Source organism: Ornithinimicrobium cerasi (genome assembly GCF_003702705.1).
In the GTDB taxonomy this organism is placed as follows: Bacteria; Actinomycetota; Actinomycetes; order Actinomycetales; family Dermatophilaceae; genus Ornithinicoccus; species Ornithinicoccus cerasi.
On record NZ_QZMN01000002.1, the window covers coordinates 225,055 to 282,561 of the forward strand.

General features: G+C 72.5%; 51 protein-coding genes and 1 pseudogene (2 of these 52 cut by a window edge). 12 read left to right on the plus strand and 40 right to left on the minus strand.

Features of this window, described 5'->3' with window-relative positions; translation table 11 throughout:
- Nucleotides 1–51 carry the start of an RNA polymerase sigma factor gene (locus tag D4B81_RS02955; protein WP_122261013.1) on the minus strand. It extends 1,188 nt beyond the left edge of the window, so 51 of the gene's 1,239 nt are visible here — the first part of the coding sequence; its start codon is at nucleotides 49–51; its stop codon lies off the left edge, out of view.
- A 5-nt stretch (nucleotides 52–56) separates the two neighbouring features.
- Nucleotides 57–410, minus strand: coding sequence for a YciI family protein (locus D4B81_RS02960; protein WP_122261014.1), 354 nt, complete (start codon nucleotides 408–410; stop codon nucleotides 57–59).
- A 253-nt stretch (nucleotides 411–663) separates the two neighbouring features.
- Between D4B81_RS02960 and D4B81_RS02965 the strand changes: the two genes are divergently transcribed.
- Genes D4B81_RS02965 through D4B81_RS02970 form a run of 3 tightly spaced genes read left to right on the plus strand, consistent with a single transcriptional unit; the run spans nucleotide 664 to nucleotide 1,744 of the window.
- Nucleotides 664–1,134, plus strand: a complete 471-nt coding sequence (locus D4B81_RS02965; RefSeq protein ID WP_161964970.1) for a hypothetical protein — start codon at nucleotides 664–666, stop codon at nucleotides 1,132–1,134.
- Nucleotides 1,135–1,171: 37 nt separating this feature from the next.
- A complete protein-coding gene (locus D4B81_RS19100) occupies nucleotides 1,172–1,306 on the plus strand; it encodes a hypothetical protein (RefSeq protein ID WP_272914051.1) in 135 nt (44 codons plus the stop codon).
- A 9-nt stretch (nucleotides 1,307–1,315) separates the two neighbouring features.
- Nucleotides 1,316–1,744 carry a DUF1761 domain-containing protein gene (locus tag D4B81_RS02970; protein WP_237565773.1) on the plus strand — a complete coding sequence of 143 codons (429 nt, stop codon included), beginning with the start codon at nucleotides 1,316–1,318 and terminating at the stop codon, nucleotides 1,742–1,744.
- Nucleotides 1,745–1,955: 211 nt separating this feature from the next.
- Here the strand turns inward: D4B81_RS02970 and D4B81_RS02975 are convergent, their stop codons facing one another.
- From D4B81_RS02975 to D4B81_RS03020, 13 genes and pseudogenes are all read right to left on the minus strand, one after another.
- Nucleotides 1,956–3,641, minus strand: a complete 1,686-nt coding sequence (locus tag D4B81_RS02975) for a ribonuclease J (RefSeq protein ID WP_097187095.1) — start codon at nucleotides 3,639–3,641, stop codon at nucleotides 1,956–1,958.
- A gap of 138 nt (nucleotides 3,642–3,779) precedes the next feature.
- Nucleotides 3,780–4,745: an FAD-binding oxidoreductase gene (locus D4B81_RS02980; protein ID WP_122261016.1), complete on the minus strand. Its 966-nt coding sequence runs from the start codon at nucleotides 4,743–4,745 to the stop codon at nucleotides 3,780–3,782.
- A gap of 100 nt (nucleotides 4,746–4,845) precedes the next feature.
- Nucleotides 4,846–5,238: pseudogene (locus D4B81_RS19290) on the minus strand (FAD-binding oxidoreductase); the annotation flags it as partial.
- A gap of 12 nt (nucleotides 5,239–5,250) precedes the next feature.
- A complete protein-coding gene (locus D4B81_RS17965; RefSeq protein ID WP_161964971.1) occupies nucleotides 5,251–5,418 on the minus strand; it encodes a hypothetical protein in 168 nt (55 codons plus the stop codon).
- A 99-nt stretch (nucleotides 5,419–5,517) separates the two neighbouring features.
- Complete coding sequence (locus tag D4B81_RS02990; protein WP_122261017.1) at nucleotides 5,518–6,966, minus strand: phage tail sheath family protein; 1,449 nt, start codon at nucleotides 6,964–6,966, stop codon at nucleotides 5,518–5,520.
- Between the two features lie 54 nt (nucleotides 6,967–7,020).
- Nucleotides 7,021–8,154 (minus strand): N(5)-(carboxyethyl)ornithine synthase, encoded by a 1,134-nt coding sequence (locus D4B81_RS02995; RefSeq protein WP_122261122.1) that lies wholly within the window; start codon nucleotides 8,152–8,154, stop codon nucleotides 7,021–7,023.
- A 25-nt stretch (nucleotides 8,155–8,179) separates the two neighbouring features.
- The gene (locus tag D4B81_RS19105; RefSeq protein WP_272914052.1) at nucleotides 8,180–8,314 is read right to left on the minus strand and encodes a hypothetical protein; all 135 of its coding nucleotides are present in this window, start codon (nucleotides 8,312–8,314) and stop codon (nucleotides 8,180–8,182) included.
- Between the two features lie 86 nt (nucleotides 8,315–8,400).
- Nucleotides 8,401–8,523 carry a hypothetical protein gene (locus D4B81_RS19110; protein WP_272914053.1) on the minus strand — a complete coding sequence of 41 codons (123 nt, stop codon included), beginning with the start codon at nucleotides 8,521–8,523 and terminating at the stop codon, nucleotides 8,401–8,403.
- Nucleotides 8,524–8,624: 101 nt separating this feature from the next.
- Nucleotides 8,625–9,959: an HNH endonuclease signature motif containing protein gene (locus D4B81_RS03000; protein WP_122261018.1), complete on the minus strand. Its 1,335-nt coding sequence runs from the start codon at nucleotides 9,957–9,959 to the stop codon at nucleotides 8,625–8,627.
- A 70-nt stretch (nucleotides 9,960–10,029) separates the two neighbouring features.
- A complete protein-coding gene (locus D4B81_RS03005) occupies nucleotides 10,030–10,629 on the minus strand; it encodes a DinB family protein (RefSeq protein ID WP_122261123.1) in 600 nt (199 codons plus the stop codon).
- A 42-nt stretch (nucleotides 10,630–10,671) separates the two neighbouring features.
- Nucleotides 10,672–12,546, minus strand: a complete 1,875-nt coding sequence (nhaA, locus tag D4B81_RS03010) for a Na+/H+ antiporter NhaA (RefSeq protein WP_122261019.1) — start codon at nucleotides 12,544–12,546, stop codon at nucleotides 10,672–10,674.
- Nucleotides 12,543–14,408 (minus strand): ABC transporter ATP-binding protein, encoded by a 1,866-nt coding sequence (locus tag D4B81_RS03015; RefSeq protein WP_122261020.1) that lies wholly within the window; start codon nucleotides 14,406–14,408, stop codon nucleotides 12,543–12,545. The genes nhaA and D4B81_RS03015 overlap by 4 nt, the downstream gene beginning before the upstream one ends.
- Before the next feature lie 26 nt (nucleotides 14,409–14,434).
- On the minus strand, nucleotides 14,435–16,033 hold the full coding sequence (locus D4B81_RS03020; RefSeq protein ID WP_122261021.1) for an ABC-F family ATP-binding cassette domain-containing protein: 1,599 nt from the start codon (nucleotides 16,031–16,033) through the stop codon (nucleotides 14,435–14,437).
- A 162-nt stretch (nucleotides 16,034–16,195) separates the two neighbouring features.
- Between D4B81_RS03020 and ypfJ the strand changes: the two genes are divergently transcribed.
- A complete protein-coding gene (gene ypfJ, locus D4B81_RS03025; RefSeq protein ID WP_122261022.1) occupies nucleotides 16,196–17,059 on the plus strand; it encodes a KPN_02809 family neutral zinc metallopeptidase in 864 nt (287 codons plus the stop codon).
- Between the two features lie 128 nt (nucleotides 17,060–17,187).
- On the plus strand, nucleotides 17,188–18,546 hold the full coding sequence (locus D4B81_RS03030; protein ID WP_122261023.1) for a dicarboxylate/amino acid:cation symporter: 1,359 nt from the start codon (nucleotides 17,188–17,190) through the stop codon (nucleotides 18,544–18,546).
- 71 nt (nucleotides 18,547–18,617) lie between these two features.
- On the opposite strand, the gene D4B81_RS03035 is transcribed toward D4B81_RS03030, so the two are convergent.
- The 15 genes from D4B81_RS03035 to D4B81_RS03105 form a co-directional block, all read right to left on the minus strand.
- Nucleotides 18,618–19,592, minus strand: coding sequence for a permease prefix domain 1-containing protein (locus tag D4B81_RS03035; RefSeq protein WP_122261024.1), 975 nt, complete (start codon nucleotides 19,590–19,592; stop codon nucleotides 18,618–18,620).
- Nucleotides 19,589–19,927, minus strand: a complete 339-nt coding sequence (locus D4B81_RS03040; protein ID WP_122261025.1) for a PadR family transcriptional regulator — start codon at nucleotides 19,925–19,927, stop codon at nucleotides 19,589–19,591. Before D4B81_RS03040 ends, D4B81_RS03035 begins: the two co-directional genes overlap by 4 nt.
- A 59-nt stretch (nucleotides 19,928–19,986) precedes the next feature.
- Nucleotides 19,987–20,667, minus strand: coding sequence for an acVLRF1 family peptidyl-tRNA hydrolase (locus tag D4B81_RS03045; protein ID WP_122261026.1), 681 nt, complete (start codon nucleotides 20,665–20,667; stop codon nucleotides 19,987–19,989).
- A gap of 7 nt (nucleotides 20,668–20,674) precedes the next feature.
- Nucleotides 20,675–20,998, minus strand: coding sequence for a metal-sulfur cluster assembly factor (locus D4B81_RS03050; RefSeq protein ID WP_097187530.1), 324 nt, complete (start codon nucleotides 20,996–20,998; stop codon nucleotides 20,675–20,677).
- Nucleotides 20,995–21,489, minus strand: a complete 495-nt coding sequence (sufU, locus tag D4B81_RS03055; RefSeq protein ID WP_122261027.1) for a Fe-S cluster assembly sulfur transfer protein SufU — start codon at nucleotides 21,487–21,489, stop codon at nucleotides 20,995–20,997. The genes D4B81_RS03050 and sufU overlap by 4 nt, the downstream gene beginning before the upstream one ends.
- A 16-nt stretch (nucleotides 21,490–21,505) precedes the next feature.
- The gene (locus D4B81_RS03060) at nucleotides 21,506–22,849 is read right to left on the minus strand and encodes an aminotransferase class V-fold PLP-dependent enzyme (RefSeq protein WP_122261028.1); all 1,344 of its coding nucleotides are present in this window, start codon (nucleotides 22,847–22,849) and stop codon (nucleotides 21,506–21,508) included.
- 23 nt (nucleotides 22,850–22,872) lie between these two features.
- Nucleotides 22,873–23,631, minus strand: coding sequence for a Fe-S cluster assembly ATPase SufC (sufC, locus tag D4B81_RS03065; protein ID WP_097187533.1), 759 nt, complete (start codon nucleotides 23,629–23,631; stop codon nucleotides 22,873–22,875).
- A 48-nt stretch (nucleotides 23,632–23,679) separates the two neighbouring features.
- Nucleotides 23,680–24,021 carry a Rieske 2Fe-2S domain-containing protein gene (locus D4B81_RS03070; protein ID WP_122261029.1) on the minus strand — a complete coding sequence of 114 codons (342 nt, stop codon included), beginning with the start codon at nucleotides 24,019–24,021 and terminating at the stop codon, nucleotides 23,680–23,682.
- Nucleotides 24,018–25,244, minus strand: a complete 1,227-nt coding sequence (gene sufD / locus D4B81_RS03075) for a Fe-S cluster assembly protein SufD (RefSeq protein WP_122261030.1) — start codon at nucleotides 25,242–25,244, stop codon at nucleotides 24,018–24,020. Before sufD ends, D4B81_RS03070 begins: the two co-directional genes overlap by 4 nt.
- Entirely contained in the window at nucleotides 25,244–26,665 is a 1,422-nt protein-coding gene (gene sufB / locus D4B81_RS03080; protein WP_097187536.1) for a Fe-S cluster assembly protein SufB, read from the minus strand. Before sufB ends, sufD begins: the two co-directional genes overlap by 1 nt.
- A complete protein-coding gene (locus D4B81_RS03085; protein WP_237565775.1) occupies nucleotides 26,662–27,399 on the minus strand; it encodes a helix-turn-helix transcriptional regulator in 738 nt (245 codons plus the stop codon). The genes sufB and D4B81_RS03085 overlap by 4 nt, the downstream gene beginning before the upstream one ends.
- Before the next feature lie 169 nt (nucleotides 27,400–27,568).
- Nucleotides 27,569–28,348: an ABC transporter permease gene (locus D4B81_RS03090; protein ID WP_122261032.1), complete on the minus strand. Its 780-nt coding sequence runs from the start codon at nucleotides 28,346–28,348 to the stop codon at nucleotides 27,569–27,571.
- A complete protein-coding gene (locus D4B81_RS03095; protein WP_122261124.1) occupies nucleotides 28,345–29,037 on the minus strand; it encodes an ABC transporter ATP-binding protein in 693 nt (230 codons plus the stop codon). The genes D4B81_RS03090 and D4B81_RS03095 overlap by 4 nt, the downstream gene beginning before the upstream one ends.
- A 26-nt stretch (nucleotides 29,038–29,063) precedes the next feature.
- Complete coding sequence (locus D4B81_RS03100; RefSeq protein WP_122261033.1) at nucleotides 29,064–30,059, minus strand: COX15/CtaA family protein; 996 nt, start codon at nucleotides 30,057–30,059, stop codon at nucleotides 29,064–29,066.
- Between the two features lie 25 nt (nucleotides 30,060–30,084).
- Entirely contained in the window at nucleotides 30,085–31,050 is a 966-nt protein-coding gene (locus D4B81_RS03105; protein ID WP_419866230.1) for a heme o synthase, read from the minus strand.
- A gap of 233 nt (nucleotides 31,051–31,283) precedes the next feature.
- Between D4B81_RS03105 and D4B81_RS03110 the strand changes: the two genes are divergently transcribed.
- From D4B81_RS03110 to pgl, 5 genes are read left to right on the plus strand one after another with little or no spacing between them, the layout of a single operon-like run.
- Entirely contained in the window at nucleotides 31,284–33,590 is a 2,307-nt protein-coding gene (locus D4B81_RS03110; RefSeq protein WP_122261034.1) for a transketolase family protein, read from the plus strand.
- Between the two features lie 9 nt (nucleotides 33,591–33,599).
- On the plus strand, nucleotides 33,600–34,766 hold the full coding sequence (gene tal / locus D4B81_RS03115; RefSeq protein WP_122261035.1) for a transaldolase: 1,167 nt from the start codon (nucleotides 33,600–33,602) through the stop codon (nucleotides 34,764–34,766).
- Nucleotides 34,763–36,415, plus strand: coding sequence for a glucose-6-phosphate isomerase (locus tag D4B81_RS03120; RefSeq protein WP_122261036.1), 1,653 nt, complete (start codon nucleotides 34,763–34,765; stop codon nucleotides 36,413–36,415). The genes tal and D4B81_RS03120 overlap by 4 nt, the downstream gene beginning before the upstream one ends.
- Complete coding sequence (gene zwf / locus D4B81_RS03125; RefSeq protein ID WP_122261037.1) at nucleotides 36,412–37,965, plus strand: glucose-6-phosphate dehydrogenase; 1,554 nt, start codon at nucleotides 36,412–36,414, stop codon at nucleotides 37,963–37,965. The genes D4B81_RS03120 and zwf overlap by 4 nt, the downstream gene beginning before the upstream one ends.
- A complete protein-coding gene (gene pgl / locus D4B81_RS17970; protein ID WP_161964972.1) occupies nucleotides 37,962–39,854 on the plus strand; it encodes a 6-phosphogluconolactonase in 1,893 nt (630 codons plus the stop codon). The genes zwf and pgl overlap by 4 nt, the downstream gene beginning before the upstream one ends.
- Nucleotides 39,855–39,919: 65 nt before the next feature.
- Here the strand turns inward: pgl and D4B81_RS03135 are convergent, their stop codons facing one another.
- The 10 genes from D4B81_RS03135 to uvrA form a co-directional block, all read right to left on the minus strand.
- Nucleotides 39,920–40,282, minus strand: a complete 363-nt coding sequence (locus tag D4B81_RS03135; RefSeq protein WP_122261038.1) for an RNA polymerase-binding protein RbpA — start codon at nucleotides 40,280–40,282, stop codon at nucleotides 39,920–39,922.
- A gap of 146 nt (nucleotides 40,283–40,428) precedes the next feature.
- Nucleotides 40,429–40,671 carry a preprotein translocase subunit SecG gene (secG, locus tag D4B81_RS03140; protein ID WP_097187545.1) on the minus strand — a complete coding sequence of 81 codons (243 nt, stop codon included), beginning with the start codon at nucleotides 40,669–40,671 and terminating at the stop codon, nucleotides 40,429–40,431.
- An 87-nt stretch (nucleotides 40,672–40,758) separates the two neighbouring features.
- Nucleotides 40,759–41,571, minus strand: coding sequence for a triose-phosphate isomerase (gene tpiA, locus D4B81_RS03145; RefSeq protein ID WP_097187546.1), 813 nt, complete (start codon nucleotides 41,569–41,571; stop codon nucleotides 40,759–40,761).
- A gap of 1 nt (nucleotide 41,572) precedes the next feature.
- Nucleotides 41,573–42,784: a phosphoglycerate kinase gene (locus D4B81_RS03150; protein ID WP_122261039.1), complete on the minus strand. Its 1,212-nt coding sequence runs from the start codon at nucleotides 42,782–42,784 to the stop codon at nucleotides 41,573–41,575.
- A 5-nt stretch (nucleotides 42,785–42,789) separates the two neighbouring features.
- Entirely contained in the window at nucleotides 42,790–43,794 is a 1,005-nt protein-coding gene (gene gap / locus D4B81_RS03155; protein WP_122261040.1) for a type I glyceraldehyde-3-phosphate dehydrogenase, read from the minus strand.
- A 116-nt stretch (nucleotides 43,795–43,910) separates the two neighbouring features.
- Nucleotides 43,911–44,891 carry a DNA-binding protein WhiA gene (gene whiA, locus D4B81_RS03160; protein ID WP_122261041.1) on the minus strand — a complete coding sequence of 327 codons (981 nt, stop codon included), beginning with the start codon at nucleotides 44,889–44,891 and terminating at the stop codon, nucleotides 43,911–43,913.
- Between the two features lie 155 nt (nucleotides 44,892–45,046).
- Entirely contained in the window at nucleotides 45,047–46,009 is a 963-nt protein-coding gene (locus D4B81_RS03165) for a gluconeogenesis factor YvcK family protein (RefSeq protein ID WP_237565776.1), read from the minus strand.
- Nucleotides 46,006–46,941, minus strand: coding sequence for an RNase adapter RapZ (gene rapZ / locus D4B81_RS03170; protein ID WP_419866227.1), 936 nt, complete (start codon nucleotides 46,939–46,941; stop codon nucleotides 46,006–46,008). Before rapZ ends, D4B81_RS03165 begins: the two co-directional genes overlap by 4 nt.
- Nucleotides 46,942–47,020: 79 nt before the next feature.
- Complete coding sequence (uvrC, locus tag D4B81_RS03175; protein WP_122261042.1) at nucleotides 47,021–48,928, minus strand: excinuclease ABC subunit UvrC; 1,908 nt, start codon at nucleotides 48,926–48,928, stop codon at nucleotides 47,021–47,023.
- 9 nt (nucleotides 48,929–48,937) lie between these two features.
- A complete protein-coding gene (uvrA, locus tag D4B81_RS03180; protein WP_237565777.1) occupies nucleotides 48,938–51,892 on the minus strand; it encodes an excinuclease ABC subunit UvrA in 2,955 nt (984 codons plus the stop codon).
- A gap of 167 nt (nucleotides 51,893–52,059) precedes the next feature.
- On the opposite strand from uvrA, the gene gltB reads away from it, so the two are divergent.
- Both gltB and D4B81_RS03190 read left to right on the plus strand, forming a co-directional pair.
- On the plus strand, nucleotides 52,060–56,628 hold the full coding sequence (gltB, locus tag D4B81_RS03185; protein ID WP_122261043.1) for a glutamate synthase large subunit: 4,569 nt from the start codon (nucleotides 52,060–52,062) through the stop codon (nucleotides 56,626–56,628).
- Nucleotides 56,621–57,507, plus strand: partial view of a glutamate synthase subunit beta gene (locus D4B81_RS03190; protein WP_122261044.1) — the 5' portion only. The gene runs 571 nt beyond the window's last position; 887 of the gene's 1,458 nt are visible here — the first part of the coding sequence; it begins with the start codon at nucleotides 56,621–56,623; its stop codon lies off the right edge, out of view. Before gltB ends, D4B81_RS03190 begins: the two co-directional genes overlap by 8 nt.

Below are 57,507 nucleotides of genomic sequence, written 5' to 3' on the forward strand. Positions count from 1 at the left end.
GCGCCCCCACTCCTCGCGCACCACCCGGGCGAGCTCCTGCGACGCCTCCACGGCCCTCAGTAGGGGTCGACGACGGGGCTGACCTGGATGTCGTACGGCGGCAGCAGCTGCAGCAGGTCGATCACGACGTCGAGGTCGGGTGCGTCGAGGAGGTAGAAGCCGCCGAGCTGCTCCACGGCCTCCGCGAACGGGCCGTCGGTGAGCGTGCGCACCCCGCCGCGGGTGCGGACGACGGTCGCGGTGTCACCGGGCCCCAACGCCTCGCCGGCGAGGATCTGCACCCCCTCCCGCGCGGCGCAGGCGGCGCCGAACTCCTCGAACTGCCGGATGACGTCCGCCTGCTGCTCCTCGGTGTGGTCGGCCCAGGCGGGCAGCTCGCCGTCGGCCATGAGCAGGACGAGGTACTTCATGCCCGCCTCCCGGTCGTGAGGTCCGTCATCGGTCTCTCCTCCTGCCTGGCCGCGCCGGTTGCGACCTCATGAGCATGTCGGACGGGAGCACCCCGGATCGACAGGGCACGCGTGGGAGTTTCCGGGCGAAGCCGCTGGGCGCGGAGGTCGGCCCCGGGGGTGGGCGCGGGGTGGGCGTGTATCCAGCCCTCCCCGCCGACCTCTATCCCACCAGACTCCGGCAGGGGGCCGGAGCAGGGAGAAGGGGCATGACATGTGGACTCCAGAGTCCTTCCCCGGCGCTGACAAGGTGCCGTGGCAGCTGCTGATCAGGGCGCGCTACGTGCGCGAGGTGGACGCGTTCGTCGCGAGCACGATCGTGGGCCAGGTGGCGCACGTCGCCTCGCTCGACGACGCCGCCCGCGTGGCCACGGCCGCGGCGGAGGCGATGCGGGCGATGCCCGCCGAGCGGCTCAGCCGCACCGCGCGCGGCGACGCGCTCCTCGCCGTGGCCGACTTCATCGACATCTGCCCGCCGTGGCCGTGGCCCTGGCCGTGGCCGTGGCCGGGCCCCTGGCCGGGTCCGTGGCCGTGGTTCGAGGGCCGGGAGAACCCGTTCGAGAAGATCGGGTCCCCCTACCAGGGCATCGTGCTCGAGGGGGCGCTCGACCTCCTCGGCCGTGCGGGCAGCCCGCAGCTGCAGGAGCAGCTGGGCGGAGTGCTCAAGGAGCTCGGCCAGCTCTGAACGACGCTCCGGTATGCGGTGCGGGCACCCTCGGGGGGTGCCCGCACCGTCCGCGTCGGCGGGGGCGGGCGTCGAGCTGCGGGGGCGGGGGCCGAGCTGCGGGGCGGGCGGCGAGCTGCGGGCGGCGGGCGCCGCCGACGAAGGTCTCCCGACGGCGGGCTGCTGGTCGTAGGCTGCGCGCGTGACCGTTCCCGAGATCAACTACCTCGCCGTCGTCGGCGCCGTCGTCGCCTCCATGGTCGTGGGCTTCGTCTACTACCACCCAAAGGTGATGGGCAGCCGCTGGATGCGCGCCATCGGTCACGACGAGGAGTCGATGAGCGGCGGGGCCGGCAGCTGGGTCTACGGCGTGGTGCTCGTCTCCAGCTTCGTCACCGCCTGGGTGCTCGCCGGCGCCGCGTGGCTGGCGCAGCAGTTCTACGGCGGGTCGTTCCTCGTCAACTCGCTCGTCACCGGGCTCATCCTGTGGCTGGGGTTCACCGCTGCCCGGGTCGTGGTGCACGACGGCTTCGACCCGCGCGGCTTCCGGGTGACGCCCTACACGCTGCTCAACGGGTTCGTCACCGTGCTGGCGATGGCGCTCGTCATCGGGCTGCTGCCCCCCGGCTGACCCCGCGCCGGCGTCCGTGCGTGGCTGTCGTGTCCGCTCGCGGCTGCGGCGATGCCTGTGCGTGGCTGTCGTGTCCGCTCGCGGCTGCGGCGAAGCCTGTGCGCGGCTGTCGTGTCACGCTCGTCGCCCTGGCGTTGCTCGTGACACGACAGCCCCGCACAGCGATGTGTTCGCGGCGCTGCGCCGGACCACGGGGGTCAGGCGCGGGCGGTCAGGCCTCGATGACCACCGGGACCACCAGCGGGTTGCGGCGGTGCTTGCGGAAGGCCCACTGCGAGATGGCCCGGGCGATGCGTTGCTCGAGCTCGTGCGGGTCGCCGATGCCCTGCGACGCCGCCTCGGCCAGCGCCTTCTCGATCGCCGGGACCGCGGCCTCGAACATCTTCTCGTCCGTGCCCAGACCGCGGGCCAGGAAGTCCGGCGGCTCGGTCAGCTTGCCGGTGTCCGCGTCGACCAGGGCGACCACGGTGACGGTGCCCTGCTGGCTGAGGGTCAGCCGGTCGCGCAGCTCGTCCTCGGTCACGTCACCGACCGCGCCGGCCGAGACATAGACGTAGCCCGCACGGACCTTCCCGGTGACCTTGACCCGGCCGTCGACCAGGTCCACGACCACGCCGTCGTCCACGACGACCACCCGGTCGGGGTCCATGCCGGTGCGGATCGCCAGGTCGGCGTTGGCGCGCAGGTGGCGCCACTCGCCGTGGACCGGCATGACGTTGCGCGGCTTGATGATGTTGTAGCAGTAGACGAGCTCGCCGGCGCTGGCGTGGCCCGAGACGTGCACCTTGGCGTTGCCCTGGTGCACGACCTTGGCGCCCCAGCGGGTAAGGCCGTTGATGATGCGCGAGACGGCGTTCTCGTTGCCGGGGATGAGCGAGCTGGCCAGCAGCACCGTGTCCCCCTCGCCGATGCGGATCTGGTGGTCGCGGTTGGCCATCCGCGACAGCGCCGCCATCGGCTCGCCCTGGGACCCCGTGCACACCAGCGTCACCTCGGTCGGCGGCAGGTCGTCGAGCTGCTTGGCGTCGACGATGAGCCCGCGGGGCGCGGTGAGGTAGCCCAGGTCCTGGGCGATCTTCATGTTGCGGACCATCGAGCGCCCGACGAACGCCACCTTGCGCCCGTGCGCCGAGGCGGCGTCGATGACCTGCTGGATGCGGTGCACGTGGCTGGCAAAGCTGGACACCACGATCCGCCCCGGCGCCGTCCGGAAGACGGTGTCGATGGCGGGCGCGAGGTCCTTCTCCGCGGTGGTGAACCCGGGCACCTCGGCGTTGGTGGAGTCGACCATGAACAGGTCCACGCCCTCCTCGCCGAACCGGGCGAAGGCACGCAGGTCGGTGATCCTGTCGTCCAGGGGGAACTGGTCCATCTTGAAGTCGCCGGTGTGCAGCACCGAGCCCGCCGGGGTGCGCACCATCACCGCGAGCCCGTCGGGGATGGAGTGGTTGACCGCGACGAACTCGCAGTCGAAGGGCCCCAGCGTGAGCCGCTCGCCCTCGGCGACCTGGGTGGTCCGGGGCTTGATCCGGTGCTCCTTGAGCTTGGCGTTGATGAACGCCAGCGTCAGGCGGGAACCGACGACGGGGATGTCGCCACGCTCCTTGAGCAGGTACGGCACCCCGCCGATGTGGTCCTCGTGCCCGTGGGTCAGGACCACGCCCACCACGTCCTGCCACCGCCCGCGCAGGAAGGAGAAGTCCGGCAGGATGACGTCGACGCCGGGCTGGTGCTCCTCGGGGAAGAGCACGCCGCAGTCGATGATCAGCAGCTTGCCGCGGTGCTCGAACACCGCCATGTTGCGGCCGACCTCTCCCAGACCGCCCAGCGCCACCACCCTCAGTCCGTTGCGGGGCAGGGCGGGCGGGGCGCCCAGGTCGGGGTGCGGGTGGCTCATGAAACCTCGTCGATCAGGGGGTTGGGGTCGGCCGGCACGCGCCAGCAGTCGGGGTCGAGCCTACTCGCTCGCCGGGGGGTCGACGGCGGGCAAGGGGGTGACGACGAATATCGCGGATCGTCGATCACCCGGCCGCGCTCAGGCATACCTCGCCCAGAAGCTGTTCCGGAACCGCTCCTCCGGGTCGAACCGCCGCTTGGTCGCGACGAACTCCGCCAGCCGCGGGTAGGCCCGCGCCACCTGATCCCGGGTGTAGTGCTGCTGGTAGGGCAGGTAGAACGTGCCGCCGAGGTTCAGCGAGGACGCGACCAGCGAGCGTGTCAGGGAGGCCATGTCCGTGCTCCCGGCGTCGCTGACCTCCTGGCTCAGGTAGAGCACCACGGAGAACCGCTCCCCCTGCGCGTAGTCGAGCACGACGTCCTCCCGGTGCACCGACCGGATCGAGGCGCTGAGCAGCCGCGCGTCGTGCTCCCCCAGCTGCGCGCGCAGCTCGTCCAGGAACGGCACGACCCGCTCGTGCGGCAGGAAGTACTCGTGCAGCACGTCGGTGTACTGCGGCAGCCGGTTCTGCAGGAAGCCCAGGCTCTCGTACATCGCCTGGTTGCGCGCCACCATGCACGCCTCCATCTCGCGCAGCGCCTCGTTGCGCGACTGCACGCACCCGCGCACGCGTGGCAGCACGTGCTTCTGGGCCCCCCACTTCAGGCGCTGGCCCACGTCGCCGGTCCGGGCCAGGTTGAAGACCAGCCGGCTCGTCCGGTCCGAGGCCCGCTCCCTCAGCGGTGGCACCGGCTCGTCCGTACCGGTCCGCTCGTAGGTGTAGACGATCGCCTCCTGCAGCAGGCTGCCCGGCGCCGTGGACAGGTGCGTGTAGGTCAGCCGCACGGCGTCGTCCCCAGCCACCTGCGCGGCGAAGACCTCCGGGAAGTCGCGGTGCTCGACCACCTGGCTGCGCAGGCGGTACATCTCGCTGTCCACCAGCTCCAGCTCGACGTCCAGCACCACCCCGAGGAGCCCGTAGCCGCCCACCACGGCCTCGAACAGCTCCGGCTCCCGGTCCGGACCCACCCGGTGCACCTCGCCGTCGGCCGTCATCACCCGCACCGACCGGATCGTCGACGACAGGCTCCCCCGCGCGGAAGTCCAGCCCGTGCGCGTTGACCGACACCGTGCCGCCGACGCTGAGCACGTCGACGCTGGGCATGGTGGCGACCGACAACCCCGCCGGGTGCACCGCCTCGAGCACCTGGTGCCACGTCGCCCCGGCCTGCACCACCGCCGTCCGGGCCTCCACGTCCACCGTGATCGCGTCCAGGCCGCGCATGTCGACGACGAGCCCGCCCGGGTGCGACGCCTGCCCGCCCAGCGCGTGCTGCGTGCCACCCACCGACACGGCGAGGTCGTGCTCGGCGGCGTAGGCGAGCGCCGTCCGGACCCCGGACTCGTCGACCGGCCGCACGACCCCGAACACGGGGGTGCGGGTCAGGCAGCTCGCGTCCGTCACCGTGCCGCCCTGCTGGGACAACCCACCCGGGTATGCCGCCGCGTCCGCCGGCGCGGGCGCGCGGCTCTGCTCGACGACGGGCAGGGGCGGCACCGGGCTGACGACTTAGTCCTTGGCCGCCACCGGCTCCCCCGACCACAACGCGTACTGCGGCCCGCCCACCACCAGGACCACCAGCAGCGCGACGACCACCACGGTCCACCGCACCACCCTCCGGCGTCGCGGCCGGTGCGCTCCGGCAGGACGCCGCGCCGAGGGGCGGGGCGAGGACATGGTCGGCCGGTCAGCTCGCCGTCACGGTGGTCATGGCCCATTGAACACCCCACAAGCCCGCGGCACGGCGGTAGGCAACGGCGGTGCGCCGCAGACCCGTCAGGGCTCGTCCGGGTCAGGCGGGGGCCGCCGCCGGAGGCCCTTCCCCTGCCATCGCACCTCGACCCCGCGCTCGCGGGCCAGCTGCTCGAGGAGGTGGGCCGTCTCCAGGTTCGCGTACCGGTCGTGTGAGCTGCTCACCTCGGTCCGCCGCCCGAGGAGTGCGTCGCCCTCGTCCAGCAGCAGCGCCTCCCCCGACCGCTCGGCCTCGTCGAGGATCCGGTTGAGGTTCTTCTCCGTCTCGCCGATGTAGCTCGACACCACCTGGCTCAGGTCGACCCGGTGCACCGCGGTCCGCGCCGCCCCGGCCGGCGTGGACGGCTTCACCCGCCGCACCCTGCGGACCGGGCCGGGTGAGGGCGACGGCATACCTGCCTGCAGACGGAGCGTGTGGGCGTCGAACTCGGCAGGCTTGACCGGCGCCAGCCACATCGTGAGCACGAGGTGACCCGCGAGCACGTCGACCTCGGTCATCGTCTCCCCCAGACCGCACCGCACCCCGAAGGCGTGCTCGGCCTTCGTGCCCTGCAGCGCGCCCTGCAGCCACAGCCGGTGCAGGAAGTCCTCCGTGAGCTGCCGCACCCGGGCCCACAGCGCCGCGTCGTCGGCCTCGCTCGCGACGAAGCTCAGCCCGGCGGTCAGGGAGCTGAGGACATGGTCGGTGAGCCGCCGTACGTTGAGGTAGCGCGAGGCGGGTTCGACGGACTCCGCCCCGGCCAGCGTGCGCGCCCCCCAGACCAGCCTCCCCCGGCCGGGGAACTCGCGCAGCGCGTTGACCCCGGCCTGTACGTGGCGGTCGTTCTCCCGGTCGTCGAGGGCCTCCGCGAGACCGTCCACCCCGCTCAGCGCGACGCCGGCGGACGCCTTCCACACCCCCCGCTCGGCGTCGGTGCGCGCGATCACCCCGGCGACCGGCCCCGACGGCGGCACCGTCACGCCGCCGGCGACGACCCAGGGGTGGTATGCCGCAGCGCGCTCCCGGTGCTCGGTCACCTCCCGCAGCAGGGCCTCGGTCCCGGGTCCCCAGGGGTCCGGCGGCAGGTCCAGGAGATGGACCGCGCGGTATGCCGCGCACCGCCCGAGCGCGACCCGCACCTGGTCGGGGGAGGCCGCGGTGAGGCCGGGCAAGGCCAGCACGGTCACGCCGGAGCCGTCGAGAGCGTGGACGCCCCCCGGCCCCTCGGGCGGGGCCAGCTGCCCGGGCGCGGGACCACCCGCTCGGACGACCACGGCGCTCCGGCCGCCGTTGGCGAAGAACAGGTCGACCGCGTGGCCGAGCGGACGGTCCGCGTCGAGGCTGGGCCCGAAGGTGGCGTGGTAGTCCGCCGCGCTGGTGACGGTGACCGGGGTGTCGACGGGTCCGGCGTCCGCGGCGCCGACGAAGCCGGTGACGGAGGTGGGCAGGGGCTCGACGGGGGCGCCGGCGGTGCTGGGTGCGGTGGGCGGCATACGCCATTGAACCGCCCCCCGGGGGTCCCGCGCAGGGACCTGACCTGCCTGGACCTACTCGCTCGCGGTGTCGGCCAGGCGCGGGTGCGGGTACTCCTCGGCGCGGCCCTGGAAGGCCAGGATGGCCGGGTTGCGGACCTGCCCGTCCTGGATCTCGACGGCGCGGCCGATCGTCGGCTCGGCCTGCCACGCGTCCGGACCCGACAGGACGGTGCGCAGGTGCGGCAGCAGCGCCGCGCTGATCTCCCACGTCGCCGAGTTCCACAGGTAGGACGGGGTGTGGTCGACGGCGTAGTAGGTGATGTTGTCGCCCACGACGAAGGTCGGGTCCTCGAACGTCGTCGGCCGGGCCCAGCTGAAGCCCATGCCCTCGTCGCACGAGACGTCGACGACGAGGCTCCCCGGTCGGAACAGCGCCAGGTCCTCCTCGGTGAGGAAGGTCCAGGGCGCGGCGGTGTCCTGCAGCACGCAGTTGACGACGACGTCGTTCCCGGCGAGGTAGGGGGCGAGGGGGACGTGGCCGTCGTTGGTCACGACGGTCGTCAGCGACGGGTCCTCGTCCTGGTCGAGGTGGACGATGTCGACGGAGTGGATCGGCGAGGCGACGGCGGCGACCTTGCGATGGGTGAGCACCCGGACGTCGGTGATGCCGAGGGCGCTCAGTGCGGTCACGGCACCCCGGGCCGTGGCACCGAACCCGATGACGACGGCGCTCCGCTTCGGGCCGTAGCTGCCGGTGGAGCCGATCAGGGTGAGCGCGTGCAGCACGGAGCAGTAGCCGGCCAGCTCGTTGTTGAGGTGGAAGACGTGGAGCAGGAAGTTGCCGCTGCGGGACCAGTGGTTCATCGCCTCGAACGCGATGAGGGTCTGGCGGCGGTCGATGGCCTGCTGAGTGAGCCCGGCGTCCTGGACGCAGTGCGGCCACCCCCAGACGATCTGCCCGTCCCGCAGGTCGGCGAGGTCCTCGGCCTGGACCTTGGGCAGGAGGATGACGTCGCACTCCGCGATGAGCTCGGCGCGGGAGCGGACGCCGCCGACCAGGCCGGCGAGCGTCTCGTCGGGCATCCCGAACGGCAGGCCGTACCCGTGCTCGAGGAAGATCCGCGACCGCAGGTCGTCGTCGATCCGGGACAGGTGCTCCGGGTGGATCGGCAGCCGGTGCTCGTTCTCCTTGCGGGAGTGGGCCATCACGCCCACGGAGAGGAGCACCGAGTCAGCGCTTCTTGGGGTGCAGGGTCGACTCGACCGCGGAGGACTTGTCGTCCTTGGCCCGCTTGTCGGCCCGCTTCTCCTTGATGGACTTGCCGGAATTCTTGGAGAGGGAGTGGCGCGGGGACTTGTCGGACATGGCGTCACCTTTGAGAGGAAGACCTGATCGGTCTCGCTGCTCCCGAGCCTACGCCCTGGCCTCCGACCGGTGCCCGGGGCGAGCGGTCAGTGGTCCCCGTGCCGGCGCCGGGCCTGGTCGACGGCCCGGCGGGTGGCCAGCCAGCGGAGCAGGAGGAACACCGGGATCGCCGCGGCGACCATCAGCACGATCGTCCAGATGTTGTCCACGCTCACCGCTCCTCGGGTCGGGGCACCAGCCTACGGACCGGTTTCCGGACGCACAGAAGACATGCCGTTGACCCGGCCGCCCGGCCGGGTCCGGGGCGGGGTCATCGCCGGAAGATCCAGACCACCCCGAGGGTCGTGACCCGGGCCGTCAGGCCCACCTCGTGGACCCAGGTGTGGTGGCGTGGACAGAGCAAGGCGTAGTTAGACAGGTCGGAGCGTCCACCCTGCGCCCAGGGCACGACATGGTGGGCGTCGCACCAGGTCGCAGGCACCGTGCAGCCCGGGATGGTGCATCCCTTGTCCCTGGCCGCCAGCCTGATGCGCTGGCCGGGGGTGACCAGTCGCCGGCGGCGTCCCTGGTCCACGACCTCGCTCGGTCCACCGAGGACCACCGGGATGATGTCGGCCTCGCACGCCAGCTGCCGGATCGTCGACGCGCTGACCGACGCACCGGTCAGGGTCGACCCGCACCCGGGTCGCTCCCCCGCCTCCACCAGGCCGCGGCGCAGCGTCTCCAGGTCCATCGTCACCACCAGCGTCGCCTTCGGCGTGGTGGGCTGGCCCTTGGTGCCCGCCACCCCCCGCCGCAGCACCGTCATCAGGGCGTCGTAGCGGCGCTGACCCGGGGTCCGCCTCTCCTCCACCCCGGTGACCTCCTGCTCCTCCTTCGAGGCCGGTGCGGCCAACGGCGAGGTGAAGATCGCCCGCACGGCCTCGTAGTCCGCGTCGTCGCCGAAGGTCATGACGATCCGGCGCACCGACCCGTCCGCGAGGTTGGACTCGTGCACGTCCCGCAGACCCTGCTGTGCCTTCCTCCGCTCCTCGTGCTTCTTCTCGGGCAGGCACGCGCGCAGCAGCGCGTCGATGATCCGGCCGATGTCGGCGTCGTCGAACAGCGGGTCGCACCCCGCCCCGACCAGCAGGGCCACCGCCCGCTCGTAGTCCTCCGGCGAGACCGCCGACCGGATCCGCCCCAGCGCCCGGTGCATCGCCGCCGCCCGGGCCAGCGCCATCGCACCGCTCTGCACCGCGTCGACCAGCTCCCGGTGGACGGGCTCGCGGCTCGCGCCCGCGAGCCTGGCGAGGTCGCGCACCACCGCGGGCGCCAGCTCCGGACTGCGTTGCTGCAACCAGTCCGCCAGCGTGAACCCGCTGCCGAGGTGCAGCCCGCGCTCGGCCACGTCGCAGGCCAGGCGCAGGCGGGTGCGCACCAGCACCGTGGAGAGCCGCCCGATCTCCTCCAGGTGAGTCGCGAGCTCGCAGTCCTGGAGCAGGACCGACTGCCGGGAGGCGAGCTCGGCCAGGGCCAGCTCCCGGTGAGCCTCCCGCAGACTCGCCGTCACGACCTCCCCAGGGGTCCGGGCCGCAGGCAGACCGTCCCGCACCAGCTCCTGAAAGCTGATACGGATCACGTCACCGCCCCATCCCACCGACATGCGACAAGTGTACGAACCCCCGCCGACAGACCTCAGTTACGCAGCCACCCCGGCCACCGCGAGCGCCCGATCACGACCCCCGCGCGCGGTGCGCCCACAGGTCGCGCAGCAGCGCGACCTCGGCGAGGTGGTGGATCGTCTCCCGGTTGATGTGCAGCACGAGGTCGATCATCGGCGCCTCGGCCCACGGACCCTCCGCCGGACCGACCGGCCTGGCGAGCAGCGCGGGCGTGAGGGACCGCACGCCGGCCGACCACGCGGCATACGCCTCGTCCAGCTGGAGCAGCGCCTCCGGCGCGGTGCCCGCGTAGGTCCATCCGTCGTAGCTCGCCGGGCGGCCGCCGAAGTGCGATGCCGCCCGCGCCCCCAGCACGCCGACCACGACGTGGGCGAGCCGCCACGCGATCGAGGTGACCGGGGCGGGCTCAGGCTCGGGGATGCCGATGTCGATCAGCCACCCGCCCGCGCCGGCGCGGCGGGTCACGGTGCCGGGCGCCGGATCCTCCCTCCTACGCACGTTCCAGGTGCCGGGCGCCGGTTCCCACAGGTACTCCTCGTCGGTGAGGCCGTCCAGCCGCGGCCGCGCCTGGGCCTGCCAGTGCCAGTCGAGCTGGTCGTGCAACCGGGTGACGACATCGAGGTCGAGGGTGGGGTCGGGTCGGTCGCTCATGACCTCACCCCACCACACCCCACGGACAGGAACGGTCCGCGGTCAGTCCGGGAGGGTCGGTCCGCGATCCCTGGCTGCCTCCAGCGCCCGGGCCAGGGTCTGGCTGTCCCAGGGCCCGGTATGCCGGTGCTCGCCGACGTAGAACGTGGGGGTCCCCCGGGCCCCGCTGGCCTCGGCGCTGGCCACGTCGTCCCGCACCCGCTGCGCGACCTCCGGGTCGTCGAGGTCGAGCATGAACCGGTCGACGTCCATCCCGAGGTCCTGGGCGTGGCCGACGAGCTCCACGCGCTCCAGCGCGTCCTGGCGGCCGAACAGCACGTCGTGCATCTGCCAGAAGAACCCCTGGCGCGCGGCCGCCTCAGCCGCCCGCGCCGCCAGCTCGGCGCGGGGGTGGACGTCGGGCAGGGGCAGGTGACGGAAGACGTAGCGCAGCTCCTCCCCGAACCGCGCGCGGAGCTCGGCGCCGACCCCCGTCGCCTCCGCGCAGAACGGGCACTCGAAGTCGGCGTACTCGACGAGGGTCAGCGGCGCGTCGTGGGGACCGAGCACGTGGTCGCCCCGCCCCGGGTCGACCGGTCGGTCGAGGACGCGCGGGAGGTCGGCGTCACCTTCCCCCCGCAGCACCGCGGCCGCGCGGAAGAGGGCCCACCCCAGCAGCGTCGCGAGCACCGCGGCGAGGAGGACGCCGACGGTGGCCTGCGCCCGCAGCTGCTCGTCGTCGAAGGCCAGCCCGACGACGAGCAGCGACACGGTGAAGCCGATGCCGGAGAGCGCCGACCCGCCGAGGACGTGACCGGGGCCCACGCCCGAGGGGAGCCCGCCCAGGCGCAGCCGCAGCGCCAGGAAGCAGGTCAGCCCGATGCCCAGCGTCTTGCCGACCACCAGCCCGACGACGACCGCCCAGGTGAGGCGCGAGGTGAGGGCGTCCGCCAGCACCCCGTCGCGCAGGTCGATCCCGGCGTTGGTGAGCGCGAACACGGGCACCACGACGTAGCTGGACCACGGGTGCAGCGACGCCTGCAGCCGATCGTTCACCGAGACAGCCCGGGCCAGACCCTCGCTGGCGCGGCGGCCGACGTCGACGTGCGGGGACTGCCGGAACGCCCGGAACCGCTCGACGGCACCGTCGACGACCTCGCGCCGGGGCTCGGCGGCCCCGACGAGCAGGCCGGCCAGCATCCCGGCGATGGAGGCGTGCAGCCCGGCCTCCAGCGTGACGAGCCAGAGCACCAGGCCCAGCACCGCGTAGGGAGCCACCCGCCACACGCCCGCGCGCGACATCGCCGCGATCAGCGCACCCAGGACGAGCATGCCCAGCAGCGGCAGCACCCGGACGTCGTCGGAGTAGACGAGGCCGATGACGCTCACGGCGACGATGTCGTCGACGACGGTCAGCGTGAGGAGGAAGATCCGCAGCTGCGTGGAGAAGACCGGACCGACGACCGCGAGCGCGCCCAGCAGGAACGCCGTGTCCGTGCCGATGACGGCGGCCCACCCGCGGGCGGCCTCGCCACCGGGCGCGATGAGCAGGTAGAGCGCCGTGGGCAGGACCATCCCGCCGAGGCCGGCGAGGAGGGGGATCGTGGCCCGGCGGGGGTCGCGCAGCTCGCCGACGGACACTTCGCGCCGCACCTCGAGCCCCAGGACGAAGAAGAAGAGAGCCATCAGCCCGTCGTCGACCCAGTGCTCGAGGTCCATGACGAGCTCGAGACCCCCCACCACCACCCCGGCCTCGGTGTGCCGCAGCGCCTCGTAGGAGGCGGACCAGGGCGAGTTGGCCCAGCCGAGCGCGACCACCGCGGCGAGCAGCAGGAGCGTGGCTCCGCCGGCCTCGGTCGACAGGAACGAGCGCACCGGCTCGGAGAGCTGCCCGACCAGGGCGCGCCGCCGTGCGCGGGAGGCCCCCCGCGGGGTCATCGGCTGAACTGGGTGTCGTGGAGGGACCGGTAGAGGCCACCCGCGGCGAGCAGCTCCTCGTGCGTGCCGCGCTGCACGACCCGGCCCCGGTCGAGGACGAGGATGAGGTCCGCGTCCCGGACGGTGGACAGCCGGTGGGCGATGACGAGCGAGGTGCGACCGCTCAGCGCCCGGTCCAACGCGCGCTGGACGGCGACCTCCGACTCGCTGTCAAGGTGCGCGGTGGCCTCGTCGAGCACGACGACCGAGGGTGACTTCAGCAGCAGCCGGGCGATCGCCAGCCGTTGCTTCTCCCCGCCGGAGAGGCGGTGCCCGCGGTCACCCACCACGGTGTCGAGCTGGTCGGGCAGCCGGCGCACCAGCTCCTCGATCTGGGCACCGCGCAGCGCCTCCCAGATCTCCTCGTCCGTGGCGTCCGGGCGGGCGTACCGCAGGTTGGCGCCGACCGTGTCGTTGAACATGTGCGCCTCCTGGGTCACCACCCCGACGGTGGAGCGCAGCGACTCCAGCGACGCCTCGCGCAGGTCGACGCCCCCGATGCGCACGCTCCCGGACGTCGGGTCGTAGAGGCGCGCGACCAGCGAGGTGAGGGTGGTCTTCCCGGCCCCGGAGGGCCCGACCAGGGCCGCCATCGTCCCCGCGGGTATGTCGACGCTCACCTCGGAGAGCACCCGGTGCCCGTCGAGGGTCTCCGCCTCCGGCCGTTGCTCGAGCGAGGCGATGGAGACCTCGTCGGCGGCCGGGTAGGCGAAGGAGACGCCCTCGAGCCTCACGCCCACCGGCCCGTCAGGGATCGCCTGCGGGTCCTCGGCCTCGCGCACGAGCGGCTGCAGGTCGAGCACCTCGAAGATCCGCTCGAAGCTGACGAGCGCGGTCATGATGTCCACCCTGACGTTGGACAGGGCGGTGAGCGGTGCGTACAGCCGGGACAGCAGGGCCGCCATCGCCACGAGGGTGCCCACCGTGAGCTCGCCCGCGACCGCCATCAGACCGCCCATCCCGTAGACGAGGGCGGTCGCCAGCGAGGCGACCAGGCCGAGGCCGGCCATGAAGACGACCCGGTTGACAGCGATCGACACGCCGGCGTCGCGCACCCCCCGGGCGCGCACGGCATACCCGGAGTCCTCCTCGACGGGCCGGCCGAAGAGTCGCACCAGCAGGGCTCCCCCGACGTTGAACCGCTCCGTCATCCGGGTGTGCATGTCGGCGTTGAGGTCCATCTGTCGGCGTGTCAGCGTCGAGAGGCGCGCACCCATCAGCCGGGCCGGCACGAGGAAGATCGGCAGGAGGAGGAGGGCGAGGACGGTGATCTGCCAGCTCATCGTGAGCAGCGCCCCGAGGACCAGGACCAGCAGGACCAAGTTGCTCACCAGACCGGACAGGACCGAGGTGAAGGCCGCCTGAGCGCCGATGACGTCGCTGTTGAGGCGGCTGACGAGGGCACCGGTCTGCGAGCGGGTGAAGAACGCCACCGGCTGGCGCAGCACGTGCGAGAAGACCTCCCGGCGCAGGTCGTAGATGAGTCCCTCACCGATCCGCGAGCCGAGCCAGCGGTTGACCACGGTGACGACCGTCTCGACGACCGCGAGCACCGCGACGAGGACGCCCAGTCCGATGACGAGGTCACGGTCCCCCAGCTCCACACCGTCGTCGAGGAGACGCCGGATGAGGAGCGGCACGGCGGTCACCAGCGCCCCGGCCGCGATGGCCAGGAGGAGGTAGACGACGATCTCGCCCAGGAAGGGGCGCCCGTAGGAGGCCACCCGCCGGGCCGTGTCGCGGCCCACCCGGTGGCCCCGCACGCTCGGGTCCTTGGCGAAGCTGCGGAACGACCCGGGTCGGGCCATCGTCTGCATCGACATCCGGTCAGCTCCTTCGGCAACCCCGGTCAGGCCAGGGAGATGAGGTCCTCGTAGTCGCGGCCCCAGAGGTCCTCGACCCCGTCGGGGAGCAGGAGCACCCGCTCCGGCTCGAGGGCCCGGACCGCCCCCTCGTCGTGGCTGACGAGGACGACCGCTCCCTCGTACGAGCGCAGGGCGGCCAGGATCTCTTCCCGCGACGCCGGGTCGAGGTTGTTCGTCGGCTCGTCCAGCAGCAGCACGTTGGCCGCCGACACGACCAGGGTGGCGAGCGCGAGGCGCGTCTTCTCGCCTCCTGAGAGCACCGCGGCGGGCTTGTCCACGTCGTCGCCGGAGAAGAGGAAGGAGCCCAGGACCTTGCGGGTCTGCGTCTCGTCGAGCTCCGGGGCGGCGGTCTTCATGTTCTCCAGGACCGTCCGCCCCACGTCAAGCGTCTCGTGCTCCTGCGCGTAGTAACCGAGCTTGAGGCCGTGCCCCGCGATGACCTCGCCGGTGTCCGGCCGGTCGATCCCGGACAGCAGCCGCAGCAGCGTCGTCTTGCCGGCCCCGTTGAGGCCGAGCACGACGACCCTGGAGCCGCGGTCGATCGAGAGGTCCACGTCGGTGAAGATCTCCAGGCTGCCGTAGGAGCGGGACAGGCCCTCCGCCTGCAGGGGGGTCTTGCCGCAGGCGGCGGGGGTGGGGAACCTCAGCCGGGCCACCTTGTCGCTCTGCCGCTCCCCCTCCAGGCCGGCCAGCATCCGCTCGGCGCGCCGGGCCATGTTCTGGGCGGCGACCGCCTTGGTCGCCTTCGCCCGCATCTTGTCCGCCTGGGCCATCAGGGCGGCGGCCTTCTTCTCGGTGTTCGCCCGCTCGCGGTGCCGGCGCCGCTCGTCAGCCTCGCGCTGGGCGAGGTAGGCCTTCCAGCCCATGTTGTAGACGTCCATCGTCTGGCGGTTGGCGTCCAGGTAGAACACCTTGTTGACGACCGTCTCGATGAGGTCGACGTCGTGGGAGATGATGAGGAGACCGCCGGAGTATGCCCGCAGGTGGTCGCGCAGCCAGACGACCGAGTCGGCGTCCAGGTGGTTTGTCGGCTCGTCGAGCAGCAGGGTCTCAGCGCCGGAGAAGAGGATGCGCGCCAGCTCGATGCGACGGCGCTGCCCGCCGGAGAGCGTGCGCAGCTCCTGCTCCAGCACCCGGTCGGGCAGGCCCAGCGAGCTCGCGATCGAGGCAGCCTCCGCCTCCGCGGCGTAGCCGCCCTTCGCGGTGAACTCCGCCTCGAGGCGGGAGTAGCGGCGCATCGCCCGGTCGCGCTCCTCCACGTCGCCGCTCGCCATCGTGACCTCCGCTGCCCGCATGCCGCGGATCACCGCGTCCAGCCCGCGCGCGGAGAGGATCCGGTCGCGGCCGAGCACGTCCAGGTCGCCCGTCCGGGGGTCCTGCGGCAGGTAACCGACCTCCCCGGTGCGCGTGATAGCGCCGCCCGACGGGTCGCCATACCCGGCGAGGATCGTGGTCAGGGTCGTCTTGCCGGCGCCGTTGCGCCCGACCAGGCCGACCCGGTCGCCCGGGCCGACCCGGAAGGTGACGTCGTCCATGAGGAGGCGGGGGCCCACGCGGATCTCGACGCCGGAGGCGGTGATCATGCGAGGGCTCCTTGCTGGGGCAGCACGACGTGGGTGGCTGCGGGACGGGGGGTATGACGTGGGGGTCGCCGCTGGTGCGCTCACCAGGGCCGGATGGTTAGTCTACCGGCTAGGTGCGCGTCGGCGGACCTGCACAGATCGAGGCGAAGGCAAGGTGTCCGGATGACCTTTCGGGAGAACGCGAACATCGGGGCGGGCCGGGCCAGCCGGCGTGGTGGCGGCGGCGGCGGGATGGCCGTCGGCGGCGGCCTCGGTGCGCTCCTCCTCGCCCTGGTCGTGATGCTCTTCGGCGGGGACCCGGGGGCGATCCTCGGCGGCGGTCAGCAGACGCCCTCGAGCGCGGAGAACGTCGACCTGGCCGAGTGCACCTCGGGCGCGGACGCCAACGAGAACCGCGACTGCCGGGTCAAGGGCGCGATGCTCTCCCTGGAGCAGTACTGGACCCAGACCTACGAGCGCGCGCAGCCGACCCAGGCGATCATCTTCAGCGGCGCGGTGGACACCCAGTGCGGTCAGGCCTCGAGCCAGGTGGGCCCGTTCTACTGCCCCGTCGACGAGACGATCTATCTCGACACCGGCTTCTTCGACCAGCTGGAGGGCCAGCTCGGCGCCGACGGCGGCACGCTCGGGGAGATGTACGTCATCGCTCACGAGTACGGCCACCACATCCAGAACTACACCGGGGCGCTGCGCGCCTCGCAGCAGGGCGAGCAGGGTCCCGAGTCCGGTGCCGTGCGGGTCGAGCTGCAGGCCGACTGCTTCGCCGGCGCGTGGGTGGCGAACGCCAGCACGACGGGGGACCAGCTCCTCGTGGCGCCCACCCAGGACGAGATCCGCTCCGCCCTGTCCGCCGCCGCGGCCGTCGGGGACGACTCGATCCAGGAACGGATGCAGGGCCAGGTCACCCCGCACACGTGGACGCACGGCTCCTCGGAGCAGCGGATGGGATGGTTCATGCGCGGCTACGAGTCCGGCGAGGCCAACCAGTGCGACGTCCTCAACGCGGCGAGCGTGGACGACTACTGAGCCGACCCGACGCCTCACCCCGTGTGACCTACCTCATGCCGGTCCCGGGAAGCGGGAGGGATAACGCGGCGTTGCCGACCTGGTGACCCCGCGTCATACCTCCTGATCCCGTCCGGAAAGGCACCTCCGTGCTCTCTCGTCTACCCCGGGTGTCCTTCGGCACCCAGGTCCTCCTCGGCCTCGTCCTGGGCGTCGTGCTCGGTCTGGTGGCCCGCTCGACCGGGGCCTCCGCCGACAACCCCACCTGGCTCTCCGAGACCCTGGCCATCATCGGGTCCTCCTTCGTCACCCTGCTGCGCGCCATCGTGCCGCCGCTGGTGTTCCTCGCCATCGTCTCCTCGATCGCCAACCTGCGTGAGGTCACCGGGGCGGCCCGGCTGGCCTGGAACACCCTGCTGTGGTTCGCGATCACCGCCCTGGCGTCCGTCTCCATCGGGATGGTCGTCGGCTGGGTGGTCGACCCGGCGCGCGGCGCCGGCGTGACCGCGGCCGACGCGGCCGAGCCGAGCCGGACCGGCTCCTGGCTCGACTTCCTCACCGGCATCATCCCCGCCAACGTGCTGGGCCTGGCGGCCCGCGGCGGTGAGGATGGCGAGGTCTCGCTGTCCTTCAACGTCCTGCAGATCCTGGTCCTGGCGATCGCCGTCGGCGTCGCCGTCCTCAAGGTCGGCAAGGAGGCCGAGCCCTTCCTCGCCTTCACCCGGTCCGCCCTGACGGTGGTGCAGAAGGTGCTGTGGTGGGTCATCCTGCTCGCGCCGCTGGCCACGGTCGGGCTCCTCGGCAACGCCGTCGTCTCCTACGGCTGGGAGACCATCGGCTCCCTGGGCCGGTTCACCCTCGCCGTCTACGTCGGCCTGGTGCTGGTGCTCGCCGTGCTCTACCCGGTCCTGCTGCGGGTCCACGGCCTCTCGGTCCGCCAGTTCTTCACCGGCGCCTGGCCGGCCATCCAGCTCGCCTTCGTGTCCCGGTCCTCCATCGGCACCCTGCCGGTGACCCAGGCCGTCACCGAGCGCAACCTGGGCGTGCCGCGGGCCTACACCGCCTTCGCGGTGCCGCTGGGCGCCACCACCAAGATGGACGGCTGCGCCGCCATCTACCCCGCCATCGCGGCCATCTTCGTCGCCCAGTTCTTCGGCGTGAGCCTCGGCGTCACCGACTACCTGCTCATCGCCTTCGTCTCCGTCATCGGCTCGGCGGCGACGGCGGGCGTGACCGGGGCGACGGTCATGCTGACGCTGACCCTGTCGACGCTGGGCCTGCCGCTGGAGGGCGTCGGTCTGCTGCTGGCCGTCGACCCGATCCTCGACATGGGCCGGACGGCGACCAACGTCGCGGGCCAGGCGCTGATCCCCGCGATCGTCGCCAAGCGGCAGGGCATCCTCGACGAGGACGCCTACAACGCCCCGCGCCGCGGCGAGCCGTGGCGCGAGGAGCGCGAGGAGCGCACGCAGGACGTCGCCCGCGACGCCGTGCCGACCCCCGCCTGAGCGCCGGCGCCCACCTCCGGTGGGCGCCAGGAGGGGCCGTCGACCTGCTGGTCGACGGCCCCTCGTGCCGTTCAGGACGGACCTGCCCACCTGCTCCGTCGCGCCTTGAGCACCGAGTCCACGGCGTCCCAGGCCGCGATCAGCACCACGACGGCGGCCGTCACCGCGGTGGACACCCCCCAGTCGACGGTGGCGCCGAAGCGCTCGGAGAGCACCTGCGGCAGGTCCGCGAGGAGCTGCTCGCTCGTCAGCAGCCAGACGATCAGCGCCGCCGCCGCGACGTTGCTCGCGACGTTGACGGCCGCAGCCGAGGGCGTCCACCGGCCCGCCCGCCACACCCCGAGAGCCAGGACGGCGTCCAGGGCGAGCAGCGCGACCAGGGTGACCTTCCAGACGACGTCGACCTGGGGGTTCAGCACCTGGATCGCGGGCGCCTCCACGCCGGCGAACTGCCAGGCGACCAGTGCGGCGAGGGCGAGGGAGAACGCGACCGACCACACTGTCTCGCCCAGCCCCACACTGCGGGCGGGGGTCTCCTCCGGGAGCTGGTCGGGGTCCCAGGTCGTCAGCGACCGCCCCCGTTCCTCCTCCGGCCTCGAACGCTCGATGACGACGAAGGTCACGGTCACCCAGAAGGTCAGCTGGACCCCGACGTTGAAGAGGAGGGAGGCGGTGCCGCCGAGGATCGCCAGCCACCCGTCGTCGGTGGCCAGGACGCGCGCCACCAGGTGGGCGACGAGCACGATCGGCAGGACGACGGCCAGCAGCAGCCGCAGCAGCCGGACGTAGTCCGTGTAGAGGCCGGGGCCCACCAGGTGGCCGGGTCGACCGCCGTACCGGCGGGCCAGCACGGCAGGGTCCCCCAGGTCGGTGAGCGCCTTCCGCTCCGCCCGGGCGGGGTCCTCCCCGCCGGCCACCAGGTCGTCGACGGTGTCGAGGATCGTGGCCCGCAGCTCGCGGGCGACGTCGGTCGCCGTCTCCGCCGGCAGGTGTTGGGTGACGGTCCACACGTAGCGGTCGGTCAGGGTGGTGGTCTGCCTGGTCATCGGTCGTTCCCCTTGTCGAGCGAGGTGATGGCTGCGTCGAGCGATCGCCACTCGGCGCGGAGCTGGTCCAGCAGGAGGTGCCCGTCGTCGCTGGTCCGGTAGAACTTGCGGGGCCGGGACTCGTCGGTGTTCCACTCGCTGGTGAGCAGGCCCTGCTTCTCCAGCCGTCTCAGCAGCGGGTAGAGGGTGTTGCCGTCGACCGGGAAGCCCGAGCCCGACAGCGTCTCCATCAGCGCGTAGCCGTAGTGCGGGCGCTCCAGGGTCTCCAGGCAGGCCAGCACCACGGTGCCCCGGCGCAGCTCCTGGAGATGACCACCGATCAGAGACTCATCCATACTCCACACGATACTGTGCGTCACACACTATCGTCAACGGCACACCGTTGTGCGGTCCGTCACGCGTTCGAGACCGTGACGCGCACCGCCCGCCCCCGGCGGACCGCCTCGTCCAGCACGGCACGGCGCGGGTCCGGCAGGTCGGGCAGCTCCCTGCGGGGTATGGCGTGCAGCCGGGACCGAGGACCGCTCGCCACCGCGTCGAGCACCTCGGCGGACAGTGCCCGGTCACCGCCGAGGACCAGTCCGCCCACCTCCCCGAGGACGGCCCGCCCCTCCTCCAGCACCCGCGAGGCGTGGCCGACGACAGCCTCCACGAGGGCGTCCGCCTGGTTGGCCCGGCGGCGGGCGAAACGCTGCTGCGACCAGCCGCCGGCCGCCGTCCGCGACTGCACATGACGGGTGCCGACCTTGTGGGCGACGAGCTCACCCGCGGGCGAGGCGACGCCCACGGCATACCCGCCGCGCCGCACGAGCACGAGGAGGAGGGCGGGCGGCGCCGCCCACTCCCCCAGCGCCTCGCCCTGCCCGCCCTGGCCGCCCGGTCCGGCCGGCACGTCCTCGGGGTCGCGCCAGGTCGACAGCCGGGCCCAGGAGCCGTCGGCCGCGGCGGCCAGCCACGACGACGGGGACGTCTCCCGGTCCACGGACCAGGAGACGTCCCCGTGCGCGGACGCGAACCTCCCCAGCCACCCGGCGAGCCGCTCGGGGGCGACCTCGACCCGGGAGGGGGTGCTCACCGAACGGTCAGACGTTGAAGCCGAGGGCGCGCAGCTGCTCGCGGCCGTCCTCGGTGATCTTGTCCGGGCCCCACGGCGGCATCCAGACCCAGTTGATCCGGTGGCTGGGGACCATGCCCTCCAGGCTCTGCGCGACCTGGTCCTCGATGACGTCGGTGAGGGGGCAGGCCGCGCTGGTGAGGGTCATGTCGATGACGGTGTGCGAGGCGGCGTCGACGGTCACGCCGTAGACCAGACCCAGGTCGACGACGTTGATGCCGAGCTCGGGGTCGACGACGTCGCGCAGGGCCTCCTCGACGTCCGCGACGTTGGGCGGGGTGGGCTGGGTCACGATTCCTCCAGGGTGGTGCGTGCGGTGGTGGTCGGTGCGGCGCCGCTGCTGGCGGCGGCGATGTCGACGCCGGCGCGGGCGAGGGCGTCGAGGTAGGCGGTCCAGGGCAGCAGGGCGCACTTGACGCGGGCGGGGTAGCGGGAGACGCCGGCGAAGGCCACGCCGTCGCCGAGCTGCTCCGGGTCACCGGGGTCCTGCCCCCGGCTGGTGAGCATGGCGCGCAGGTGCTGGTAGGTCTCGAGGGTGTCGGGGACCGGCCGTCCCAGGGACTCCTCGGCGAGCACCGAGGCCGAGGCCACCGAGATCGAGCACCCGAGGGCGTCGTAGGAGAGGTCCGACAGCACCCCGCCCTCCCCGAGGTGCACGCGCAGGCTGATCTCGTCGCCGCAGGTGGGGTTGACGTGGTGCACCTCGGCCTCGAACGGGGCCCGCAGCCCGGCGTGGCGGGGCCGTCTCGCGTGCTCGAGGATGAGCTCGGCGTACAGGTCCACTAGCGGTCCACCTCCCTCACGCGGGCACCCCGAAGATCTGGGGCACCCTGTCGAGGGCTGCGGCGAACGCGTCGATCTCCTCGGGGGTCGTGTAGACCCCGAAGCTGGCGCGGGTCGAGGCCGGCACGCCGAGCCTGCGGTGCAGCGGCCAGGCGCAGTGGTGCCCGGTCCGCACGGCGACGCCCGCGTCGTCGAGCACCTGGCCGACGTCGTGCGGGTGCACCCCGTCGACGACGAACGCGACCGCCCCGACCCGGTCCGTGGGCTCGGCAGGGCCGAGGACGCGCACCCACGGTCGCTCCGCCAGCACGCCGAGGGTATGCCGCACGAGCGCCTGGTCGTGGGCGTGCACCCGGTCCAGGCCGAGCTCGGTGAGGTAGTCCAGCGCGGCGGCGAGCCCCACGGCCTGCGCGGCCATCGGGACGCCCGCCTCGAACTTCTGCGGCGGCGGGGCCCACGTCGACCCCTCCATGCGCACCAGCTCGATCATCGACCCGCCGGTGAGGAAGGGGGGCATCGCCTCGAGCAGCCCGCGGCGCGCCCACAGCACCCCGACGCCCGAGGGGCCGAGCGTCTTGTGCCCGGTGAGGACGAGGGCGTCGACGCCGGACCCGGGGGCGGTCAGCGCGGTGATGTCGAGGTGGGGTGCGCTCTGGCAGGCGTCGACGACGACGAGCGCCCCGACGCGCCGGGCCGCGGCGACCACCGAGGACCGGGGACCCAGGTCGTTGAGCGTGCCGAGCACGTTGGAGACGTGCGTCACGGCGACCACCCTCGTCCGGTCGCCCACGACGGTCGAGGGGTCCTGCAGGTAGCCGTCGTCGGTGACCCCGACCCAGCGCAGGGTGGCCCCGGTGCGACGGCACAGCTCCTGCCACGGCACGAGGTTCGCGTGGTGCTCCATCTCGGTGACGACGATCTCGTCGCCGGGCCCGAGGCGCAGCCGGTCGGCCCACGCGGGATCGGTCCCGGCCATCGCACCCGGCGCCGCGGCGTTGGAGAAGGCGTACGCGAGGAGGTTGAGCCCCTCGGTCCCGTTCCGGGTGAGGACGACCTCACCCGGGTCCGCCCCGAGGAATGCTGCGATCGTCTCCCGGGCGCCCTCGTAGGCCTCCGTCGCCTCCTCGGCGAGCTGGTGCGCGCCACGGTGCACGGCGGCGTTGTGCCGCTCGTAGAACTCGCGCTCGGCGTCGAGGACCACCCGCGGCTTCTGCGAGGTGGCGCCGCTGTCGAGGTAGACGAGCGGCCGGCCACCGCGGACCGTGCGCGTCAGGATCGGGAAGTCCGCGCGCAGGCGCGCCAGCTCCGCGCCGCCGAACCCCTCGGCGGCGCGCGGCTCGAGCAGCCCGCCGGTCGTCATACCCGTGGTCCCTCCGTCCGTGCTCAGACCCCGGCGGTGAGGAAGCGGTCGTAGCCCTCCTCCTCGAGCCGGTCCGCGAGGTCGCGGCCGCCGGACTCGGCCACCCGGCCGCCGACGAAGACGTGCACGTAGTCGGGCTGGATGTAGCGCAGGATGCGGGTGTAGTGGGTGATGAGCATGACGCCCAGGCCGGTGTTCTCCTTGACGCGGTTCACGCCCTCGGAGACGACCTTGAGGGCGTCCACGTCCAGGCCGGAGTCAGTCTCGTCGAGGATGGCGATCCGGGGCTGGAGCAGCTCGAGCTGGAGGATCTCGTGGCGCTTCTTCTCGCCGCCGGAGAAGCCCTCGTTGACGTTGCGCTCGGCGAACGAGGCGTCCATGCGCAGCGCCTCCATCGCGCCGCGGACGTCCTTGACCCAGGTGCGCAGCTTGGGCGCCTCGCCGTCGACCGCGGTCTTGGCGGTGCGCAGGAAGTTGGACACGGTGACGCCGGGGACCTCGACGGGGTACTGCATCGCCAGGAAGAGGCCGGCGCGGGCGCGCTCGTCGACGCCCATCGCCAGCACGTCCTCGCCGTCGAGGAGGACCTCGCCGCCGGTCACGGTGTACTTGGGGTGGCCGGCGATCGCGTACGCGAGGGTCGACTTGCCGGAGCCGTTGGGGCCCATGATGGCGTGGGTCTCACCGGAGTTGATGGTCAGGTCGACGCCGCGCAGGATCTCCTTGGCGGTGTCGTCGGTCTCGACGCTGACCTGCAGGTTGCGGATCTCGAGGGTGGTCATGCTGCTCCTTCGGAAGCTGAGCGGGTATGTCGTGAAGGTGGGGGGAGGTCAGTCGGAGAGGGTGACGTAGACGTCATCCCCGTCGACGGTGACCGTGTGGACCGCGATGGGCGAGGTGGCGGGGAGCTGCTTGGGCTCGCCGGTGCGCATGTCGAACTGCGAGCCGTGCAGCCAGCACTCGATGAGCTCGCCCTCCAGCTCGCCCTCGGCGAGGCTGACGTTGGCGTGCGAGCAGGTGTCGTCGAAGGCGTGCACGTGGCCCGCCGAGTCGCGCGCGATGGTCACCCGCCGCCCGCCGAGGTCGGCGAGGACCGCGCCGACCTCGGGCAGCTCGGCGATGCTGCAGACCCGGACCGGGTCGGTCGTGGTGGCACCTGCCGGAGAGCTCATCCCTCGGTCTCCGTGGGCTGGCTGACCATGGTCAGCTGCAGCTCGGCGTCGATCGCCTCCATGAGCCGGTCGACGACCTCGGGCACCCCGATCTTGGCGATGATGTCCGCGAAGAAGCCGCGGACCACGAGGCGGCGGGCGTTCGCCTCGTCGATGCCCCGGGACATCAGGTAGAACAGCTGCTCGTCGTCGAACCGGCCGGTCGAGCTGGCGTGACCGGCGCCGGCGATGTCGCCGGTCTCGATCTCCAGGTTGGGCACGGAGTCGGCGCGGGCGCCGTCGGTGAGGACGAGGTTGCGGTTCAGCTCGTAGGTCTCGATGCCCTGCGCCTCCTGGCGGATCAGGACGTCACCGACCCAGACGGTGCGGGCGGTCTGGCCCTGGAGCGCACCCTTGTAGGTCACCAGCGAGGTGCAGCGCGGCGCGTTGTGGTCCACGAACGACCGGTGCTCCAGGTGCTGTCCCGCGTCAGCGAAGTAGACGCCGAGCAGGGTCGCGTCGCCGCCGGGGCCGGCGTAGCGGACGTTGGAGTTCATCCGCACGATCGAGCCGCCCAGGCTGACGGCGATGTGCTTGTAGGTCGCGTCGCGGCCGACGAGGGCCTCGTGCTGCGCGAGGTGCACCGCACCGTCGTCCCAGCGCTGGAGCGAGACGACGGTCAGCTCGGCACCGTCACCGACGATCACCTCGAGGTTGCCGGTGTGGTCGGCGGCGCCGGTGTGGTCGAGGACGACGAGCGCGCGGCTGTGCCGACCCGCCTCGAGCACGTAGTGGGCGTTGCTGCGCCGGCCAGCGCCGCGGCCCTCGACCTGCACGCGCACCGGTTCGGCGAGCTCGAGGTCGGCCGGGACGCTCAGGTGCAGCGCCTCGGTCGTGTTCCGGCTGGCCACGGCGGCGCCGCGGTCCTCCGGCACCAGGACGGTGCCGCGCGGCGCCTCGCCGGGGGCGAGGGTGCCCACGGTCACGCCGGCCGGCGCCCGCACCTCGTAGTCCGCGGCGGGGTCGCCCTCCCGGTCCTGGGTCGGTTCGTCGGTGAGGACGCCGCCGAGCCGGTCGACCGGCGTGAAGCGCCACTCCTCCTCGCGCCCGGTGGGCACGGCGAAGGTCTCGACGTCGAAGGACCGGTGGCGCGCGGCGCGGGACTGGTCCGGGATCCGGTGGTCGCCGCCCAGCTGGGCCTGGGGGTCCTGGTGCGTCGTGGTGTCGTCGATCAGAAGCGACATCAGCCGACGGCTCCTTCCATCTGCAGCTCGATGAGGCGGTTCAGCTCGAGGGCGTACTCCATGGGCAGCTCCCGCGCGATGGGCTCGACGAACCCGCGCACGATCATCGCCATGGCCTCGGTCTCGGTCATGCCTCGGGACATGAGGTAGAACATCTGGTCCTCGGACACCTTGGAGACGGTCGCCTCGTGGCCCATCTGCACGTCGTCCTCGCGGACGTCGACGTAGGGGTAGGTGTCGGAGCGGGAGATCTGGTCGACCAGCAGGGCGTCGCAGACCACCGAGGAGCGGCTGTGGTGGGCCCCCTCGTTGATCTGGACCAGACCCCGGTAGGAGGACCGGCCGCCGCCGCGGGCCACCGACTTGCTGACGATGGTCGAGGAGGTGTGCGGTGCGGCGTGCACCATCTTCGAGCCCGCGTCCTGGTGCTGGCCCTCGCCGGCGAAGGCGATCGAGAGCGTCTCACCCCGCGAGTGCTCGCCGAGGAGGTAGACGGCCGGGTACTTCATCGTGACCTTGGACCCGATGTTGCCGTCGATCCACTCCATGGTCGCGCCCTCGTCGCAGGTCGCCCGCTTGGTGACGAGGTTGTAGACGTTGTTCGACCAGTTCTGGATGGTCGTGTAGCGGACCCTGGCGTTCTTCTTGACGATGATCTCGACGACGGCGCTGTGCAGGCTGTCGGTCTTGTAGATCGGCGCGGTGCAGCCCTCCACGTAGTGCACGTAGGAGTCCTCGTCGGCGATGATCAGCGTCCGCTCGAACTGGCCCATGTTCTCGGTGTTGATCCGGAAGTAGGCCTGCAGCGGGATGTCGACGTGCACGCCCTTGGGGATGTAGATGAACGAGCCGCCGGACCAGACCGCGGTGTTGAGCGCGGAGAACTTGTTGTCGCCCGACGGGATGACCGAGCCGAAGTACTCGCGGAAGAGCTCCTCGTGCTCGCGCAGGCCGCTGTCGGTGTCGACGAAGATGACGCCCTTCTCCTCCAGGTCCTCCCGGATCTGGTGGTAGACGACCTCGGACTCGTACTGCGCCGCCACGCCGGAGACCAGCCGCTGCTTCTCGGCCTCCGGGATGCCGAGGCGGTCGTAGGTGTTCTTGATGTCCTCGGGCAGGTCCTCCCAGCTGGTGGCCTGCTTCTCGGTGGACCGGACGAAGTACTTGATGTTGTCGAAGTCGATGTCCGACAGGTCGGCGCCCCAGTGCGGCATCGGCTTCTTGCCGAAGAGGCGCAGCGCCTTGAGCCGCTGCTCGAGCATCCAGCTCGGCTCGTCCTTCAGGCCGGAGATGCCGCGGACGACGTCCTCGGACAGACCGCGCTGTGCGGTCGCTCCGGCCAGGTCGCTGTCGGCCCAGCCGTACTCGTAGCGGCCCAGGTCCTTCAGGCCGGGGTTGAGCTCCTCGATGTTGGTGCTCATGGCACGTCCTCTCGCTTCTCGGCGGGATGGTCTTGCAGGATGTGGTGGTCAGCAGGTCGGGGTATGACGTACGGGCGCGCCCTGGCGCGTTCCTCGTCGCTGGGCGGGCCGGTGCCGACGGCGCCGATGGGCACGAAGGTCGTGCACACGTGCTCACCGCCGGCCAGGGTGGCCAGGCGCTGGACGTGCACGCCGAGCAGCCGCGCGATCGCATCGGTCTCGGCGTCGCAGAAGTGGCGGAACTCGCTGGCCACGGCGAGCGCCGGGCAGTGGCCCTGGCACAGCTGGATCCCGGCGAGGCCGGTCCCCTGGCCGACGGGCCGGGCGCTCGCGGCGAAACCCTCGGCCGACAGCGCCACCGCGAGGGCGGAGGCGCGGGCGTCGAGGTCGTCGGGGTCCGCGCCCGTCTCGGCGAGCCGGCGATCCAGGTGGACCCGCAGCCGGTCCTCGAGCTCGAGGATCTGGCGCTCGGCGAAGTCGTCCACCGCCGCCCCGCCGGCCGTGTCGGCGAGGTAGTTGAGGGCGGCCCTGGCCAGACCGTCGTAGGTGGTGCGGAACTGCTCCTGACCCAGGGCGGTGAGGACGTAGGCCCGCGCGGGTCGACCCCGGCCCCGCCGGCCCCCGCTCCCGGCCTCGTGGGCGGCGATCAGGCCCGCGTCGCCGAGGGCGTCCAGGTGCCGGCGGACGGCCGCTGGGGTGAGCCCCAGCTCCCCGGCCAGCGTGCTGGCGGTCACCGGGCCCTGCTCCCCCACGGCCAGACGGACACGGTCCCGCGTACGGGACTCGGTGTGCACGTCAGCCAAATTCACCATCCCATTGTGACCTATTTCGGGGACAGAGTCCAAGGCAGGCTGGCCTAAGCCAGCCGTGCGGCGCGCCTCCACCACCCGGGGTGGGGGACCGTCAGTCGGACCAGCGCAGGAGACGCCGGGCGACGAGCCCGGCCAGGGCCGCCCACAGGACCAGGAGGCAGAGTGCCGGCCAGTCCCAGGCGCCGTCCAGCAGAGCCGAGCGCAGCCCGTCGCCGAGGGCGGCCGAGGGCAGCAGCGACACCACGGCCCCGAGGCCACCGGGCAGCATCCCCGCGGGCAGCAGCACGCCACCCGCACCGGCGAGGAGCACCCACACCAGGTTGGCCAGGGCCAGCACCGCCTCCGCACGCAACGCCCCGCCGAGGCACGCGGCGAGCAGCGCGAACGCCGCCACCCCCAGGACGACCACGACCGCCGCCGGTGCCAGCCCGGCGGGCGTGGGACGCCAGCCGAGCGCCACGCCGACCGCTCCGAGGACGGTCATCTGGACAGCGACGACGACCAGTACCGACAGGGCCTTCGCCAGCAGCAGCCCACCACGACCCAGCGGTGTGGTGCCCAGCAGCCTCAGCACGCCCCAGCGACGCTCGAAGCCCAGCAGGATGGCCTGACCGGTGAACGCCGTCGACATCACCGCCAGCGCCAGGACGCCGGGCACGACCACGTCGACCCTCTCCACCCCCGCCCAGGGCCCCACGGACAGGTCCGGGTAGGGCACGTGCACGAGCGCGAGGAGCGCCAGCAGCGGGAGAACCAGCGAGACCAGCAGCTGCTCACCGTGACGCAGGAGGCCGGCCGTCTCGAACCGCGCCTGCGCCAGGACGCGGGCCAGGGGCCGGGCGGCCCGGGTCGGGGCCGCGGTCGAGGTCATCGCACGGCCCCGTCGGTGAGCGAGAAGTAGGTGTGCTCCAGGCCCCCGCCACCGGCGACCTCGGCCAGGGTGCCGTCCGCGGCGCAACGACCGCCCACGACCACCACGACGCGGTCGGCGAGACGCTCGGCCTCCTCGAAGCTGTGGGTGGTGACGACCGTGGCGGTGCCCCCGTCCGCGACCTCCCGGACGATGCTGTGGACCTCGCGCCGCGCGTGCGGGTCCAGGCCGGCGGTCGGCTCGTCGAGGAAGAGGATGTCAGGACGACCGAGCAGGGCGGTGGCGAGCGACACCCGCTGGCGCTGCCCGCCGGACAGGCGCCGGACCGGGGTGCCGGCGAAGGCGTCGATGCCGAGGCGCGCGGCCAGGTCGTCGACGTCGAGCGGGTCGGTCCAGAACTGGGCGACGTGCCGCAGCAGCGCGACCGGTCGCACCGACTGGGGCAGCCCGCCGTCCTGCAGCATGACGCCGACCCGGGCCCGGTGCTCGGCGTCGGCGCCCCACGGGTCGGAGCCCAGGACCTCCACCCGGCCGGAGTCGGGGCGCTGCAGGCCGGTCGCGATCTCGACGGCCGTCGTCTTCCCCGCCCCGTTCGGCCCCAGGACGCACGTGACCTCGCCGGACCTGGCCGACCAGGAGAGCCCGTCGAGGGCGACCGTGCTCCCGAAGCGCCGCGTCACGTCGTGCATGACGAGGGCGGGGGTCGTGCTCACGCTCACCGGACCGCCGGGCCGGCCACGGGCTCCGGCACCGTCACCTCGGCACGGCTCACCGCCAGGGCGGTGTCGACGACCGCTGCCGCGAGGGCGGCGAGCACCGCCGCCCCCACCAGGTGGAGCGCGACCGCCGCCACCGGCAGCCCGGAGAAGAACTGGTAGTAGCCGACGAGCGCCTGCAGCACCAGGACGACGAGGAGGGCGAGGACGAGGCGTCGCAGGGGGGCGGGCCAGCTGTCCCTGACCCCCAGGACCACGGCCCCGACGGTGCCGGCGAGCAGCAGGTAGGCCGGTGCGGTGTGGAACCGGGTGATCCAGTAGGGGTCGAAGGCGTGCCGGGCCACCTCGCCGGAGTCCCCCGCGTGCGGACCGGTCCCCGTCACCAGGGTGCCGACATAGATGACGACGAAGGTCAGCACGCCCAGCACCACGGCCAGGCCGCGCAGGGTGCGTGCTGCCGGACCGGTGACCTGGCCGCCCCGCTCGGTGCGGGCGACAGCGGGCAGGGAGAGGCGCCGGGCACGGCATACCAGCACCGCGGCGGCCGCGATCATCAGTGCCGAGAGCACGAAGTGCACGCCGACGACCCACGGGTTGAGACCGGTGCGGACCGTCACCCCGCCCACGACGGCCTGCACGACGACGCCGAGCCCGATGCCCAGGGCGAGCACGAAGAGGTCCGGGTGCCGCCGACGCTGACGGACCACCGCGAGGAAGGCGAGCAGGGCGGCCAGGGCGACGAGGAAGGTGAGCAGGCGGTTGCCGAACTCGATGGCGCCGTGCATCCCCATCTCGGCGGTCGAGGTCCACGAGTCGTCCGTGCAGCGGGGCCAGGTGGGGCAGCCGAGGCCGGAGCCGGTGAGTCGCACCAGGCCGCCGGTGAGCACGAGCAGGGCGTTGGCGGTCAGCGAGAACCAGGCCGTCGCCCGGACCCAGCCGTCCGGCTCGGTCGGCAGCAGGCGGGAGGTCGGCCGCGGGGGCGCCTGGGTGGTCATCGGTCGGGCTCCGGTGTCGGGGTCGTCAGAGGGGCAGGTGCAGCAGCGGGTCCACGGCCACGCCGAGGAAGAGCAGCGTCAGGTAGCTGATCGAGTAGTGGAAGAGGCGCATCGCCCCCAGCTGCGGTCCGCTGACGCCGGCGCGGGCCCGCCCGTGCAACCGGTGCGACTCGAGGACGAACAGCGCCCCGGAGACGACCGCGGTCACCGTGTAGATCCACCCCATGGGGGCCACCGGGACGAGCAGCAGGGAGGCCAGCACGGTGACCCACGCGTAGACGACGATCCGGCGACCCACCGCGACGTCCTCGGCGACCACGGGGAGCATCGGCACACCGGCCGCGGCGTAGTCGTCCCGGAAGCGCATGGACAGGGGCCAGTAGTGCGGCGGCGTCCAGAAGAAGACCACGAGGAAGAGGATCAGGGCCGCCCAGGACAGCGAGTCGGTCACCGCCGACCAGCCGATGAGCACCGGCATGCAGCCGGCCACCCCTCCCCAGACGATGTTCTGGCTGGTCCGCCGTTTGAGGAGGACCGTGTAGAAGACGACGTAGAGGAGGATCGCGCCGAGGGCCAGCCAGGCCGAGAGCCAGTTGACCAGCAGCCCCAGCCAGAGCACCGAGGCCACCCCCAGGACGGCGCCGAAGACGAGCGCGTCGCGAGGCCGCACCCGCCCGGTGACCAGCGGGCGGTTGGACGTGCGGTGCATCCGCGCGTCGATGTCGCGGTCCAGGTAGCAGTTCAGGACGTTGGCCGAGGCGGCCGCGAGGGTCCCCCCGACGAGGGTGGTGACGATGAGCCAGACCGGGGGGACCCCGCGCTGGGCGAGGAACATCACCGGGAAGGTGGTGACGAGGAGCAGCTCGATGATCCGCGGCTTGGTGAGGGCGACGTAGTCCCGCACGACCTGGCGCCAGCCCTCCTGGCCCTGCCCCGACGGAGGCGCCTCCGCGGAGCCGTCGGGCAGCGGGTGCGGGTCGAGCGTGGTCACGGTGTCCTTCGGGAGGGCGGTGTCGTCGTGGGTCGGCGTCGGCACGACGCTCTCCGCTCGATGGTACTCGGTCGGGTACCCCGCCCCGACGCGCGGCGGGGGGCCAGGGGCGGCCCGGGCAAGAGACGGCAACGAGGGCGCTCGTGAGGGCGAAGCACTAAGGTCGCAGGTATGCCGCCGGGCTCCTCTCGTCGGTCCCGGCACCTGCCGTCCCGCACCAGGAGGAACAGCTCGTGAGCGACACCGCCCTCTCCCCCACCGCCGGCCGCGACGAGAGCCTGTCCCGGCCTGTCGCCGACGAGGTGGGGTGGACAGACCTGGACGTCCGCGCCGTCGACACCGTCCGGGTGCTCGCGGCGGACGCCGTCGAGAACGTCGGGAACGGGCACCCCGGCACCGCGATGAGCCTGGCGCCGCTGGCCTACCTCCTCTACCAGAACGTCATGCGGCACGACCCGTCCGACCCCCACTGGCTGGGTCGGGACCGGTTCGTCCTCTCCGCCGGGCACTCGAGCCTGACGCAGTACCTCCAGCTCTACCTGTCCGGCTACGGCCTGGAGATGTCGGACCTGAAGGCACTGCGCACCTGGGGCAGCAAGACCCCCGGCCACCCGGAGGTGCACCACACCACCGGTGTCGAGATCACCACCGGCCCGCTGGGTTCCGGGCTGGCCAGCGCCGTGGGCATGGCGATGGCCCAGCGCCGTCAGCGCGGGATGCTCGACCCGGACGCCGCCCCCGGGGAGTCGCCGTTCGACCACCACGTGTGGGTCGTCGCCTCCGACGGCGACCTGATGGAGGGGGTCAGCTCCGAGGCCAGCTCCCTGGCCGGGCACCAGGAGCTGGCCAACCTCACGGTGGTCTACGACCAGAACTTCATCTCGATCGAGGACGACACCGACATCTCCTTCAGCGAGGACGTCGGCAAGCGCTACGAGGCCTACGGCTGGCACGTCGAGACCATCGACTGGCGCGGCAGCGCGGGCGACAGCGGTGGGGCGACGGAGGACCGCGAGGGTGTGCAGACACGCGAGGGCGGCTACGTGGAGGACGTCGACACCCTCCATGCCGCGCTGCAGGCCTCCCGCACCCGCACCGACCGGCCCACCCTCATCGTGCTGCGCACGGTCATCGCCTGGCCCGCCCCGACGGCGCAGGACACCGGCGCCTCGCACGGCTCGGCCCTGGGGTCGGACGAGATCGCCGCGACCAAGACGCTGCTCGGCTTCGACCCGGGGCAGACCTTCCCGGAGGAGCCGGAGGTGCTCGCGCACGCCCGGCGCGTCGTGGAGCGCGGGCAGCAGGCGCACGCCACCTGGCAGGAGTCCTTCGACGCCTGGCGCGCCGCGAACCCGGAGTCCGCGTCGCTGCTCGACCGGTTGCTGGCCAAGGAGCTCCCCGAGGGCCTCGACGCCGCGCTGCCCGTCTTCGACGCCGACGAGAAGGGGATGGCCACCCGCAAAGCCTCCGGCGAGGTGCTCACGGCCCTCGCGCCCGTGATGCCCGAGCTGTGGGGCGGGTCCGCCGACCTCGCGGGGTCCAACAACACGACGATGAAGGGTGAGCCCAGCTTCGTCCCCGAGTCCAGGGCCACGAGCATGTTCCCCGGCCACCGCTACGGTCGCACCCTGCACTTCGGCATCCGCGAGCACGGGATGGGGATGATCCTCAACGGCATCGTCCTGGAGGGACTCACCCGCCCCTACGGCGGCACCTTCCTGGTCTTCTCCGACTACATGCGCCCGGCCGTGCGGCTGGCCGCGGTGCAGCAGCTCCCGGTGATCTACGTCTGGACGCACGACAGCATCGGGCTGGGCGAGGACGGGCCGACCCACCAGCCGGTGGAGCACCTCGCCGCCCTGCGGGCGATCCCGGGTCTCGACGTGGTGCGGCCGGCCGACGCCAACGAGACCGCGGTCGCGTGGCGCACGATCCTGGCCACGGTCGACCACCCCGCCGCCCTGGCGCTGACCCGCCAGAACGTCCCCACCTTCGACCGGACCGTCATGGGAGCAGCCGAGGGCACCGCGCGCGGCGGGTACGTCCTCGCGGAGGCGGACGGGGGCGAGCCCCAGGTCGTCCTCATCGGCACCGGTTCCGAGGTGCAGCTCGCCGTCGGGGCCAGGGCGGAGCTGCAGGCCGCCGGCATCCCCACGCGGGTCGTCTCGATGCCCTGCCGCGAGTGGTTCGACGCGCAGGACCAGGCCTACCGCGACACGGTGCTGCCCCCGGCCGTCCGGGCCCGGGTCTCGGTCGAGGCCGGGATCGCCCAGGGCTGGCGCGAGCTCGTCGGTGACGCCGGACGGATCGTCAGCCTGGAGCACTTCGGGGCCTCGGCCGACGAGAAGACCCTCTACCGCGAGTTCGGCATCACCCTCGAGACGGTCGCAGCCGCAGCCCGCGAGTCGCTGCGGGCCGCCTCCGGCGAGGCGTCCTCGGCCCCCGGGCACTCCACCCCGCACGAGCCCACCGACGACGAGAGCACGCTGGGGGACGCCGGAGACGGCGGCACCCGGTCCACCGACGAGACGCAGAACTGAGGAGCGACGATGAACGACGCCAAGCCCACCGCTGACCCCCACGACGACGACACCGCCGGCAGCGAGGCCACCCGCACCACCCTGCACGAGCTCGCGGACGCCGGCGTGTCCGTCTGGCTCGATGACCTCAACCGACCGATGATCGCCGACGGTGACCTGCAGGAGTACGTCGAGCGCGGCGTCCTCGGCGTCACCACCAACCCGACGATCTTCGCGACGGCCCTGTCCGAGGGCGACGCCTACAGCGCCCAGGTGGCGACCCTGGCCGGCAGCACCGTCGACGAGGCCGTCTTCGCCCTGACGACCGAGGACGTCCGCAACGCCTGCGACGTGCTCGCGCCCGTCCACGCCGCCACGGACGGCCTCGACGGCCGGGTCTCGATCGAGGTCGACCCCCGGCTGGCCAAGGACACCCGGGGCACCGTCGAGATGGCGAAGCGGCTGTGGGCCGAGATCGACCGGCCCAACCTGCTGGTGAAGATCCCGGCCACCGTCGAGGGGCTGCCCGCCATCGCCCAGACCCTCGCCGAGGGCATCAGCGTCAACGTCACGCTGATCTTCGGGCTCGACCGCTACCGCGGGGTGATGAACGCCTACCTCACCGGCCTCGAGCAGGCCCGTGAGCACGGCAAGGACCTGTCCACGATCCACTCCGTCGCCAGCTTCTTCGTGTCCCGCGTGGACGCCGAGATCGACGGGCGGCTGGAGGAGATCGGCTCCGAGGAGGCGCTGGCGCTGCGGGGCAGGGCCGGCCTGGCCAACGCCCGCCTGGCCTACCAGGCCTTCGAGGAGGTCTTCTCCACGCCGCGCTGGCAGAACCTCGCCGACGACGGGGCGCACGTGCAGCGTCCCCTCTGGGCCAGCACCGGGGTCAAGAACCCCGACTACCCCGACACCCTCTACGTCACCGAGCTCGTCGCGGCCAGCACCGTCAACACGATGCCGAGCAAGACGCTGGAGGCCACGGTGGACCACGGCGAGCTGACCGGCGACACCATCACCGGCCGCTACGCCGAGGCGCAGCAGGTCCTCGACGACCTCGAGCGCGTGGGTGTGTCCTACGCGGAGGTGGTGGAGCTGCTGGAGACCGAGGGCGTGGACAAGTTCGAGAAGTCCTGGGCCGAGCTGCTGGAGAGCGTGCAGACCGAGCTCGACAAGGCGGTGGCGGACGCGTGAGCACCCTCACCGTCCAGGCCGTCGGGGCCGCCGCCGACGCCGTGGAGCGCCACCTGGGCCCGCTCGTGGAGGAGCGGTTCGCCTCCCGGCTCTTCGCAAAGGACGCCACGCTCTGGGGTCCGGACGCGGAGGCGGAGGCCGAGGTCCGCCTCTCCTGGGTCGGGCTGGCCCGCACCTCCCGTCCGCTGGTGGGCGAGATCGAGGCCCTGCGCGAGCAGCTGCGCGTCCGCGGTGTCACCCGCGTCGTGCTGTGCGGCATGGGGGGTTCCTCCCTGGCGCCCGAGGTCATCTGCGCCACCGCCGGGGTGCCCCTCGTGGTGCTCGACAGCTCGGACCCCGACATGGTGCGGGCCGTCCTGGAGGAGGACCTGGACGGCACCGCCGTGGTCGTCTCCTCCAAGTCAGGCTCCACCCTGGAGACCGACAGCCAGCGGCGGGCCTTCGTCGACGCGTTCTCCCGCGCCGGACTCGACCCCACGGAGCGGGTGGTCGTGGTCACCGACCCCGGCAGCCCGCTCGACCAGCAGTCCCGGGCCGACGGCTACCGGGTGGTCAACGCCGACCCCGACGTCGGCGGGCGCTACTCCGCCCTGACCGCCTTCGGTCTCGTGCCGTCGGGGCTGGCAGGCGTCGACGTCGGCGCCCTGCTCGACGAGGCGGAGGAGGTCGCCGACCTCCTCGCGGACGACGACCCGGGCAACCCCGGGCTCCGACTGGGCGCCGCCCTCGCGGGCACCGAGCCCCTGCGTGACAAGCTGCTGCTCGCCGATGCCGGGTCCAACGTCGTCGGGCTCGGGGACTGGGCCGAGCAGCTCATCGCCGAGTCCACGGGCAAGTCCGGCCGGGGCGTGCTCCCCGTGGTCACCCCCCCGGGGCAGGCGCCGACCGAGGGCATCGCCGACCCCTCGGACTGCACGGTGGTCGTCCTCGCGCCCGAGGACATTGACGACGGCCACGCTGACGGCGAGGAGATCGCCATACCCGAGGCGACCGCGGCCGGTTCGCTCGTCAGCGTCGCCGGCTCGCTCGGCGCCCAGCTCCTCCTCTGGGAGGTGGCGACCGTGGTCGCCGGCCGCCTGCTGGGGATCAACCCGTTCGACCAGCCGGACGTGGAGAGCGCCAAGAATGCCGCCCGCGAGATCATGGCCGCCGGCTCGGGCGCCGAGGCCGCACCCACCCTCGTCGACGGTGCGGTGCAGGTGCGGGGCGGCAGCTGGCTGCCGGCCGGCGCGACCACCGTCGGGCAGGCACTGGAGGCTCTTCTCGGCGAGCTCGACCCCGCGGACGGCTACCTGGCCGTGATGGTCTACCTGGACCGGCTCGAGCGCGCTGGGCTCGCCTCCGTCCAGGCCGACCTCGTGCGTCGCACTGGACGACCGGTGACCTTCGGCTGGGGTCCGCGCTTCCTGCACTCGACCGGCCAGTACCACAAGGGCGGGCCGGCGCAGGGGGTGTTCCTGCAGGTGACCGGTGAGCCGGCCGAGGACCTGGCGGTGCCCGGCAAGGACTTCACCTTCGGGGAGTTCATCGCCGCGCAGGCAGCGGGCGACGCCGCCGTGCTGGCCGAGCACGGGCGGCCCGTGCTCCGGCTGCACCTGATCGACCAGGGGCAGGGCCTGGCCCAGCTGCGGCAGGCGATCTCCGGGTGAGCACCCGCGTCCCGGCCCCTGTCACCGCTGACTCCAACCCGTTGCGCGACCCGGACGACAAGCGCCTCCCGCGCATCGCCGGGCCGTGCAGCATGGTGATGTTCGGGGTGACGGGAGACCTGGCCCGCAAGAAGCTGATGCCGGCGATCTACGACCTGGCCAACCGGGGCCTGCTGCCGCCCGGCTTCTCCCTCGTCGGGTTCGCGCGGCGGGAGTGGGCCGACCAGGACTTCGCCCGGATCGTGCACGACTCGGTCCGGGCGCACGCCAGGACGCCCTTCCGCGAGGAGGTCTGGCGCTCTCTGGCCGAGGGTTTCCGGTTCGTGCCGGGCGCCTTCGACGACGCCGAGGCCTTCGAGCTGCTGGCCCGCACCGTCCACGCGCTCGACCGGGAGCGGGGCACCGGCGGGAACCACGCCTTCTACCTCTCGATCCCGCCCGACTGGTTCGCCCCGGTCTGCTCGCAGTTGCAGCGCTCCGGGCTCTCGGACCCGCGGCCCGGCACCTGGCGCCGCGTGGTCATCGAGAAGCCGTTCGGCCACGACCTCGGGAGCGCGCAGCAGCTCAACGCCATCGTGGAGGGCGTCTTCCCCGCGGACTCGATCTTCCGGATCGACCACTACCTCGGCAAGGAGACGGTGCAGAACCTCCTGGCGCTGCGTTTCGCCAACCAGATGTTCGAGCCGGTCTGGAACAGCCACTACGTCGACCACGTGCAGATCACGATGGCCGAGGACATCGGGATCGGCGGGCGCGCCGGCTACTACGACACGGTCGGCGCGGCGCGTGACGTCATCCAGAACCACCTGCTCCAGCTCCTGGCGCTGACGGCGATGGAGGCCCCGATCGCCTTCACCGCCGACGCGGTGCGCTCGGAGAAGGAGAAGGTCCTCGCCTCCGTCCGGCTGCTGGACGACCTGGACCGCTCGTCCGCCCGCGGCCGCTACTCCGCAGGGTGGCAGGGGGACGAGAGGGTCCGCGGTTACCTCGAGGAGGACGGGGTCGACGCGGGCTCGACCACCGAGACGTATGCCGCGATGAAGGTCGAGGTGCACACGCGCCGGTGGGCCGGTGTCCCGTTCTACCTGCGCACCGGAAAACGTCTGGGCAAGCGGGTGACGGAGATCGCCGTCGTCCTGAAGCGGGCGCCGCACCTGCCGTTCACCGACACGGCCACCGAGGAGCTGGGCCAGAACGCCGTGGTGGTCAGGGTCCAGCCCGACGAGGGCGTGACCATGCGCTTCGGCTCCAAGGTGCCGGGCAGCCAGATGGAGGTGCGGGACGTGACGATGGACTTCGGCTACGGCGCCTCCTTCACCGAGTCCAGCCCGGAGGCCTACGAACGGCTCATCCTGGACGTGCTGCTCGGGGAGCCGCCGCTCTTCCCCCGGCACGAGGAGGTCGAGTCCTCCTGGCGCATCCTCGACCCGATCATCGAGCACTGGCGAGCGAGCGGCACGCCGCCCGAGGACTACGTCGCCGGCACGTGGGGCCCTGTGTCCGCCGACGAGCTGATGCGGCGCGACGGCCGCGAGTGGAGGCTGCCGTGATCCGGGACCTGCCCAGCACCTCCACCTCGACGGTGGTCAAGGAGCTCCTGCGGCTGCGCAACGACGTCGGAGCGATGGCGATGGGGCGGGTCCTGACGCTCATCGTCTCGGTGGACGAGGACGACGCCGACGCCGCGCTGCAGGCGGCCAACGACGCGACGCGCCTGCACCCGGCCCGGATCGTCGTGGTCGTCTCCGCCAACAGCCGCGGGAAGGGGCGCCTGGACGCCCAGATCAGGGTGGGCGGGGACGCGGGCGCCAGCGAGATCGTCGTGCTCCGCCTCTACGGCGACCTCACCCGGCAGCAGGCGGCGGTCGTCACGCCGCTGCTGCTGCCCGACTCACCCATCGTCGCCTGGTGGCCCGGGGAGGCACCCAAGGACGTCGCCGACTCCCCCGTGGGCCAGATGGCGCACCGTCGGATCACCGACGCGGCTGCCGAAGGGCGCGACGGGACCACCGAGCTGCGCCGCAGGGCCCGGACCTACCGGCCGGGCGACACCGACCTGGCCTGGACGAGGATCACCCGCTGGCGCGCGCTCCTGGCGGCGTCGCTGGAGGGCGCTCCGTACGAGCCGGTCGACTCCGCCACCGTCGTCGCCGAGGCCGGTGACCCCAGTGCGGAGCTGCTCGCCGGCTGGCTCGCGCACGCCCTCCGCACCCCCGTCTCCCTCGCCCGCAGCGGCTCGGGCACGGGGCTGGTGAGCGTCCGGCTCGACCGCGCGTCCGGTCCGGTGGACCTCGTGCGCAGCGACGACGGCACCGACACCGCGACGCTCAGCCGGGTGGACAGCCTCCCCCGTCTCGTCGCCCTGCACACCCCGTCACTGGCGGAATCCCTCGCGGAGGAGCTGCGCCGGCTCGACGCCGACGAGGTCTACGCGTCCGCGCTGTGCGAGGGCATCCCGCTCGTGCGCCGCAGCGGGTCGCGGCAGGAGGCGGTCGGTGCCGGACGGGCGCCCGACGGACCCGCGAGCATCGACACCTCCGGCCGGCGGCAGGTGGCATCCTCCCGCCTCACCGGTCCACCCCCCTCCGACGACACGACCCGCGACGGCGTGCGTGACCGGGTCGTGGAGGGTCTGGAGTCGGCCCGGCGCTCGGACGTGCGGGTCCACCCCGACAAGGTCTCGCTCGCCGACGCCGTCGTCTCCGAGCTCGTCCGTCGCGTGGAGGCCGCGGTAGCCGACCGCGGCGAGGCCCACGTCGTGCTGACCGGAGGGTCGATGGGTTCGGCCGTCGTCGAGTCGCTCGCCCGCCGCGGCCGTGCCGGCGATCTCGACCGCGCGGTCTGGCGTGAGGTCCACCTGTGGTGGGGTGACGAACGCTTCGTCCCGTCGGGGAGCCCGGACCGCAACGACGCCCAGGCGGACGAGGCCGGCCTGGGCGAGGTCCCGGTCCTGCGGCGTAACGTCCACCGCGCGCCTTCGGGCCGCTCACCGCAGCGGCTGGCCGAGGCCGCCGCGCGCTACGCCACGGCACTGGCTGAGCACGCCGCCCCGGTGGAGCCGGCCGCCGAGGCCGGACGGGTCGCGGTCCCCGAGCTCGACGTGGTGCTCCTCGGCGTCGGGCCCGACGCGCACGTCGCCTCGCTGTTCCCCGGCAGCCCGCAGCTGCGGCTGACGTCCGTGACGACCGCGGCGGTGCCGGACTCGCCCAAGGACCCGCCGATGCGGGTCACGCTGACGCTGCCGGCGCTGAGCTCCGGCCGCGCCGTCTGGCTCGTCGTCGCCGGTGAGGACAAGGCGGAGGCGGTCGACCGGGCCCTCGCCGCGCGGGACGACCCCGAGCTGCCCGCGTCGTGCGTCCGCGGGCGCGACGAGACGGTGTGGTGGGTCGACGAGGCCTGCGCACCCTCCACCGTGCTGGAAGGCTCCCGCACGGGGTGAGCGCGCACGTCGTGGCGTGCGGACGGTCGGCCCTCCCCGCGTCCCCGCGGCTCAGACGGGTGGTGTCACGCGCCGGGGCCGCCACCGATGCCGCGGGCCCGCATGGCGTCGAGCGCCTCGTCGAGCAGGGCGGCACCGTCGGTGTCGCTGCGTCGTTCCTTGACGTAGGCGAGGTGGGTCTTGTACGGCTCCGTGCGGGGCGGCCTCGGCGGGTTGTCCCGGTCCTGCCCCGCCGGCATACCGCAGGTCGGGCAGTCCCAGACCTCGGGGACCTCGACCTCGTCGCCCGCGGCGAAGCTGGGACGGGTCTCGTGACCGTTGCCGCACCAGTAGCTGACGAAGAAGCGCGGGGCGGACTCCCCGCGCTCGCTCTCGCCCATCGGACCTGAGCCGACCCGGCTCCCGCGGATCGCGTTGGTCCCGACCATGCTGCCTCCTCGCTGTGTCCGTGACCCGAGGTCACGGCGGTGGCGTCCGACGGACGTCGCCGCAGGTCAACCGACCACACATTACCCGGTGAGGTGGCGCTGGCGGCGTACGGTGTCCGCGGCGCGCCAGGGCCGGCCGGGGTGGCTCAGCTGAACCGGATGAGGACGCCGATCCCGACGATGACCACGGTCCAGATCAGGGCCATCGCGACCGTGATCCGGTTGAGGTTGCGCTCGGCGACCGACGAACCGCCGAGGCTGCTGCTCAGACCACCGCCGAACATGTCGGACATGCCGCCGCCACGCCCCTTGTGCATGAGGATGAGCAGCACCAGGAAGCAGCTGGTGATGATCAGCAGACCGTTGAGGAACCAGCGCACGTACTCCACGCAGGACACACCTTCGTCGTTCGGGGGAAAAGTCGAGCGCCCCGGACCGCGGGGCCCGGGGCGACTGACAGCCTAGCTCAGCCGAGGTCAGGCGACCGACCCGCCGTGGTGCTGGCGGTACCGGCAGATCGCCGCGAAGTCCTCGACGGACAACGAGGCACCGCCGACGAGAGCTCCGTCGACGTCCTGCTGCGCCATGATCTCCGCGACGTTGCCCGGTTTGACCGAGCCGCCGTAGAGCACCCTCAGCCCGTCGGCCACCGACGACCCGACCAGGTCGGCGACGGTCTCCCGGACGGCGGCGCAGACCTCCTGCGCGTCGGCCGGGGTGGCCACCTCCCCGGTGCCGATGGCCCAGACGGGCTCGTAGGCGACGACCACCTTGGCCACCTGCTCGCCGTCGAGGCCGTCCAGGGCCGCGCGCAGCTGCGTCGTGACGTGCTCCACGTGGGTGCCGGCCTGACGCACCTCCAGCCGCTCCCCGACGCACAGGATCGGCACCAGCCCGTGACGCAGGGCCGCGCGCACCTTGGCGCCCACGAGGTCGTCACCCTCCGCGTGGTACTCCCGCCGCTCGGAGTGACCGACGGCGACGTAGGTGCATCCCAGCTTGGCCAGGAAGGCACCGGAGATCTCCCCGGTGTAGGCGCCCTCGTCGTGCTGGGACAGGTCCTGGGCGCCGTAGACCAGGTCCAGCCTGTCCCCCTGCACCAGCGTCTGGACCGAGCGGAGGTCGGTGAACGGGGGCAGCACCGCCACCTCGACGGCGGCATGGTCGTGCTTGCCGTCCTTGAGCGTCCAGTCCAGCTTCTGGACGAGGTGGGTGGCCTGGAGGTGGTCGAGGTTCATCTTCCAGTTGCCCGCCATGAGCGGGGTCCGTGATGTGCTCCTGCCGGCCATCTCAGGCCTCCAGGACGGAGAGGCCGGGGAGCTCCTTGCCCTCGAGGTACTCCAGGCTCGCCCCACCACCGGTGGAGATGTGCCCGAAGTCCTCGTCGGCGTGGCCGAACTCACGGACGGCGGCAGCGCTGTCGCCGCCGCCGACCACCGTCATGGCGCCGGCCCGGGTGCGCTCCACGAGCGCCTCGGCCACCACCCTGGTGCCGCTCGCGAACGGCTCCATCTCGAACGCGCCCATCGGGCCGTTCCAGAAGATGGTCCTGGCGTCGGAGAGCCTGGACACGAAGAGCTTCTCCGACTCTGGACCGATGTCCAGGCCCATCATGTCGGCGGGTATGCCGTCGGCCGGCACGACGCGGTGCGCGGCGTCCGCGGAGAACGCGTCGGCGACCACGATGTCGGTCGGCAGGACGATCTCCACGCCCCGCTCGGCGGCTGTCTCCAGGTAGCCGCGGACGGTGTCCACCTGGTCCTCCTCGAGCAGGCTCGTGCCCACCTCGTGGCCCTGGGCCTTGAGGAAGGTGAAGACCATGCCGCCGCCGACGAGTAGCCGGTCGGCGACGGTGATCAGGGACTCGATGACACCCAGCTTGTCGCTGACCTTCGCACCGCCGAGGACCACGGCGTAGGGCCGCTGCGGATCCTCCCTCAGCTGGCGCATCACCTCGACCTCGGAGCGGACCAGCCCACCCGCAGCGTGCGGCAGGAGCCGTGCGACGTCATACACGGAGGCCTGCGCGCGGTGCACGACGCCGAAACCGTCGGAGACGAAGGCGTCCGCGAGCCCGGCGAGCCGGCCCGCGAAGTCGGCCCGCTCCTCGTCCGACCTGGCCGTCTCCCCCGGGTTGAACCGGAGGTTCTCCAGGACGACGACGTCACCGTCGGACATCGCCCGCACCGCGGCCTGCGCCTTCTCCCCCACGGTCTCCTCGACGAAGGTGACGGGGCGGCCGAGCAGCTGGCCGAGCCGCTCGGCGACCGGGGCGAGGGAGTACCTCGCCTCCGGGGCGCCCTTGGGCCGCCCGAGGTGCGCCGTGACGACGACCCTGGCCCCGGCGTCGGCGAGCTGGGTGATCGTCGGCACCGAGGCGCGCACGCGGCCGTCGTCGGTGATGGTGCTGCCGTCCAGCGGCACGTTGAGGTCGCTGCGGACCAGCACGGTGCGCCCGGCCAGTCCCCCCAGCTCCTCCGTCAGCTGCTCGATCGTGCGCATCGGCGTCAGAGCTTGCTGCCGACCAGCGCGACCAGGTCCACGAGGCGGTTCGAGTAGCCCCACTCGTTGTCGTACCAACCGACCACCTTGACCTGGTCCCCGATGACCTTGGTGAGGCCGGAGTCGAAGATGCAGGAGGCGGGGTCGGTCTCGATGTCCTTGGAGACGATGGGGTCCTCGGTGTAGACGAGGATGCCCTTCATGTCGCCCTCCGCCGCCTTCTTGACGGCGGCGTTGACCTCCTCGACGGTGACCTCACGGCTCGCCTGGAACGTCAGGTCGGTGGCCGACCCGGTCGGCGTCGGCACCCGCAGCGCGTAGCCGTCGAACTTGCCCTTGAGCTCGGGCAGCACCAGCGCGACGGCCTGGGCGGCCCCGGTCTTGGTGGGCACGATGTTGAGCGCGGCCGCACGGGCGCGGCGCAGGTCGCTGTGCGGGCCGTCCTGGAGGTTCTGGTCGGCCGTGTAGGCGTGGATGGTGGTCATCAGGCCCTTGACGATCCCGAACTCGTCGTTCAGCACCTTGGCCATCGGGGCGAGGCAGTTCGTGGTGCAGGAGGCGTTGGAGATGATGTGGTGGGCAGCGGGGTCGTAGTCCTTGTCGTTGACCCCCATCACCAGCGTGATGTCCTCGTTCTTGGCGGGCGCGGAGATGATGACCTTCTTGGCGCCGGCGTCGATGTGGGCCTGGGCCTTCGTGGCGTCGGTGAAGATGCCGGTCGACTCGATGACGATGTCGGCGCCGAGGTCGCCCCACGGCAGCGCGGACGGGTCCCGCTCGGCGAAGGCCTTCACGGCCTTGCCGTTGACGGTGATCTCCGTCTCGGACGAGGTCACCTCCCCCTCCAGACGGCCCAGGATGGAGTCGTACTTGAGCAGGTGCGCGAGGGTGGCGTTGTCGGTCAGGTCGTTGACGCCGACGATCTCGATGTCTGCGCCGGAGGCGAGCACGGCCCGCATGAAGTTGCGGCCGATGCGACCGAAGCCGTTGATGCCTACGCGAACGGTCATGAGGAAACCTTCCCTGGTGGCTGGTGCGGCACGCTCTCGTGCGCGCCGCCGGACACGACGACGTCGTCCTGTCCCAACCTATCGACGTCCGGCACCCGTCACCAAGGGGGGTGCTCCTACTCGTCGAACATCTCCGCGGTGAGGTTGGCGTCGGTGCCGTCGATGCCGAGGTCCTCGGCCCGCTTGTCGGCCATCGCCAGGAGACGCCGGATCCGGCCGGCGACCGCGTCCTTGGTCATCGGCGGGTCCGCGAGCTGCCCGAGCTCCTCCAGGCTGGCCTGCTTGTGCTGCAGGCGCAGGGCCCCGGCCACCCGGAGGTGCTCGGGCACCTCCTCGCCGAGGATCTCCAGCGCCCGCTCGACGCGGGCCCCGGCCGCGACGGCCGCGCGGGCTGAACGGCGCAGGTTCGCGTCGTCGAAGTTGGCCAGGCGGTTGGCGGTGGCCCGCACCTCCCGGCGCATCCGCCGCTCCTCCCAGGCGAGCACCGCGTCGTGGGCCCCCAGCCGGGTGAGCATGGCCCCGATCGCGTCGCCGTCACGCAGCACCACCCGGTCCACGCCCCGCACCTCGCGGGCCTTGGCCTGGATGCCGAGCCGGCGCGCGGCGCCGACCAGCGCCAGCGCCGCCTCGGGGCCCGGGCTGGTCACCTCGAGCGCCGACGACCTTCCCGGTTCGGTGATCGACCCGTGCGCCAGGAACGCCCCGCGCCAGGCCGCCTCGGCGTCGCAGACGGCCGCCCCGACCACGCGGGGGGGCAGCCCGCGCACCGGCCGGCCGCGGTGGTCGATCAGGCCGGTCTGCCGGGCCAGGGACTCCCCGTCCCCGGTGGCGCGCACGACATACCTGGTGTACTTGCGGAGCCCGCCGGGGCTCATCACCACGAGCTCGCTCGGGCTGCCGTAGACCTCGGCCATGAAGGCACGGAGCCGACGGGCGCTCTGCGCCGTGTCCAGCTCGGCCTCGATGACGATCCGCCCCCCGACGATGTGCAGCCCGCCGGCGAACCGCAGCATCGTGGACACCTCCGCCTTGCGGCAGCAGGTCTTGGTGACCGGGAGTCGGCTGAGCTCGTCCTTGACCCGCGCGGTCATCGCCACTGCCGTCAACCTCCTGGTGCGCCCGTTCCCCGACGGTGCAGGGGCGTCCGCACCCTCGAGCGGCAGGGTACCCCGCCCCGGCGCGGGTCGCCTCATCGCCGTCCCCCTGCCCGGCGCCCGTCCGCCCTCGTCCACCCGAGCCCCCCCGACCCTGCTCACGCCTGGTCCGCCGCGATGACGTCGCGGTAGGCCGCGGCCAGGCGCAGCGTGTCGTGGACGCCCTGCGGGCGCATCTTGCCCACCGCCGTGACGACGAGGGAGGCCCCGAGCTGGTCCACGGCCCGCTCCAGATCGCGACGGTCCCCGTCGGTGCCGACCACCCGCGGGTCGGCGATGACGTGGTCGAAGGCGAGGCCGGGGGCGTGCGCGACGATGGCCTCGACGTGCTCGGCCGCGGAGTAGCCGGTGGTCTCCTCGTCGCTGATGTTGACGTTCAGGGTGAGGACCCGTCGGGCCGGGGTGTCCCGCAGCGCACGGAGGAGGTCCGGCACCAGCAGGTGCGGCATCACGGAGGTGAACCAGGACCCGGGGCCGAGCACCACGACGTCGGCGAGGGTGATGGACTCCACGGCCTCCGGGCAGGCCGGCGGCGCCTCCGGCAGCAGCCGGATCGACTCCACCCGACCGGGGTGCCGCGCGACCTGCGACTGCCCGCGCACCATCACCCGTACCCCGTCGCCGTCCTCCCCCGGCACCACCATCGTGGCCTCGATGTCGAGCGGGACGAGAGACATCGGCAGCACCCTCCCACGGGTGTTCAGGAGCCGCCCGACGAGGTCCAGTCCCCTGACCTCCTGCTGGGGCAGCAGGTCCCACAGGGCGGTGATGAGGAGGTTGCCGAGCGCGTGGCCGCCCAGCTCGCCGTCGCCCCGGAAGCGGTGCTGCAGCACGGCCGACCACTGGTGGCCCCAGGCCGTGTCTTCGCACAGGGCGGCCAGCGCCATCCGCAGGTCGCCGGGCGGGAGGATGTCGAACTGCTGGCGCAGCCGGCCGCTGGACCCCCCGTCGTCCGCGACGGTGACCACGGCGGTGATGTCGTCGGAGCTGTGCCGCAGCGCCTGGAGCGAGGCCGAGAGGCCGTGGCCGCCCCCCAGCGCCACGATCCGGGCGCGGCTCACTCGCGCCCCAGGTCGCGGTGGAACGTGGTGAGCGTGACGCCGCGGTCCTCCAGGTCCGCCAGCCGTAGGGCGAGCTCCTCGGCGGTGGCCACGGAGCGGTGCTTGCCACCGGTGCAGCCCACGGCCACGGTCACGTAGCGGCGTCCCTCGAGCAGGTAGCCCTCGACGGCCGTGCGGAGCAGCTGCTCGGCGTGCCCGATGAACTTCTTGGCCAGGTCCTGGCCCAGGACGAAGTCGCGCACCTCGGCGTCCTTGCCGGTGTACGAGCGCAGCTCGGGGATCCAGTAGGGGTTGGGCAGGAAGCGCAGGTCCAGCACGACGTCGGCGTCCAGGGGGATGCCGTACTTGAACCCGAAGGACATGACCGCCAGGCGCAGCCGGACGGCCGTGTCCGAGGTGAGGATCGAGTCGACCCGGGCGGTCAGCTGGTGGACGTTGTAGTTGGACGTGTCCACGACGAGGTCGGCGTTGGAGCGCAGCCCCGCCAGCATCCGACGCTCGCGGCGGATCCCGTCGAGCAGCAGCCCCTCGCCCTGCAGCGGGTGCGGCCGGCGGACGGCGTCGAAGCGTCGGACCAGCGACTCGTCGGAGGCGTCGACGAAGAGCACGCGGGGTCGCCAGCCGCGGGCACCGAGCGCGTCGAGCGCGTGCGAGAGCTCGTTGGTGAAGTCGCGGCTGCGCACGTCGACGATCGCGGCCACCTTCTGCCGCTGAGGATCGTCGGCGGTGACGTCCATGAGCTCGACGATCATCGACGGGGGCAGGTTGTCGACGACGAACCACCCGCGGTCCTCCAGCACGTCGCCGGCGGTGGTGCGTCCCGCACCGGACATGCCGGTGAGGATGACCACGTCGCTGCGTCGTGGCGGGTCCGTCGTCAGGGTGGTGCCGTCTGCCGGCTGGTGGTCCGTGGGTGCGTCCTCGAGGGTCACGGTCTCTGGACTCCGTCGGTCGTGGTGGGTGCCGGACGGCGGGGTCCCGCCTGCCGGATCCGTCCCGGGGTCGGACACGTCAGTCGAGCACCTCGCCTGTGCTCAGGTTAACGGCCAGCGCCTCCTCGGCGCCCTGCAGCCGGGCGATCACCGCCGCGGCGACGGCCGGACCGATCCCGGGCACCTCCACCAGCTCTTCCGCGGTGACCCTGCGGAGCGCCTTCACCGAGCCGAACCGCGCCAGCAGCGCCTGCTGGCGCGCCGGTCCCAGACCGGGTATGCCGTCCAGCTGGCTGACCGTCATCGACCGGGAGCGGCGCTGCCGGTGGAAGGTGTTGGCGAAGCGGTGAGCCTCGTCGCGCACCCTCTGCAGCAGGTAGAGGCCTTCGCTCGTCCGGGGGAGCACCACGGGGAAGTCCTGTCCTGGCAACCACACCTCCTCCAGTCGCTTGGCGAGACCGATCACCGTGACGTCGGCGACGCCCACCTCGAGGAGGGCGGTCTGGGCGGCGTTCACCTGGGGCAGCCCGCCGTCGACGACGACGAGGTTGGGCGGGTAGCGGAACTTGGTGTCCCCGCCGCCCTCCTCCTCCCCGGGCGCCTGGACGAGGTGCCGGAATCGGCGCGTCAGCACCTCGTGCATGGCCGCCGTGTCGTCAGCCGTTCCCTGGCGCACGATGAAGCGGCGGTACTCCGACTTGCGCGGCAGCCCGTCCTCGAAGACCACCATGGACCCGACCACGTCGGTGCCCTGCACGTGGCTGATGTCGAAGGACTCGATGCGCAGGGGTGCGTCCTCGAGCTCGAGGACGTCCTGCAGCTCCTGCAGGGCCTGGGACCGCAGGGTGAGGTCGCCCGATCGGGCGACCTTGTGCCGGGCCAGCGCCTGCTGGGCGTTGCGCGCCACCGTCTGCATGAGGATGCGCTTGTCGCCGCGCTGCGGGACCCGCACGCTCACCCGCGAACCCCGGATGCCGGCCAGCCACTTCTCGAGGTCCTCGACGTCGGTCGGCTCGACCGGCACGAGGACCTCACGGGGGACGTCCTCGCCCCGCTCGCCGCCGTAGACCTGCTGCAGGAGGTGCTCCACGATCGAGCCGAGGTCCTCGGCCCCCTTCTCGCTCACCCACCCGCGCTGACCTCGGATGCGGCCGCCGCGGACGTGGAAGACCTGGACGGCCACCTCCAGCTCGTCGTCGGCCAGCGCGTAGACGTCGGCGTCCGTGCTGTCCGGCAGCACCACCGCCGAGCGCTCCAGCGCGCGTCGCAGGGCGCCGACGTCGTCCCGCATCCGCGCAGCTGTCTCGAAGTCCAGGTCCTGCGACGCGGCCCGCATCCGGGTCTCCAGGTCGCGGACGAAGCGGGCGGTGTCGCCGGCCATGAAGTCGCAGAAGTCCTCGGCGACGGCCCGGTGCTCCTCGGGGGTCACCCGCCCCACGCACGGGGCCGAACACTTGTCGATGTACCCCAGCAGGCAGGGTCGCCCGGACTGCTCGGCCCGGCGGAACACCCCTCTGGAGCAGGTGCGGAGCGGGAACACGCGCAGGAGCGTGTCGAGCGTCTCCCGGATGGCCCAGGCGTGCGTGTAGGGGCCGAAGTAGCGGGTGCCGGGGCGCTTGGCCCCCCGCATCACCTGGGCCCGGGGGAACTCCTCGCCGAGGGTCACCGCGAGGTAGGGGTAGGACTTGTCGTCGCGGTACTTGACGTTGAACCGCGGGTCGAACTCCTTGATCCACGAGTACTCGAGCTGGAGGGCCTCGACCTCGTTGCGGACGACGGTCCACTCGACGCTGGCGCCGGACGTGACCATCTGACGCGTCCGCGGGTGCAGCGCCGAGAGGTCCTGGAAGTACGAGGACAACCGGGACCGCAGCGAGCGCGCCTTGCCCACGTAGATCACGCGGCCGTGCTGGTCGCGGAAGCGGTACACCCCGGGCTCGGTCGGGATCTCGCCCGGCCTGGGCCGATAGCTGGCGGGAGCTGCCACGGGGAGCTGTCAGGCGCTCGTGCGTCGGTTGGTGGCCAGCAGCGGGTGCAGGTAGCGACCGGTGTGGCTGGCGGCGTGGGCCGCCACCTGCTCCGGCGTCCCCTCCACGACGACGGTGCCACCCCGGTGCCCGCCCTCGGGCCCCATGTCCACGATCCAGTCGGCGGACTTGATGACGTCGAGGTTGTGCTCGATGACCAGCACCGTGTTGCCCTTGTCGACGAGGCCCTGGAGCACCCCGAGCAGCCGGCTGATGTCCTCGAAGTGCAGCCCCGTCGTGGGTTCGTCGAGGACGTAGACGGTCCGCCCGGTCGAGCGGCGCTGGAGCTCGGCGGCCAGCTTCACGCGCTGCGCCTCGCCCCCCGAGAGGGTGGTGGCCGGCTGGCCGAGCCGGACGTAGCCGAGTCCGACCTGGACAAGAGTCGTCAGGTGACGGCTGATCACCGGCACGGCGGCGAAGAACTGCGACGCCTCCTCGATCGGCATGTCGAGCACCTCGGCGATGGTCCGCCCCTTGAAGTGCACCTCGAGGGTCTCCCTGTTGTAGCGCTTGCCGTGGCACACCTCGCAGGGCACGTAGACGTCGGGCAGGAAGTTCATCTCGATCTTCAGCGTGCCGTCGCCCGAGCACGCCTCGCACCGCCCGCCCTTGACGTTGAAGCTGAACCGCCCGGGGAGGTAGCCGCGCACCTTCGCCTCGGTCGTGTCCGCGAAGAGCCTGCGGATGTGGTCGAAGACCCCGGTGTAGGTGGCGGGGTTGCTGCGGGGCGTGCGCCCGATGGGGCTCTGGTCCACGTGCACGACCTTGTCCAGCTGGTCGAGCCCCTCGACGCGCCGGTGGCGGCCCGGGACGTGGCGCGCGCCGTTGAGCTGGTTGGCCAGGACGTGGTAGAGGATGTCGTTGACCAGCGTGGACTTGCCCGAGCCCGACACCCCGGTCACCGCGACGAGGTTGCCGAGGGGGAAGGACACGTCGATGTCGTGCAGGTTGTGCTCGCGCGCACCGCGCACGGTGACGACCCGTCCGTCCTGGGGCCGGCGCTGCGACGGTGTCGGGATCGCGCGACGCCCCGAGAGGTACTGCCCGGTCAGGGAGGTGGGGTGGGTGAGCAGGTCGGCGACGGTGCCGCTGTGGACCACGTGCCCGCCGTGCTCACCGGCGCCCGGCCCGATGTCGATCACCCAGTCCGCCGTCGCGATCGTGTCCTCGTCGTGCTCGACGACGATGAGCGTGTTGCCGAGGTCGCGCAACCGGGTGAGGGTGTCGATGAGCCGGTGGTTGTCGCGCTGGTGCAGCCCGATGCTCGGCTCGTCGAGCACGTAGAGCACCCCGACCAGTCCCGAGCCGATCTGGGTGGCCAGGCGGATGCGCTGCGCCTCTCCCCCCGAGAGGGTGCCGGAGGGTCGGTCCAGCGAGAGGTAGTCCAGGCCGACGTCGAGCAGGAAGCCGAGCCGGGCGGCGATCTCCCGGTTGACCTGGGTCGCGATGGACGCCTCGCGGGGGGTGTACTCGACGGCGGCGAGGAACTCCGCGCAGGCGTCGATGGGCAGCGCGCAGACCTCGGCGATGCTGCGCCCCCCGACGAGCACGGCCAGGATCTCCGGCTTGAGCCGGGCCCCCTTGCACGTGGGGCAGGGCACCTGACGCATGAGGCTCTCGTAACGGTCCCGGCTGCTCGAGGACTCGGTCTCCGCGTGCTTGCGCTTGACGTACGGAAGGACCCCCTCGAACCCCGTGGAGTAGCTGCGCTCGCGGCCGAACCGGTTCTTGTAGCGCACGTGGACCTTGTGCCCGTAGCCGTGCAGGATGGCGTCCTTGGCGCGTGCGGGCAGCTGACGCCAGGGCACGTCCAGGCTGAACTTGAGGTCGTCGGCGAGGCCGCCGAGGACGCGCCGGTAGTAGTCGTTCAGCCCTGCCGTCGTCGACCACGGGATGATGGCCCCCTCCAGGATCGACGTCTCCTCCCCGCGGATGACGAGCTCGGGGTCCACCTCCAGCTCCGCGCCGATGCCGGTGCAGGCGGGGCACGCCCCGAACGGGCTGTTGAAGGAGAAGCTGCGCGGCTCCAGCTCGTCGACGCTCAGCGGGTGGTCGTTGGGGCAGGACATCCGTTCGGAGAACCGTCGCTCCCGCGGCAACGGGCGACCCTCGGCGTCCGTGGGTGGCTCGCCGTCGCCCCCCACGGCGGCCACGTCGACGAACTCCGTGACGACGAGGCCGTCGGTGAGCCGCAGCGCGGTCTCGACGGAGTCGGTGAGGCGCCGGGCGTAGGAGGCGTCGACCGCGTGGTCCGCCCCGGCCTTCGCGACCAGGCGGTCGACCACGACCTCGATGGTGTGCTTGCGCTGCTTCTGCAGCGTCGGGGGCGAGGACAGGGGGACCACCTCACCGTCCACGCGGGCCCGGGAGAAACCAGCACCCTGCAGCTCCTCGAACAGGTCGACGAACTCCCCCTTGCGACCGCGCACGACCGGCGCGAGCAGCTGGTAGCGGGTGCCCGCGGGCAGCTCGAGCATCCGGTCCACGATCTGCTGGGCGCTCTGCCGCTCCACCGGCTCCATGCACACGGGGCAGTGCGGCCGGCCGACGCGGGCGAAGAGCAGCCGGAGGTAGTCGTAGACCTCGGTGATCGTCCCGACGGTCGACCGGGGGTTGCGGTTGGTGGACTTCTGGTCGATCGAGACCGCCGGGGACAGCCCCTCGATGAAGTCGACGTCCGGCTTGTCCATCTGGCCCAGGAACATCCGCGCGTACGCGGAGAGGGACTCCACGTAGCGGCGCTGGCCCTCGGCGAAGATGGTGTCGAACGCGAGGCTCGACTTGCCCGAGCCGGACAGGCCGGTGAACACGACCAGCGCGTCGCGCGGCAGGTCGACGGACACGTCCTTGAGGTTGTGCTCGCGCGCGCCCTGGACGTGGATCCGGTCGTGGCGGGGGCGGGGCACGGTGGTGGCAGCTGGCACAGCACCACTGTAGGTCGCTCCTCCGACACACCCCGAGTCGAGCGTCTATACATGCAGGCCTCTGCATAGGTATGCTGCGCGCACTCCTCTGCGTCGGGTCACCGGAGCCCCCGCGCGCCCACGCCGGCGCCCCTCCCCCGGGGCGCCCCGTCAGAACGGTGGTCGGAATGCCTCTGTCCCCCACCCCGCTGCGCCCGGTCCCCGGCGTCTCCCCCCAGGGCCTCTACGACGGCGCCCACGAGCACGACAACTGCGGCGTCGCCTTCGTCGCGACGCTCGACGCCCGGCCGCGCCACCAGATCGTGGCCCAGGCGCTCACCGCGCTGCACAACCTCGACCACCGTGGAGCAGTCGGGTCGGAGGTCAACACCGGTGACGGTGCGGGGATCCTCACGCAGCTGCCCGACGCCTTCCTCCGGGACGTCCTGCCCTTCGCGCTGCCGGAGCCCGGCGCCTACGCCGTCGGCATCATCTTCCTGCCGACGGAGGGGACGGAGGAGGTCGCCCGGCAGGTCGAGCAGCTCGTCGAGGAGTCCGGCCTGCTCCTGCTGGGCTGGCGGGAGGTGCCGGTCGTCAGTCACATGGTCGGGCCCACCGCCCTGTCGGTCCTGCCCGTCATGCGTCAGCTCGTCGTCGCGGCCGGCGGCCCCTCCGAGGGTGAGTCAGGTCTCGCGCTGGAGCGGCGGGTGTGGTTGTGCCGCAAGCGGATCGAGCGGCGCACGGAGGCGTACCCCGTGAGCCTGTCCACCCGCACCATCACCTACAAGGGCATGCTCACCACCGATCAGCTGCCCGCCTTCTTCCCGGACCTCGTCGACGAGCGCTACGCGAGCGCCCTCGCCGTCGTCCACTCCCGCTTCTCCACGAACACGTTCCCCTCGTGGCCGCTCGCCCACCCCTACCGGGTCATCGCCCACAACGGGGAGATCAACACCGTCAAGGGCAACCGCAACTGGATGAACGCCCGGCAGTCGCGCCTGGAGAGCCAGGACTTCCCGGGGCCGTTGTCGGACGCGCTGCCCGTCTGCACGCCGGACGCGAGCGACTCGGCGACCTTCGACGAGGTGCTGGAGCTGCTGCACCTGGGCGGGCGCTCCCTGCCCCACGCCGTGCTGATGATGATCCCCGAGGCGTGGGAGAACAACGCCGACCTGGACCCGCAGGTCCGCGCCTTCTACGAGTACCACTCCATGCTCATGGAGCCGTGGGACGGCCCGGCGAACCTCGTCTTCACCGACGGCAACGTCGTCGGGTCGGTGCTGGACCGCAACGGACTCCGCCCCTCCCGCTACTGGGTGACCGACGACGGCCTCGTCGTCCTCGGCTCGGAGTCGGGGCTGCTGCCGATCCCCGAGGAGAAGGTCGTCCGCAAGGGCCGCGTCAAGCCGGGGCGGATGTTCCTCGTCGACCTCGCCCGGGGGGAGATCGTCGACGACGAGCAGCTCAAGCGCGACCTCGCGGCCCGCCAGCCGTACCAGGAGTGGCTCGACGCCAACCTCGTCCACCTGGACTCGCTGCCCGATCAGGTGCACGTCCGGCACAGCCACGCGTCGGTCACCCGCCGGCAGCAGATCTTCGGCTACACCGAGGAGGAGCTGCGCGTCATCCTCGCCCCCATGGCCCAGGCCGGGGTCGAGCCGCTGGGGGCGATGGGCACCGACACGCCGATCGCCGCGCTGTCGGACCGGCCGAGGCTGCTCTTCGACTACTTCGTCGAGGCCTTCGCGCAGGTGACCAACCCCCCGCTGGACGCGATCCGGGAGGAGATCGTGACCTCCCTCATGGGGTCCTCGGGACCCGAGCTGAACCTGCTCGAGGAGACGCCGGCGCACGCGCGGCAGGTGGTCCTCGACTTCCCGGTCATCGACAACGACCAGCTCGCCAAGCTGCGCCGGCTCAACATCGCGGGCCACCCGGACCTCGGCTCCACCGTCGTGCGGGGGCTCTACCGGGTCGACGGTGGCGCCGACGCGCTGGAGGCGCGCCTCACGGAGATCTGCGCCGAGGTCGACGAGTCGGTCGCCCGCGGCGACTTCTTCGTCGTGCTCTCCGACCGGCACGCGGACCGGGAGCACGCGCCGATCCCCTCCCTTCTCCTCACCAGCGCGGTGCACCACCACCTGGTCCGCAACAACACGCGGACCCGCGTGGGCCTCCTCGTCGAGGCGGGCGACGTGCGCGAGGTGCACCACGTCGCCACGCTCGTCGCCTACGGGGCGGCCGCCGTCAACCCCTACCTGGCCATGGAGTCGGCGGAGAACCTCTGCTCCTCGGGCCAGCAGCTGGACGGGCTGGACCCCGACGTCGCCATCCGCAACCTGATCAGGTCGCTGGGCAAGGGCGTCCTGAAGGTGATGTCCAAGATGGGCATCTCCACCATCGCCTCCTACCGGGGGGCGCAGACGTTCGAGGCCGTGGGGCTCTCCCGGGAGGTCGTGGACCGCTGGTTCACCGGCACCACGAGCCAGATCGACGGTGTCGGCCTCGACGTGCTGGCGGAGGAGGTCGCGCTGCGCCACCGCGTCGCGTACCCGCTCTCCGGGATCACCCCCTACCACCGCCAGCTCGACATCGGTGGCGAGTACCAGTTCCGCCGTGAGGGGCCGCCGCACCTCTTCAGCCCTGAAGCCGTCTTCCGTCTCCAGCACGCCACCCGGGAGCAGCGCTACGACGTCTTCCAGCAGTACAGCCAGCTGGTGGACGACCAGTCCGAGCGGCTGATGACGCTCCGCGGCCTGTTCAGCCTTCGACCCGACCGTGAACCCGTGCCCGTCGACGAGGTGGAGCCCGTCAGCGAGATCGTCAAGCGGTTCGCCACCGGCGCCATGTCCTACGGCTCGATCTCCCAGGAGGCGCACGAGACGCTCGCCATCGCGATGAACCGGTTGGGCGGCAAGTCCAACACCGGCGAGGGGGGTGAGGATGTCGACCGTCTCCTCGACCCTGAGCGCCGGTCGGCGATCAAGCAGGTCGCGTCGGGCCGGTTCGGCGTCACCTCCGCCTACCTGGTCCACGCCGACGACATCCAGATCAAGATGGCGCAGGGCGCCAAGCCCGGCGAGGGCGGCCAGCTGCCGCCGGGGAAGGTCTACCCCTGGGTGGCGAGGACCCGGCACTCCACGCCGGGCGTCGGTCTCATCTCCCCACCGCCGCACCACGACATCTACTCCATCGAGGACCTCAAGCAGCTCATCCACGACCTCAAGAACGCCAACCCCCGGGCCCGGATCCACGTCAAGCTGGTCAGCCAGGTCGGGGTCGGCACCGTGGCGGCGGGGGTCGCCAAGGCCAAGTCCGACGTGGTGCTGATCTCGGGCCACGACGGGGGCACCGGCGCCAGCCCGCTCACCTCGCTCAAGCACGCCGGCACCCCCTGGGAGCTCGGCCTGGCCGAGACGCAGCAGACCCTCCTCGTGAACGGGCTGCGCGACCGGATCGTCGTCCAGTGCGACGGCCAGCTCAAGACGGGTCGAGACGTGCTCGTCGCCGCCCTGCTGGGTGCGGAGGAGTTCGGCTTCGCCACGGCCCCTCTCGTGGTCTCCGGCTGCGTGATGATGCGGGTCTGCCACCTGGACACCTGCCCGGTCGGGGTCGCGACCCAGAACCCCGAGCTGCGCGAGCGCTTCACCGGCAAGGCCGAGTTCGTGGTGACCTTCTTCGAGTACGTCGCCCAGCAGGTGCGCGAGCTGCTCGCCTCGCTGGGCTACCGGTCCGTCGAGGAGGTCGTCGGGCGGGCCGACCTGCTCGACACCAGCGCCGCGGTCGAGCACTGGAAGGCCCAGGGACTCGACCTCACCCCGGTCCTGCACATGCCCGAGATCCCCGAGGGCGCCGCGCGGCGGCACACCACGGACCAGGACCACGGGCTCGCGGTGGCGCTCGACAACCGCCTCGTGGAGGCGGCCGGACCGGCGCTCGCCGACGGCACGCCCGTGCACGCGGCCTTCGAGGTCACCAACGTCAACCGCACGGTCGGGACGATGCTCGGCCACCACGTGACCGCCACCGCCGGACCGGACGGGCTCCCGGACGGCACCATCGACCTGACCCTCACCGGCTCGGCGGGCCAGTCCCTCGGCGCGTTCCTGCCCCGGGGCGTCACCCTGCGCCTGGTCGGCGACGCCAACGACTTCGTGGGCAAGGGCCTCTCGGGCGGCCGGATCGTCGTCCGGCCCCCGGAGGCCGCGCCGTTCCGGGCGGCCGAGCAGGTCATCGCGGGCAACGTCATCTGCTACGGCGCCACGTCCGGGCAGGTCAACCTGCGCGGCGTGGTCGGTGAGCGCTTCTGCGTGCGCAACTCCGGCGCGACGGCCGTCGTCGAGGGTGTGGGTGACCACCCCCTGGAGTACATGACCGGCGGGCGGGCGCTGATCCTGGGACCCACCGGACGCAACGTCGGCGCCGGTATGTCGGGCGGCACGGCCTTCGTCCTCGACCTCGACCCGGCGCGGATGAACCCCCTGGCCATGCGCAACGGTGACCTGCACGTGTCCCCGCTGCGCGGCACCGACCACCTCGAGGAGGTCCGCCACCTGCTCGCCGAGCACGTCGAGCTCACCGGCAGCACGGTGGCCGCCCAGCTCCTCGCCGACGAGACGTGGCCGGACCGCGTCAGCGTCGTCACCCCCCGTCAGTACGCCAGCGTCCTGCGGATCCGTCGCGAGGTCGAGGACCGTGGCGACGACCCGAACGGCCCCCACGCCTGGCAGCTCATCCTGGAGGACTCCCATGGCTGACCCGACCGGCTTCCTCACCCACCGCGAGCGCGAGAACCGGCCCACCCGGCCGGTCCCGGTCCGCATCCTCGACTGGAAGGAGGTGCACGGCGAGCAGGACACGAAGGTGCTGCAGCGCCAGGCCAGCCGCTGCATGGACTGCGGCATCCCGTTCTGCCACACCGGCTGTCCGCTGGGCAACCTCATCCCGGAGTGGAACGACCACACCCGGCGCGCCAACTTCGCCGAGGCGATCGAGCGGCTGCACGCGACAAACAACTTCCCCGAGTTCACCGGCCGGCTGTGCCCCGCGCCCTGCGAGACGGCGTGCGTCCTCGGCATCAACCAGCCGCCCGTCACGATCAAGCAGATCGAGGTCTCGATCATCGACCGGGCCTTCTCCAACGGGCGGGTCAAGCCCGAGGAGCCGGAGTGGCTGAGCGGCCGGACGGTAGCCGTCGTGGGGTCCGGGCCCGCGGGTCTCGCGGCAGCCCAGCAGCTCGGTCGCGCCGGGCACACCGTCGTCGTCTACGAGCGCGACGACGCCGTCGGCGGGCTGCTGCGGTACGGCATACCGGAGTTCAAGATGGAGAAGTCGGTCCTCGACCGCCGCCTCGTGCAGCTCCGGGGCGAGGGCATCCGCTTCGTGACCGGTACGACGATCGGGGGGGACGGGCCGGCCGACCTGTCACTGCAGGACCTGCGGGACCGCTTCGACGCCGTGGTCCTCACCACGGGCTCGACCGTGCCCCGCACGCTCGGGGTCCCGGGGGCCGACCTCGACGGGGTCCACGCGGCCATGGACTACCTGGTGCCGGCGAACCGGGAGGCCCTGGGTGCACCCCGGGGCATCGACGCCGCCGGCAAGGACGTGGTCATCATCGGCGGCGGCGACACCGG

Bases quoted from the DNA above. Each gene is read 5' to 3' on its own strand.
- D4B81_RS03070 (WP_122261029.1), bottom strand. From the start codon at position 24,021: ATGAGCTCTCCGGCAGGTGCCACCACGACCGACCCGGTCCGGGTCTGC.
- D4B81_RS02975 (WP_097187095.1), bottom strand. From the start codon at position 3,641: ATGAGCCACCCGCACCCCGACCTGGGCGCCCCGCCCGCCCTGCCCCGC.
- D4B81_RS03135 (WP_122261038.1), bottom strand. From the start codon at position 40,282: ATGGTCGGGACCAACGCGATCCGCGGGAGCCGGGTCGGCTCAGGTCCG.
- D4B81_RS19105 (WP_272914052.1), bottom strand. From the start codon at position 8,314: ATGTCCGACAAGTCCCCGCGCCACTCCCTCTCCAAGAATTCCGGCAAG.
- D4B81_RS02965 (WP_161964970.1), top strand. From the start codon at position 664: ATGTGGACTCCAGAGTCCTTCCCCGGCGCTGACAAGGTGCCGTGGCAG.
- gltB (WP_122261043.1), top strand. From the start codon at position 52,060: ATGCCTCTGTCCCCCACCCCGCTGCGCCCGGTCCCCGGCGTCTCCCCC.
- D4B81_RS17965 (WP_161964971.1), bottom strand. From the start codon at position 5,418: ATGTCCTCGCCCCGCCCCTCGGCGCGGCGTCCTGCCGGAGCGCACCGG.
- D4B81_RS03005 (WP_122261123.1), bottom strand. From the start codon at position 10,629: ATGAGCGACCGACCCGACCCCACCCTCGACCTCGATGTCGTCACCCGG.
- D4B81_RS03095 (WP_122261124.1), bottom strand. From the start codon at position 29,037: ATGCACGACGTGACGCGGCGCTTCGGGAGCACGGTCGCCCTCGACGGG.
- D4B81_RS03100 (WP_122261033.1), bottom strand. From the start codon at position 30,059: ATGACCACCCAGGCGCCCCCGCGGCCGACCTCCCGCCTGCTGCCGACC.
- gap (WP_122261040.1), bottom strand. From the start codon at position 43,794: ATGACCGTTCGCGTAGGCATCAACGGCTTCGGTCGCATCGGCCGCAAC.
- D4B81_RS03035 (WP_122261024.1), bottom strand. From the start codon at position 19,592: ATGACCAGGCAGACCACCACCCTGACCGACCGCTACGTGTGGACCGTC.
- tpiA (WP_097187546.1), bottom strand. From the start codon at position 41,571: ATGGCCGGCAGGAGCACATCACGGACCCCGCTCATGGCGGGCAACTGG.
- sufB (WP_097187536.1), bottom strand. From the start codon at position 26,665: ATGAGCACCAACATCGAGGAGCTCAACCCCGGCCTGAAGGACCTGGGC.
- ypfJ (WP_122261022.1), top strand. From the start codon at position 16,196: ATGACCTTTCGGGAGAACGCGAACATCGGGGCGGGCCGGGCCAGCCGG.
- sufD (WP_122261030.1), bottom strand. From the start codon at position 25,244: ATGTCGCTTCTGATCGACGACACCACGACGCACCAGGACCCCCAGGCC.
- D4B81_RS02990 (WP_122261017.1), bottom strand. From the start codon at position 6,966: ATGCCGCCCACCGCACCCAGCACCGCCGGCGCCCCCGTCGAGCCCCTG.
- D4B81_RS03090 (WP_122261032.1), bottom strand. From the start codon at position 28,348: ATGACCTCGACCGCGGCCCCGACCCGGGCCGCCCGGCCCCTGGCCCGC.
- D4B81_RS02995 (WP_122261122.1), bottom strand. From the start codon at position 8,154: ATGGCCCACTCCCGCAAGGAGAACGAGCACCGGCTGCCGATCCACCCG.
- D4B81_RS03020 (WP_122261021.1), bottom strand. From the start codon at position 16,033: ATGATCACCGCCTCCGGCGTCGAGATCCGCGTGGGCCCCCGCCTCCTC.
- nhaA (WP_122261019.1), bottom strand. From the start codon at position 12,546: ATGACCCCGCGGGGGGCCTCCCGCGCACGGCGGCGCGCCCTGGTCGGG.
- D4B81_RS03150 (WP_122261039.1), bottom strand. From the start codon at position 42,784: ATGCGCACGATCGAGCAGCTGACGGAGGAGCTGGGGGGACTGGCCGGG.
- D4B81_RS03060 (WP_122261028.1), bottom strand. From the start codon at position 22,849: ATGACGACCGGCGGGCTGCTCGAGCCGCGCGCCGCCGAGGGGTTCGGC.
- tal (WP_122261035.1), top strand. From the start codon at position 33,600: ATGAACGACGCCAAGCCCACCGCTGACCCCCACGACGACGACACCGCC.
- D4B81_RS03015 (WP_122261020.1), bottom strand. From the start codon at position 14,408: ATGTCGATGCAGACGATGGCCCGACCCGGGTCGTTCCGCAGCTTCGCC.
- D4B81_RS03000 (WP_122261018.1), bottom strand. From the start codon at position 9,959: ATGTCGGTGGGATGGGGCGGTGACGTGATCCGTATCAGCTTTCAGGAG.
- D4B81_RS03040 (WP_122261025.1), bottom strand. From the start codon at position 19,927: ATGGATGAGTCTCTGATCGGTGGTCATCTCCAGGAGCTGCGCCGGGGC.
- D4B81_RS02960 (WP_122261014.1), bottom strand. From the start codon at position 410: ATGAAGTACCTCGTCCTGCTCATGGCCGACGGCGAGCTGCCCGCCTGG.
- sufC (WP_097187533.1), bottom strand. From the start codon at position 23,631: ATGACCACCCTCGAGATCCGCAACCTGCAGGTCAGCGTCGAGACCGAC.